Source organism: Actinophytocola sp., from assembly GCF_009379765.1.
Taxonomy (GTDB): Bacteria; Actinomycetota; Actinomycetes; order Mycobacteriales; family Pseudonocardiaceae; genus Actinophytocola.
Genome location: NZ_WHTD01000064.1, coordinates 1 through 41,403 on the forward strand (window position 1 = coordinate 1; position 41,403 = coordinate 41,403).

Sequence of the window (41,403 nt, forward strand, 5' to 3'; positions counted from 1 at the left end):
GGGCCGACCGACGAACACAACGTGCACCCCGCCTGCCGCAGCCACCACCGCGGCAAGACCTTCGGCGGCTGGCGAGTCATCAAACGCGCAGGGATCCTGGAATGGATCTCACCCTGCGGGTTCCACTACCCCCACACACCAGAACCCCTCACCCACCCCGAACCAACCCACCCCGAACCAGCACCACCGTTCTGACCCGATTCGGCCTGCGCCACGAGGCGCTGTTGTCACGTATGGAGGTGAGAGACCGTCCATCTCCTCGCCGTCGTAGCGGTGGGGTGAAGCTGGAGGCAGCCTGATCCGGGGGTCGCCGGGGAGGGTGGGAGCAGCCTCGACAAAGTCGCGTCGGTTCGGTACTGCCGGATGGGCCGAGCGCGGTGAGCGAGACGAGAAGGTATACGCGAGAAACCGGTGTCGTTACGCCTCTTTACGGGTCGCCAGCTCGAACCCGGTGGATGTGGGCTGGTTAGCGGTGCGTACCCGCTCCTCATTTCGGGCGTGCGCGTGCTGGTCGTCGAACAACACCACCACGTCCGCGCAGTCGCGCCACTGGTAGACGCCGGCCACCACTTCCGGGCCGTGCCAGTCCATTCGGAACATGTGCCACAGGTATCCGCGCTTGCCGGCGGTCGCTATCAGCGCGTCCCACTCGGTCACGTTTGCCGTGGTGTCCATTCCTCGCCCTGTTCCGCCCCCATGTGTTGCTTGACCTGATCAACGATCTCGGCGAGAGGTGCTCGGTCGACGCGCTCAGCGCGCCGGTCCCGCACCAATGCGATGGCGCCGATCACCAACAGGACAGCAATGCAGCCAAGTCCGATGGAGATCAGCACGATGTCCAGGACGGTCATCACGTCACCATCCGATCCGTTCGCCAAGCGCGGCCAGGTCGACGGACCGATGCCGCTGGATGTCCGGTGGGTGCGCTGGGTCGGGGAACCAGCGCACCCACCGAAGTTGAGACCGGACCGACGCGGGAGCGCGGGAGGTCTGGACTTGGCTCGGAACCGCGCCGGCCCGGTTGCTTGTTACTCACGCTGAGTTGCTCGGTGTGAGGATTGGGGATCGCTGAAATCCTGGTGTTATCCCCATGTTCGACAAAGGGTTGCCGTTGACGCGGTACATCACCCGCTGGCCACTGAACGCGCGTCGCCCGTGTAGCCAACGATAGTTGTCGAGAATGTAGCCTTGCCCAGCATCGAGTCTAAACATATTGGCGTGCCGATCTATCGCGGCGCGAAGAACGGGAAGCCGGCGTGTGATTTCTGACGAAAATTGGGCGAGATCGTCCAGGCGGAGGCGAATAGCCATTCGATCACCAATTCTCGCGAAAACCGATCCAAGGTGTCCGGCGGCACCACCGAACAATACTGATCGGGGAGCACTCAATGCCTTGAGGGCCTTGGGATTGGATTCGGCGAGGTGGTCATAGACCGCTTTGCCGTCGATAACGACACATTCACCGCCGCTGGTGGCCGGTTGCCCGCAGGACATCATCAATAGAGCGGGCGGGTTGGCGATCCCTGACCGGTCGGTGTGTGGATTGAGCGCACATGCGCTGAACCCGGCGAAGCCGCTGCGAACTTGACCACCAATGTCGGCAATTGTGGTGAGTCCAGCCGCGTCGCTGTCCCGGTGAGGCACGATCGTCGCGATCGAGCGAGCTAGCCGGAGCAGGTCATCTCGGCTGGTTACAGTATCGAGCAGGACGAGACCATGCTCTGCCAGCGCCGCGACAAGGCCAGTCACCGTGTCCTCGTCCTGGCTGTTCACGCGGTACCACGTCCACGAGTCGGGCATGCCGGTCTGACCTCCAGAGCCGATCCATCACATCCATGACCAAGGAAAAGGCCAGTTCAGCGGCTGTGTCCAGTGACAGACTGTCAACCCGCCATACGGACATTGTCGCTGCTGGGTGCGCTACGTTGCTCAAGGAGCAGGACAGACCGGAGAGCAGGAGGGCGCCGGGTGGATCACGACACGTACAGGCCGCAAACGTTCTCGATCTCGATCAAGGGGGTCGTGGTGCGGGACGGCAAGGTGCTCCTGTTGCGCAACGAACGCGAGGAATGGGAACTGCCGGGCGGTCGGATCGAGGTAGGCGAGACCCCCGAAGAATGCGTTGCCAGGGAGATTTTCGAAGAAACGCAATGGAAAGTCGAGACTGGCCCAGTCCTCGATACCTGGATGTACTACATCAACGTTGCGGAAAAGCACGTGTTCATCGTGACATACGGGTGTCACCCGATTGGCAACGCTCAGCCAGTGCTTTCTCACGAGCACAAGGAAATCGGCTTGTTCAGTGAAGGCGAGGTACCGTCGCTGGTTATGCCGGACGGCTACAAGCGGTCAATCGCGATTTGGTACGCGAGGTGAGGCTGCGCGGCAACGCTACGGAATTGACCAGGTAGCGACGATGGCCGGCAAGCGTTGCGATGCATGTGCAGCGGGACTGAGCAATTTCGCGACCGAACGAGTCTGTCCCACATGTCACGCCAGCGCCAATCTCGCAGCGCCGGCTGTCCCCGCTCGCCGCCTCGGGCCAGCGGTTTGGATGTGGTCCGTCGGAGAGGCCGCCGCCGCGTTGGCCAGCCGTGACCTGGCAACGATCTTGCGGACCTACCGCCGCCTCAACCGATTCAATCGGGTGTAGTTCGTTTTGAGTGAGTCGGTCAGGCTGCGAGGGTGTAGTCGTTGTGGTGGTGGGTGTAGCGGGTTTCGTGGCGGCGGTGGTGTTCTTTGAGTAGGTGGTAGGCCCAGTACTCCTCAAGGTCGCCGTTGATGGTGAGTGCTCGCAGGGTGAGGATGGTGTGGGCTCCGTCGAGGCCCCATCGGGCGCCGGTGACGTCGAAACGGTCTTTGATGAGGTGTCGGCAGGCGCCTTCGATGATGCCGGTGGCGATCGGCCAGCCGGCTTCCAGTGCTGTGGCGTAGTCCAGGTAGGGCTTCTTGTTGCTCAGGTATGTTGCGGCGTCGTCGGCGCCCTTGCGTTCGGCGGTGGAATACCCGAAACGGGTCGCGCGCCGTCGGATTCCCGCAGCGACGTCGCTGGATCGTCCATTGAGGATTTTGGTGGCTTGGTCCGCGACCCACGCTTCGACGCCGGGATCACCCTTGTCGAAGAACGACCATGCCGCGGTCCACAAGTACTCCAGGACATGGATGAAGTCGATGACGATGGTGACGGCCGTGCCACGACGGGCGGCTTCAGCCGTGATGGCCTGGATTTGCTGGTTGTTGCCGTCGACCAACGCGATCCAGACACGGCGGTGGTCGGGGTCGCGGCGGGTCGCCTCATCAAAGGTGGTCGCGATGACAGTCGGGGTCGTCGGTGATCGATCCGGTGAGCCACTTACCGCGTGCCCGCCGCCTGCGGTTATCGGGTTGCGGCGTGCTGGTCGCGGTCGTGGTGGTGGGTGGGGCGATGATGTCGGTGGCGACGCGGGGTACGGGGGTGATGTCATAGACAGCGCCGAGTTCCGCCATCCGTTTCCGACCGGATTTCTCACCGGGTGACAACCGGGTGGCGAGCTTGTTCGTGGTGGTAGCGGCAGCTTTGCGGGTGATCTCGCGTAGCCCATCGGGGCGCATGCGGATGCCCTTGCCATCGTTGGTCATGACCAGCACATCGGTGTCCGGGCTCCGTCCGGGGCGGCGTGCGGCGTAGAAGGCGGGGACGTCGACGGCGGCTCGCGCGGTGAGGGCGAGTATTTGGGGTTTTCCCAGTACCACACCAGTCCCGCGGGTGATCGCCTCGATCGCGGTGTCGAACGAACCACGGACCGACTCGATGACGGCGAGCTTGGCCAGCCCGTCGGAGTGTTTGCCGCCCGGCAGGTTCAGCACGTCATCGGCCGGATACAGGTTCACTGTTTTCGGGGCACGGTAGGCTTTGCGGGTGAGGGTGACCTCCCCGAACACCGTGGTCAACGCGCGCTGATGCCCGCGTTCGACCCGGGTGCGCGCTACCTGGTCGACGCCGACGATGTCGGTGCGGTGTTGTTCGCGCAGGGTCTGGGAGTCCAGGCGGTCTTGGTAGAGCTGGCGCATCAGCTCCCGGGATCGCTCACTGAGGTGATCCTCCAGCGCCCCATGGGTCCAGGCCTCGCTCTGGTCGGCCCCCAACTCGGTCACTATTGAGGCGAACACCTCGAAGGACCGGGTGAACGCCCCTGACCTGTCCTGCGCACCGTATGCTGACACCGGGCTCCTTCTTCGACCACGTACTTGGCTTAAGCACTCAAGAACGTAGCGGGAAGGAGCCCACCATCATGAACAGGGCAGGGAAACCCACAGCTCACAGGCCCGACCGCCTCACTCCAGCCGAACTACACCCGATTCAATCAGCAGCAACTCGCGGATCTTCTGGGTTACGACAAGACGTACGTCTCCATGATCGAAACGGGTCGCCGCTCGATCAACGACGTCGGCACCCGCCGGCACATCGCGCGCACACTGGGCCTCCCCACGCACGTGTTCGGCGTGACCGACGGAGGTGACGCGGATTTTGCCGCCATGGTCCAGTTCGGAGACTCAACGATCCGCTTGGCCGAGATCGCCCGGCAGGCCGGCCGTGCGGTAGATGCTGTGAACGAGCTGTGGCCGCTCATCGCCCGGCTGGAAGCACGTGCCACAGAAGGACACATCGAGCGAGAAACCCTTGTCTTGCTGGGACAAGCACGGGTGGCACTCGGGGTGTCGCTGGGCACCGTGCTTCCGGAGGAACGCTTGGCCGTCGCCGCTCGCTGGACCGGCAGGGCGTTGATCATCGCTGAACGCCTCGAAGATCCGTTCTTCCTGGCGCACACGCTACGGATGCATGGCAACGAACTCCGCAAGGCGAACCGTGTCCCAGCGGCCATCCAACGTCTCAACCGCGCGGTTGACCTGTCCAGTGACCGCGAAGGACAGGGAACCGCGCTTGCGTTCCTCGCTCGCGCTGCCGGCGAGCACGGCGAACCAGACCTGTTCGACAACGCGATCGAGGGCTTCCGTGACCTGCTCGACAACGGACCCGCGCGAGGGATGCTGTTCAACCCCTTCACTTTCCGCGAGATCCAGTTGCGCGGACTCGTCTCGACCGACCGCGCCGCCGAAGCGGTCCAGGTCATGCGAACCAGCCACGCGGACGCAACACCAGCCGCCCCGCAGTGGCACATCATCGAGCGGGTCACGGCCGGACAGGTCCACCTTGCAGCCGGCGACCGTGACGGGGCCAGCGAAGCCCTACGGACAGCACTGACCGCCGCCGAATCACACCGCCTACCGCACCAAATCCAGCGCACCATCCGCACGGCACAAACTAGTGGCCTCACTGAGATCAGCGCCGATGGACAGGCCGCGCTGTTGCGGCTGAACAAGATACTCGCACCACCCGAGTCGGATCTGTGAACGAACACGTCATGGGGGCTTGATTGGCGCTGAGACCAGCCGGCAAGACGCTCTCCTCACCGACCGGCATCCTGGTCATGGCCGCCGTGCTGTGGCCGCTCTTGAACTTCGTGTACGCGCCAAGCGGTGGCCGGTTCGCGTGCAGATCCTGGTTGCCGCAAGCCGAGGCCGCGACCGGCGACGCCTGCCCGGAGAGCATCGACGAGGCGGCCAATGATGCGGCATGGGCGGCTGACCGGCTGGCTACGATCGCCGATGAGCCGCAGACGGCCCGGGGTGTTCTTTGACCCGGACGGCGCGGTGCACGAGTTCGACAGCAGCCACGACGCCGACGAGGACCAGGCCACCGCCGTTCTTCGCGAGTTGGGCATCGTCGGGCCGAACGCAACGCTCACGGTGGCTTCGCACGTGGAGGTCGAGGTGGCAGCAGCCATGCGGAGCGGCAACATCAACCGGGGAGTGCTGGTGATCAACCGAACGACCGGTGTGTGCAGCGCCGAGAAGTTCGGGTGCATGGAGGTGGTGCCGCAGGTGCTGCCCGATGGTGCACAGTTGACCGTGTGGTCGCCGAAGGAAATCGCCGCTGGAGAGCCCATCGTGTTCAGCAAGGATGGGTGACACGATGAGGTCAGACCACCTCGTGTACTACGACACCGCAGGTCACGCCTACCTGGTCACGGCCTCTCCGGACGCGCCCTTCGTGGTCAGTGCCTACCTTGAGTACGACTCGTGCGCCGGGTGGTACTTCGGATACACCCGGCGGGAACAGCAGGCCATTGCCGACCTGGTCAGCACCACCACGTCTCTTGGCCGCGCCATCCTGTTCGTCTGGTTCGATGCCGTGGACCCGTACCTGGAAGGCCGTCATCCTGCCGTCTCGCTGGACCTGATCATCACCGGAGATACCGGGTGGGCTCGGTTCACCACCGATGAACGCGCGGATGGCGCACCCGTGACACTGCTGACGGTCGATGAGCACAACCTCTCGCCAAGCAGGGTGCGACTCGGCAGGGAGATCTACACCGACCGCCCCTTCCTCCCGGCTGACCGGATACGCGGAGCGGGAGCAGAGTACGTCAGCACCGGCCATCTACCGGAGTCGGTCAGCTGGCAACGCCGAGCAATGATGGTGCCGCAAGGACCGTTCGGGAAACGGCTAGTCGCCGAGGAGGACCTACCTCCGAAGCTGGACTGGAGCTACCCCAAGCAGGCTCAACCGTGGGCCTATGACCCACCCCCGCTTCCCATGGCCGAGGACAGGGCCGGGCACACACATGCCCGACCCCGCCATTAGCCACGCTGCTAACCCACCATGACCGAGGGATTCAGCCGCGAGAACCGGTCAGATGGGTACCCGGGGAGGTCCGAGCACCCTGCCTGACCAGCAGTTATGAAAGTGTCACGATTTAAGGCTTGACTGGTCACCCGAATGGCTCCCCGGCGTCGGCTGGGCACCCGGCGAGGGCAACCCCAACGACAACCTGACGATGTTCGACTGGTCCGGGAACGCACTGCCGTCACTGCACGCGTTCCGGCGGGGCCGGTGAGCGCTACCGGAGCGGATGTTCCTCGACGAGAGGCTCGGGGGCCGACAGCCGCCACGCCTCGTAGAGCAGCTCGGTGAGCTCCTCGGCGTCGATCTTCGACAGGTACACGACGACCCAGCCGAAGCCGCCGGCCGTGAACTGCACCTCGAACACGTCGGGCCGCTCGGACACCAGCGCCATCTGCTCGGAGAGCGTCTGCTTCAGGCCGACCGTGCTGGTTCGCGGCCAGTAGTAGCCGAACCGCTTGCCACGCACGCTGAAGGACGTGTAGTCTCGCGCCTCCGCGCGCTCGACCTCCGCGAGCCCGTCCACCATCCGCAGGAACCGACCGCTTGGCACACCCACGCCGAGCATTCTCGCGCACAACGCCGCGTGGCTCGCGACGCCGCGATATTCTCTGCCGGAAGCATGGAGTCACTGGGGGGCGGTTCGTGGCCGAGGACGTGCCGAAGCCGGCGCGGCGTGGATGGCGCAAGGCCGCCGTGGCGTTCGTGGTGTTCGTCCTGATCAGCTTGGGCGTCGGGCCGCGCGTCGTGGACTACTTCTTCGACGACGCGCTGGACAGCATCGCCGATCAGCTGGGTTCCGTGGAGATCGAGACCGGGCGGCTTGCCGCCGGCTCGGATCCGCTGGTCGGCCAGTCGTGGGCGTTCGCCGAACCGGCGGCCATCGGGCCGGCACCGGTACAGGGCACCGCGGTCACCACGGCCGTGCGGGATCGAGGGGTGCCGGTTGTCGGGACGACCACACAGTTCATCGTTCGTTCCAACCGGGCCAACGGCCTCATCATCACCGACATGCGGGCCCGGGTCATCGAGCGCGGGAAACCGTTCGGCGGCACTCTGGTGCTGCCCGCGCCCACCGGTGGCCCGACGGAGGAGCCGATAGTCATGGCGCGGTTCACCGTCGGTGGTGCGGACCCACGCGCCTACGACGGTCGCGAGCCGACGCGGCTGCTCTTCGCCGATGCCAAACTTCGCCTCGACAGGGATCAGGTGATGATCCTTCAGGTGACCGGGGTGGCCGACGGCTGCTACTGCGAATGGGTCGTCGATATCGAGGTGGCGGTCGGCACCGACGTACGCACCATCACGGTGCCTGATGTGGACAGTCCACTTCGGCTGACCGCCGCGGTCCCGCGCTATCACAGCGTCTACTTGCGATCGTCTGGGACCAACGGCAGCGAGTGGCAGGTGACCGCGGTGGACCCGGTGTCCGCCTGTCGTGGTGACTGCGTCGCCAACCCGCCGCCGTGGTCGTCGCCGTAGCCGCGCCGGGACGGCGAGCCGCCTGGCTGGTCGCGCTCACGATCGCGACCACGGTCGCCGTGCATGTGATGGATCCGGGCGAGCACGACCGCTCGTGGTTCGAGCGGTACGTGTCCTGGATCGGCGGACTGGTCCGGCTGAACATCTCGCGCGGCCCGAACCAGTCCTCCGCGGATCAGATGTTCACGGCGCTTCGGGTGCCGCTCGCGGTGGTCGAGACACTGCTCGCCTCGGTCAGCGCGCTGGCCCTGGCGACGTCTCTCGCCGTGATCGGGCTGGCCCTGGGCCGTCGGTCTCGGCGGTCTCGGTCATCGGTCGCGGTCGTGGCACCGATCGCGTCGCTTCTCGGGTGGATCACCGTGCCGCTCGCGCTGGCGGCGGCATCCCTCGGCACGGACGTGCTGCCGACCGTGGTCGAGGTGCCGACTCCGTGGGACATACAGATGTCCTCCCCGTTCGGGGTCGCGGGGTCCTGGGCCCACCAGATGGTGTTCCCGCTCGTGGTGGTGGGCCTGGCCATGCTGCCGGCGGTGTGGCACGGCGTCGGCAGGTTGCCCGATGCCATGCCGGGTGAGCCGACCAGCAGCGCTCTCCGCGCGGTGGCCCGACCACTGGTCCGGCTGTACCCGACGTGTGTCGCCGCCATGCTCGTCGTCGAGGTGGCCCGGAGCTCGTTCGGCGCCAACCAGGTGCTGTTCGACCGCACCGTGCGCCTGTGGTTCGACGAACGCGCGTCCAACGTGGCCACCGGCGTGCTGATGATCGGCGTCGGACTCGCGTTGCTGATGTGGGGTCTGGAGTCGCTGGCGCGGGACGGTCGACCGTCCACACCGGAGCCACCGGCCGAGCCCCAGCCGGACCGAACCGACCTGCCCCGGCGCCGGCTGCGATCCGATCGCGGCGCCCGAGCGGGCGGGTGGTTGCTTGCCGCGCTGACGCTGGCGGTGTGCTACGTCAGCTTGTGGTTCGAGGCGGGACCGAACGACGTCGTCAGCAGCGACGCACCCGCGCCGCCATCGGGCGATCACTGGCTGGGCGTGGACTCGCGCGGTCGGGACGAGCTGGTCCACCTGGCCGCCGCGACGCTCGGCTCGGCTCTGGTGTCGGTGTTGGCGGCGACGGCCGTGACGGTTGTCGGGGTGAGTTGGACGGCGGCAACCGGTCGGTTGCCCGAGCGGATGCGCCGCGGTGCGCGCGCAGCCGCGGATCTCGTCGCGGTTCCTGCCGTCGCGTGGCTCATCCTCGCGTTCGATCGGAGTCCGGCCACCATCGGGAGACTCGGCCTCACGCTCGTCATCGGCGCGCTGCTCGTGCCGATCGCGGTCCGGACACTGGCCGGCCGTGCGTGGTCCGACCACCGGGCAACCGCCGCGACCTGGCTCGGTACCGCCACGGCCGCCGTCGCCGCCGAATCCTTGGTCACGCTGCTCCTGGTCCAGCTGGACGAACACGCGCCGACCCTCGGCTCCCTCCCCGCGCTCGCCGCACGCGAGGTCGGCTTCATGCCGTCACCCGACCTGGCGGCCACCACGTTGCCGTGGCTCTGGTACCCGCCGGCGATCGCGACCGGGGCTCTCGTCCTGGGTGTCGCCTTGCTGGCCGTGCGCGTTCGACGACCTGACTGACGTCGCCGCGGGGTCCCGGCTCGCGACTGGTTCGAAGCGGTGGGCGGGTGTGCCTCGGCACACCCGCCCACCGTCTATTCGGTGGTCACTCGACCGGCTTGAGCCCGTAGGCCCGGATGATCGTCTGGTCGATCGAGTTGCCCGCGGTGTCGGTCGCGGCGACCCGCAGCGAGACCGCGCCGCTCGTGCTGGCCAGCCTCGGGTGCTTCACCGTCGCGCCGAACGACCCGGCGCCCTGCGCGGTCAGGTCGACCTTCTTCCAGGTGGCGCCGTCGTTGAACGACACCCATGCCTTGACGGTCCGGATGGCCGGCCCGTCCACGCCGGGCACGTGTCCGGCGTTCACGGTGAAGCCGAACGTGGACCGCTCCGGGGCCTGGTTGTACGTGTCCAGGTCCAGGTCGTAGCCCACCTGCGGCAAGGCCGGGTGTTCCTCGCCCCGGCGCGAGGCGAAGGTCCACGTGGTGTTGGTCTCCGTGGAGTACCGCGACCACGCGTTGTCCCGCTTGCCGTTGAACACCAGCCGGTAGGTGGCCGGTTCGGCGAGCACCGGGAAGGTGCCGATCGGGGCGGCGGTCGTCTGCGCCAGCAACGTGCTGCCGCTGTAGAGCTTGGTGCTCAGCACGTCGCCCGCCGCGGCCCAGCCGTGGTGCCCGCCCGCGTCCGAGAACGGCAGGATGGCCAGTTCGAGCTCGTCGTCCGTGCGGGTCGCCCGGGTGTCGAGCAGCGCGGTCGCCCCTGGCCGGGACACCCGGCCGAACCAGTCCTCGGACAGCGTGGTCTTCGGCTGGTACCTGGTGTACCCGCTGTGGAACTCGCCGTCGAACGGGTAGTTCGACCAGGCGATGTGCCACCAGTCGGTGTCGTTGGCCGACACGTAGTACGTGCGGGTGAGCGGCCGGGGGATCTCCCTGGCGAACCCGACCGAGAACGTCGGCCACGGCCGGGAGATGTGCCGCACGTCGGTGCCGACCACGCTGGTGTCGGCCCGGTACCTGGTGGCGATCTCCGCGGTGTTGCGCCGGTTGATGTCGTAGGTCAGCGACGCCGGCACCCGCTGGGCCTCGGGCAGCAGCAGGTCGTAGAAGTACGGGCTGACCGACGTGCCCGACACCTGCATGGTCACCGGTCCCTGCTTGAGCAGGTCGACCAGCATCAGCCCGGGATCCTGGTCGAGGGTGAACGCCCGGATCGACACCTCGCCGGGCTGGCCGGCGCCGGCCAGCAGCAGGCCGGGCGCGTTGTTGAAGACGACCGCGGCGAAGGCACCGGCCGCCGTCGCGTTGGCGACCTTCTCGGCGAAGGTGGTCTCACCGCGGGAGATCAGCGCGATCTTGCCGCGCACGTCCCGGCCGGTGTAGTCCTCGGGCTTGCCCAGACCGACGTAGACCACCGGCAGCTTGTGCACCCCGTCGACCGGCCGCGCGTAGGACATCGGCTGCGGGTCGAGCGGGATCTTCTGCGGCTTGGTCACCTGGGCCAGCAACGGCGGGGCGACGAGGTCCCACCGGCTGTAGAACTCGAAGTAGCCCTTGGTCACCGTCTCGGTCGGGGTGGCGTAGCCACGGCTGATCGGCGGGCTGAGGGTGAACGAGCTGTGGAAGTTCTTCTCGTCGAGATCTCGGTGATAGGACAGGGTGAACGTGGCCGGCGCGGTCGCCTTCTTCGTGTTGAGCACGAGCCGGTTCGCCGTTCTGGCGTCCAGCGTGATGCTGGTGTCGCCGGAGATCTCCAGCTGCGGCTCGGCGACCGTCGCCACCTCGAGGGCGTACACGTTCGCCGCGTCCGCCGTGGCGAGGTAGCCGGCCAGGTTGTAGGTACCCGGGCGCACCCGGAAGGTCACCGTGGAGCTGGTCTGCGAGTAGTACTTGGCCTCGAACGACCCGGTGGCCAGGCTCCACAGCTCGGCCCAGCTGATCACCGCGGCCGGCCGGCCGTCGCGGGCGATGCCGGACACGGTCAGGTTGTACATCTCCGGCTCGACGTAGGCGCCGACCGAGGTGTGCACGACAGTGTCATCCCCGCCGGTCGCCACCAGGTAGCCGCCGTACAGGTCGAGCGACCCCGCGCTCGGGTCGACGGTGACCGTGACGTCGGCGGTGCCACCGGCCGGAACGGTCACGCTCGACGCGCTGACCGTGAACATGCCCTCCGGCGCCGGGCCACTCTCCTTTCCGGACAGTCGCAGCGACAGGTCGAGGGTCAGCTCGGCGTCGGTGTCGTTGCTGTAGGTCACGGTCTTGGTGACCGGCTCCTGGCCGGTGTGCGGGTAGGTGAAGTAGCCCAGGTTCAGCGTGCCGGGGCTGGCGTAGACCTCCTGGGTGTACCCACGGGCCACGTCCAGCCGGCCGCCGCCCTGCTGGTGGACGGTCTGCCCGGCCTGCGTCTCGGACGTGGCGATCAGGGTGTCCTTGATCTGCTCGCCGCCGTAGTCCGGGAACCGCTGCGCCAGGATCGCCGCCGCGCCCGCCACGTGCGGCGTCGCCATCGACGTGCCGGACAGCTGCTGGTAGTTGCCGTCCACGATCGGGCCGAGCGTGGTGCCTTCGGCCCTGGCGGCGACGATGTCCACGCCGGGCGCGGTGATGTCGGGCTTGATGCCGTAGTCGCCGAGGCGCGGACCGCGGCTGGAGAACCCGGCCAGGGCGTCCTGCTTGTCGACCGCGCCGACGGTCAGCGCCGCGTCGGCCCACCCGGGACTCGCGATGGTCGACTCGCCGTTGCCCAGGTTGCCGGCCGCGACCACGACCAGCATGTCGCTGGACGCGCTGATCGCGTCCACCGCCTGCACCAGCGGGTCGTTGCCGTCGGAGGGCGCGTTGGTGCCCAGGCTCATGTTGGCCACGTCCGCACCCTGCGCGGCGGCCCATTCCAGGCCTTCGATGATCCCGGCGAACTCACCGGAGCCGCCGCTGTTGAGCACCTTGGCGTTGATCAGGTTCGCGCCGGGCGCCACGCCCTTGCGTCCGGCGGGGGAGCCCTCGCCGGTGCCGGCCACGATCGAGGCGACGTGGGTGCCGTGCCCGTAGTGGTCGAGGGTGTCGGTGTCGGTGGAGAAGTTGGCCTCGGCGACCACCTTGCCGTCGTCCAGGTCGGGGTGGGTGGTGTCGATGCCGGTGTCCAGGACGGCCACCTTCACGCCGGTGCCGTCGTAGCCGGCCTCCCACGCCTGCGGCGCGCCCACCTGGGGCACACTGTCGGTCAGGGTCACCTGCACGCTGCGGTTCAGCCAGATCTTGCGGACGTCGGCCGCGGCGGCCGTGGTGCCTTCGCCGGTGCCGGCCAGCGAGGTCCAGAACGTGCTCGCCTTGCCCTTGTCCTCCCGGACGGACTTGGCGTTGATGCTCTCCAGGGTCAGCCCGGCCGAGGTGCCCGGCGGCACCGCGGTGGCGGCGGCCCTGGCCCGGCTCGGTGCGTACTGGACGATCAGCGGGATGTTCTCGGCGCCGGCGTCGTCGTGCCCACCGGCGACCAGCGCGCTGACGTTGAACAGCTCCTCGTCGAGCTTGCCGGCGGCGATCAGCGCCATCGCGTCGCTGGGCACCACGTAGAGCGAGTCGCCGATCTTGCGGGTGGCGTAGCTGACGTTCGACCGGTGCTCGGCCGGTCGCACCGTGGCCGTGGCGTCGCCGTCGGACATGAGCCGCAGGTCGACCACGTCGCTGGTCACCAGGGTGACGGTGTGCTGGGAGACCACGGTCGGCGCCGGGGCGACCTGCCGGCCGCCGGGCTGCGCGGCCGCCGCCGGCGCGATCGTGAGCGCCTGGGTCGACACCAGGGCCAGCGCCACGACCGCGGCTGAGGTGGCCGATCTGACGGTTCTTCGTGCCCGGGGCCGGACCAATGTGGACCGTCTGGTCATCTGCTCCTCCTTGGCTGGGACAGGGTTGCCAAAAGGGGCCGGCAGCGCGTCGATGCGCGCCGGAACCGGCGAAATGGGAGAGGGATGGTGGCGAATCGACCTTGACACGACCGCGGCGCATTCCGGAAGGCGTCACGGCGTCCTATTCACGACAGTGACGTGAAACGGCCGGGCCGGGCGTGCGATCATCGGTCCGTGCTGGGCGTACTCGGACTGTCCCAGTCCGAACAGGACCTCTACGAGCAGATGGTCGGGTCGGCCCCGCTGACCGTGGCCGAACTGGACGGTCGGGTGGCCGCGGGCGGCTGTGCCGGTCCCGCCGCCGCGCTGCTGGCCCGGCTGCAGGAGCTCGGCCTCGTGTCGACGGAGGACGGCGATCCGCCACGCTGGTCGGCGATCCCGCCGAACACGGCGCTGCAGGTGCTGGTGAGCGACCGCGGCCGGGCGCTGGCCGAAGCCCGCCGCTACGTCGCGGAGCTGGTGAGCCGGTTCAGCCGAACGGGGGCGGACCGGGACCTGCCGGCCATGGTCGAGGTGGTCTACGGGCGGGAGGAGATCATCCGCCGGTTCGGCGAGCTGCAGCGCGGCGCCCGGCGCCAGTTCCGAGCCTGCGACGCGCCGCCGTACCCGGCCAACGACGCCGCCCAGCTGAACACCATGGAGGTGGACCAGCTCCACGCGGGGCTGCGGTTCCGGATCCTCTACGACCGCACCGCGCTGGACATCCCCGGCCGGCTGGCCGACCTGGAGGCGGGCATCGCGGCCGGGGAGCAGGCGCGGGTGGCCGACATCCCGCTGAAGATGACCCTGTTCGACGACTCGGCCGCGATCCTGCCGCTGCGCCAGCCGCCGGACATGGAGTCGCGCCTGGTCGTCTACAACCCGATGCTGCTGGACGCTCTCGCGGCGCTGTTCGAGATGTACTGGGACCAGGCGCTGCCGCTGCACGTCCGCCAGGGCCGGGCCGAGCTGTCCGACGCGGACGACGAGCCGTCCCCGCGCGAGCGGCACCTGCTGGTCCTGCTGGTCGCCGGCCTCACCGACCAGGAGATCGCCGCGCAGCTGGGGATCAGCGACCGGACCGTGCGCAGCCGCGTGCGCGCGATGATGGACAAGCTCGACGCCACCACCCGCTTCCAGGCCGGCTACCAGGCGGTCCTGCGCGGCTGGCTGACCACGGAAAGTCCGACCGATGCAGCCGGATAGCCCGACCGGTGCCCCGAGTGGCGCGCCGATGATCGGCATGAGCGAGGTCGAGCAGGCCGCCTACGAGCTCTTGGTGGACACCTCGCCGGCCACCTACGCCGACCTGGTCCCGCGATGGCGGCGACCGGAGCCGTTGGCCACCGTGCTGGCCCGGCTGGCGGAGCGCTCGCTGGTGAGCACCATGCCCGGCGTCCCGACCCGGTTCCGCGCCCAGGCGCCGAGGGTCGCCTTCGACGGCCTGCTGGCCGAGTTCGAGGAGGCCCTGGAACGTGCGCGCCATCATGTGAGCGTGCTGGACGCCGCCTACCAGGCTTGCCCCGCCGCCCCCGAGACCACCAGCGTGGTCGAGCTGGTCACCGGTCAACGCGTGGTCCGCCAACGGTTGCTCCAGATCCAGCACGGCGCCCGCGAGCGCATCGACTGCCTGGCCAAGCCGCCGTACTTCTTCGGTGTCGCCGGCACCGACCACGACCCGTTGCGGCGCGGCCTGTCCTACCGCACGGTCTACGACCACGCCGCCATCGAGCACCCCGGCGCGCTGGCCACCGTGGAGCACCTGATCGAGGCCGGCCAGCTGGCCAGGGTTCTCCCGGACCTGCCGGTGAGCCTCTACATCGCCGACGCCCGCTTGGCCGTGCTGCCCCTGCAACGCGACCCCACCGCCCCCGACGCGGTCATCGTCGTACACCCCTCCGCGTTGCTGGACGCCATGATCACCTTGTTCGACGGCCTGTGGCGGCGCGCCCTGCCCCTGCATCCCACCGCCCACAGCAAGGCCGCCCCGGCCGCCGCCGACCCGCGGCGCCTGATCACCCTCCTGCTGTCCGGCCTGACCGACGAGGCCATCGCCCACCAGCTGGGCCTGTCCCACCGCACCGTCCAACGCCGCGTGGCGACCCTGATGGCCGAGCTCGGCGCGCACACGAGGTTCCAGGCGGGAATGCGTGCCGCCCTGTCCAACCAGGCACAGTCCAACCAGGCACAGTCCAACCAAGCACAGTCCACACAGGGCAGGACCACTGCCTGACCGTTCGGCTCACCTTCGTACCGCGGCCAGTGCCAGCTCGAGCGGGTGGTGTGCCCGGCGCTGGGTGCCGTGCGCGATCTGTTGCCTGCAGGAGACCCCGGTCGCCGCGATGACGGTCTCCGTCGGTTCGGCCCGGACGGCGGGGAAGAGCCGGTCCTCGCCGATCGTCATCGACAGGTCGTAGTGCTCCGCATCGAAGCCGAACGAGCCGGCCATCCCGCAGCAGCCGGCGTCCAGCTCCACGACCCGCGCGCCGGGGATCCGTTGGAGCAGCGCCACCGTAGCGGCCGTGCCGACATCGGCCTTCTGGTGACAGTGGCCGTGGAACAGGATCCGGCGGCCGGCCACCCAGGAGTCCTCGGTCAGCCGGAGGTCACCGGCGTCGATGGCCGCGGTGACCATCTCCTCGACCTGCCGCACGCGTCCGGCGACGTTGCGGGCGCGGGCGTCGTCCGGGAGCAGCGACAGCGTCTCGTCCCGCAGGGTCAGCAGGCACGACGGCTCGCAACCCACGATCGGGGAGTCCTCCCCCGCGAGCGAGGACACGAGTGCGGCAGCCTTGCGTCGCGCGTCGTCCAGCAGTCCCTTGGACAGGCTCGACCGGCCACAGCAGCCGCCCGCGGCGAGCCGGACGCGGTAACCGGCGAGCTCGAGCAGCTCGACCGCGGCCCGGCCGATCGTCGGCTCGGTGTATGTGGTGAACGAGTCCGCGAGCAACGTGACGGGCAGACCCGGCGCCGGCGGGCGCCGCCAGCAGCCCGCGCGTGAGCGTCGAGAAATCCGGTCCGCGGTGGTCGATCGTCGGTGCGGAAATCGCTCGCAACACCCGGTCCGGAACATTGGTCGGACCTGGATCCCGGCTCTCCGCGGGTCAAGCGACGAGAGCGCTCGCCGTGACGTACTGATCGCGGGTGTACGCGCACCCGCGGGGACCGACCGGACCGCGCGGGCGATCGTGGGCTGACCGAGGCGCCGTGGGCTCGGGGTGGTGGCCAGGGTCTGTTCACCGGCCGCGCGTCGGGGGACACCACCGGCTTCGGGACCACCTGGGCGGCGACGTGATGGGCGACTTGCGATGTGAGGGGGCGACCCGGTGACGTGGCGGGGCGACGCGGCGATGTGGCGGGGCGACGCGGCGACGTGGCGGGGCGACACGGCGACGTGGCGGGGCGACACGGCGACGTGTGGGGGCGACACGGCGACGTGGCGGGGCGACACGGCGACGTGTGGGGGCGACGCGGCGACGTGTGGGGCGACACGGCGACGTCACGGGACGACACGGCGACGTGTGGGGGCGACACGGCGACGTCACGGGACGACACGGCGGCTTGGTGGGGTGACACGGGGCCGCCCGGCACCGGTTCGCTGGTGGTGCAGCGGGCCGGCGTCGGGCGGCCGGGTGGGGTGCTCTCAGCCGGTGACCGGGCCGAACTCGACCCAGTTCAGGTTGATCAAGCCGGTTGCGGGGCCGCCGGTGACGGTGGTGAAGACCAGGTACAGCCGGTGTGCGCCGGCGGGCTGGTCTACCGGCACGCTCTGGCTCGCCCAGGAGTTGTTACCGCTTGTGGCCGCCAGGGTCGCGGTGGCCACGAGCGGCCCGGTCGGGGAGTCCAGCCGCAGTTCCACGCCGGCACGCGGGGTGCCCACGGTGCCGCCCGAGCCACCGGAGTACCGGAACGTGACGGTGTCCACCCCACCCAGGTTGATCGGGTCGAACGCGACGTGGTCCCCGGGGTCGATGCCGGTGACGTGCAGGCCACCGCCGGTGTCGGAGGTCGACGTCGTGTCCACGCCCTGCCGTGCCTGCGCGTTCTCCGCCTGCTGCCGCGGCACCTGGATGACGGACTGGCCGATCGTGGTCAGCGCCGGTTGACCGCCCCCACCGAGGTCGGTGTAGGAGGCGCTGATCCCGCCGTAGAGGTAGCCACCCGCGTGGTCGCCTCCGTCGGCCGGCGTGGGCAGGGTGCCGGTGCAGCCGGTGGTGGAGCCCTGCCCGTGCCCGTGACCGTCGTGCCCGAGCACGAACGTGACGGTCACCCGCTCGCAGTCGATCGCGCCGTCCTCCGGGTCGGTGACGGTCACGGTGTACGGAACCGTGTCGCCCCAGTCGAAGAACGAGCCCGCCACCGGCGAGGTGACCGTGACGGTCGGCGCGGTGTTGCCGACGGTGATCGTGCGGGTGAGCACGGCCGTCTTCCCGCTGGAGTCGGTCACCGTGAGCTTGGCGGTGTAGACGCCGTTGGCGGTGTAGGTGAACGTCGGGCTCGGATCGGCCGAGTCGACGGTGCCGTCGTTGGTGAAGTCCCAGGCGAAGGAGATGGACTCGCCCGGGTCGGGATCGTGCGAGCCGGCGCTGGAGAACTCGACGGCGAGCGGTGCCGTGCCGGAGGCCGGTGTCGCGTCCATCACCGCGACCGGAGAGCGGGTGCCCTTCACGTACCGGATGACCGCGAGCTGCGCGTCCGGGTTCGGGCGGAAGAACCCGTCCCCGTACTCCAGCAGGTAGAGACTGCCGTCCGGGCCGAACTCCATGTCCATCGGGTTGTCGAAGACGAACCCGGGCAGGAACTGCTCGACGCCGACCAGCCCGCCCTTGCCGTCGGTCCGCATCATGAAGATCTTGTCCCGGGTGAACTCGCCGAACACGACCGCGTTGTCGTAGTACTCGGGGAACTTCGTGGCCGAGTCGGAGTCCGCGTCGTAGTCGTAGATCGGCCCGCCGTGCGGTCCCACCCCACCGGTGCCGATCACCGGCCAGTTGAAGCCGCACGTCGTGGGCGGCGTCTGCAGGTACGCGCCGGCACACGGGGTGCGCGCCTCGTACGTGTACCAGAACTGCGGTTGCTGCACCGCCGGCAGCACGGTGCGGCCGGTGTTGCGGGGCGAGTCGTTGACCGGCGCTCCGCAGTTGAACCTCTCGCCGGAGGTTCGGGTGACGAAGTCGAAGTCGATGTAGGGCAGGCTCGGTGAGACGCAGTACGGCCAGCCGTAGTTGCCCGCCTTCCTGGTGGCGAACCACCGCCCGGTGCCCTCCGGTCCGCGCTCCGCGTTCGGCACCCGCGAGTCGGGCGAGTAGTCGCCGACGTATACCATTCCGGAACTGTCCACATCGAACCGGAACGGGTTGCGCAGGCCCATCAGGAAGATCTCCGGCCGGGTCTTGCCGTCGTGGTCCTGCGCTTCGGGGAAGAGGTTCCCGCCCGGGACGGTGTAGGTCCCGTTGGGCCGGACCTTGATGCGCAGCAGCTTGCCACGCAGGTCGTTGGTGTTGGCCGCGGAACGCTGCCCGTCGAAGCCGGGTCCCTGGGTCGGCGACTCGTTGATCGGGGCGAATCCGTCGGACCCGCCGGCGTTGGTGTCGTCGCCGGTGATCAGGTAGAGGTGCCCCTTGCCGTCGAACTTCACCTCGCCCGCGACGTGGCAGCAGATGCCGCGGTCCACGTTCACCCGCATGATCTGCTGTTCCGTGCTCATGTCCAGGTGTGGCGTGGGCGTCTCGACCAGCTTGACCCGGGAGAGCTGGTTGTAGCCCTTGAAGGCGTCCCACGCGGTCGGGTCGGTACTGGTGGCCGGTGCGTTACCTTCGTTGACGCCCGGGGTGGCCGGGTCGTCCACCGGCGTGTCCAGCGGTGGGGCGTAGTAGATGTAAACCCACCTGTTGGTCGCGAAGTCGTGGTCGATCGCGACCGACTGCAGGCCGTCCTCGTCGTGGGAGTAGACCGGGATGGTGGTGATCACCGGGCTGGCGCCGGTCGCCGGGTCGTAGCGGCGGACCTCACCGCCGCGGGTGTTGTGCAGCACCCGGCCGTCGGGCAGCACCGCGAGCGTCATCGGCTCGCCCGGCTCGTCGTTGAGCGTTGCCTTCTCGTAGTTGCCGAGCACGGTCGCGCCGCAGTCGCCCTCGACGACGCCCGCGGCCCACTCGATGCCGCCGAGCAGGTGCCGTTGGACGGCCTTGGCGCGGTAGGACTCGATGGAGTGACCGAGCCCGGTGTACCAGGACCGGCCGCCGAGATGGTCCTGGCACCAGGCGATCGGGTGGTCGAAGCCCATCGTGCCGCCGCTGAAGGACTGTTCGTCGACGGTGGCCAGCACGTGCTCGGAGCCGCGCACGTTGGCCGCGAAGTTGTACCACTCCTCGGTGAGCGTCACGGTCCGCGGCACCGTCTCGGTCGACGGATGAGCGCGGTCGGCCACCTGTACGTTGCCCCGGCTCACCGCGCTGGCGCCGGTCACCCGGGTGCCCACCAGGTCCTGGTAGAAGGCCCAGTCCGGCTCGGTCTCCGCGGCCGCGTGCACGCCGGCATAGCCGCCGCCGGCCCGGATGTAGCCCTCGAAGGCGCTCTCCTGGGCGGCGTTGAGCACGTCGCCGGTGGTGTTGAGGAACACCACCGCGCGGAACAGGGCCAGGTTGTCCGGGGTGAACGCGGCGGCGTCCTGGGTCACCGTGACCCGGAACCGGTTGTCGCGGGCCAGGTCGCGGATGGTCTCCACACCGTCCCGGATGGACGGTCTCCGCTCGCCGGCCGTCTTCGTGAACACCAGTACCCGGAAGCTGGCCGGCCGCCGGACATCGGACCGTAAGGCGGCCGCCCCGTTCTCCTGGACGGACAGGTCGCGGTCGTCGGGGGCGGCCGCGACGGCAGCGGTGTTGCCGAACTGGGTGAGTGAGGTGGCAAGGGCAAGGCTCGCGGCGCCGGCCAACAGCCGTCGCCGTACTGAGCGTGCCATGGTTGCTCCAAGGGCTCAGCGGTGCGGTCGGACGGTCAGCTGCGGTAGATGGTCAGCTCGGACATGTTGGTGTAGCTCACCGCGGCGAAGTCCAGTGACTGCCCGGGGATCGCGGCGCCGCCGGGGGCGTTGTCCTGCTCCCAGTTGGCGTGGTGGAAGCTCTGCTCGCCGATGGTCTGGAAGAACTGCTGGAAGTTGATGTCGCCGGTGCCGAGCGGGACCATGTCGTGCCCGTTCGGCACGGCGGGGTTCTTGTCGCCGTCCTTGGCGTGGAACAGCGGGAACCGGGTGGTCCGTGGCGCGACGGTGAGGATGGGGTCGAACAGGTCGGTCTGCTCCCGGCCGCGCTTGTCGATGTAGGTGTGGTGCTTGAACCGGGCGACATAGGCCCAGAACACGTCCATCTCGAAGAACACGTAGCGCGGGTCGGCCTTGTCGAAGAAGTACTCCAGCCTGCGCACGCCGGACGAGCGGGTCGGCCGGCCGTTCGCGTCCGGCGGGCCGACATCCAGCAGGAAGCTGTAGGCGGCGTCGTGGTTGTGGGTGTACAGCCGCAGGCCACGCGCCCTGGCGCGGCGGCCGAGCTCGTTCCAGGTGTCGGCGGCCGCGTCCCAGTCCGACCGGTAGCTGCTGCCCGACGGGTCGCCGCCGGTGCCGATGTTCCTCATCCCCAGCTCTTCGGCGATGTCCATCTGCTGTTCGAACGTGTCCGGGTTGATCTGGGTGTGGGTGCCGTTCGCGACCAGCCCGTTGTCGTCCAGGATCCTGCGGATCTCCCGCGGGGTGATCTGCCGGCCCAGGATCTCCGTACTTTGGTTGTAACCGGCGAACTCCACCTCCTTGTACCCGATCTCCGCGAGCCGGGCGAGCACCCGCTCGAACCCGTAGGGCACCCCACTGGCATCCGGCGCCGCGCTGATCCGGTCCCGGACGCTGAACAGGATGATGCCCCGGTTCCGGGACGGGACCAGCGGCTCCACCCGCAACCGGTCACCGTGGCCGCCGCCGGTCGAGGCGAGTGCGGGGGTCGCGGTGGCCAGTACCGGCAGGCCGGCCGCGCCGAGCAGGGCGGCGGCACCGGCCGAAGCGGTGAACACGTCGCGACGGGTGAGCCGGGCCGGAGTCGTCTCGGGCGAGTCGGCGCGTTCGCGTCTGTGGTTGTCGTCCATGAGGGGGTCGCCACCTTTCTGCATGCGGCTCGCGCCGCGAAGAAACCCCAGCCCGTGGGGCTGGTTCGGGTGGGGTGTGCCGCGTGGTGTGCCGCGGTCGAGTGACACGGGAACGACCGACGTTCCGCCGTCTCCGGAAGCGGCCGAACGACGCTGGCTATTGGTAACGGGAAAGGAAAACTTCCGTCAGGAGTATGCCACGCTTTCTCCGGTTTGGAGCACACTTTTGTCGATCAACAACGAAACTTCTGCAGGGGCAAGGCGACGAAGTCGGCTCACAGAGGGTCAATTCCGTGCTGATACCGGTGAACCGTGTGCTGTTCACATTCCTGGATCCCGGTCCGGCCGGCTGCGGCCGGTGCAGGGTCGCGGCGGCGAGGACGAACCCCAGCAGGTCCGCGCCGAGGCCGAGAGGTACCCGAGGACCATTCGACAAGTGTGTCAGCGGCGGCCACGAGCGGTGTTGGACTGGCTCGCTCCACACACCGGCGGCCCACTCACGAGACATCAGCCCTGGTGACCCTGAGCTACGCATTCCCCGATACGGCGGTGCTCGGAGCCCGTTCGCCTGTCCCGCCATGAATTGGTGCATCCTCCGTCGGAGCGCGTAGTGTGTCGAGTACAGATGCCCGGGACCCCGGTTTGACTCCAGCCGACCGAGGGGGTCCGATGGCATATCCTGAGCCGATCGCGAATACCGAACCGGTCACGGGGATCGCGAAGCCGCACCGAAGTGCGGTCATGGCCATTCTGCGTTCTGTCCAGCAGGGCTTGTTCACCGCTGCCGAGGCCGAGCTGATGATCGGCCGGATCCGCGCGCACGTGCCCACCACGGGCGGGTACGCATCGGGCGTCCTCCCGATCAGTCCAGATCGGACAGTCTCGTGACCACGTCTACGGCGGTTCGTCCTCCACCAAGCCCGGTACCCGGTCCGAAGCCGATGGTCATTCCCGGCCGCTCGGTGGGTGAGCAGATCCTGGTGAAGGCCTTCGTTCTCATTCCGTTCGCCGCGCTCGTCGCGGCGGTTCCGATCGCTTGGGGATGGGGGCTCGGCTGGACCGACATCGCCCTGGCCGCCGCCTTCTACGTGGTGTCCTGTCTCGGGGTGACGGTCGGCTATCACCGGCACTTCACGCATCGCGCGTTCAAGGCCAAGCGCGGTCTGCGCATCGCGTTGGCCGTCGCCGGCGGCCTGGCCGCGCAAGGCCCGGTGATCGGGTGGGTCGCCGACCATCGGCGACACCACGCCTTCTCCGATCGCGAGGGTGACCCGCATTCGCCCTGGCTGTTCGGCACCGGACCGGTGGCGCTGGCCAAGGGGTTCTGGCACGCCCACATGGGTTGGTTGTTCGAACGGGTCAGCACCAACACCGAGCGGTTCGCCCCGGACCTGCTGGCCGACCGGGACATGCGGATCGTCGACCGGCTGTTCCCTCTCTGGGTCGTGCTGAGCGTCGGGGTTCCCACCGCGTTGGGCGGGTTGCTCACCTGGTCCTGGTGGGGTGCGCTGACGGCGTTCTTCTGGGCCGGCCTGGTGCGGGTGTCGTTCCTGCACCACGTGACCTGGTCCATCAACTCGATCTGCCACATGATCGGCGACCGGCCGTTCGCCTCTCGGGACAAGGCCGCCAACTTCTGGCCGCTGGCGATCCTGTCCATGGGGGAGTCCTGGCACAACTCCCACCACGCCGACCCCACCTGCGCCCGGCACGGTGTGCTGCGCGGCCAGGTCGACATCTCCGCCAGGACGATCTGGATCTTCCAGAGGCTCGGTTGGATCTCCGACGTGCACTGGGCCAACCCCGCGCGGCTGGCCCGCGCCGCCGCCTCGGCGGACAGGACGGGGCACAAGGATGCCCCGACCGAGGAGACGACCCCGTGACCGCCGCCCTCCCGTCCACAGCGTCGGATGATCCCCTATCTGCGGCCACCTCCCCGCGGGACGACCTCCTGACGGTCACCACCCGAAGGGTCTCGCCCGACACGGTCGTGCTCGAGGTGCGCGGCGACCTGGACATGTCCACCAGCCCGACCTTGCAGAACGTTCTCCTCTCGCACCTGCACGACGCCGCCTCGCAGGTGACCGTCGACCTGACCGGGGTGAGTTTCCTCAGTGCCGCCGGACTCACCGTGCTGGTGAACGCCAAGCAGGCGGCGGTTGCGGCGGGGAGGAGCCTGTGTGTGGTCGCGTGCGCTCGCGTGGTGCTGTTGCCACTGACGATCACCGGCCTGGACGGCGTGTTCGACATCTACCCCGAGCTCGCCGACGCGCCGCTCGGCCCGGTTAGCGGACCGGACGGATAGCATGCGCAATCCCCGGGTCGCCGAGATCCTGTCCGTGCTCGCCCATGGGGGGGAGCAGCGCACGCTGCCGGACAGGCTGTGTGCGGCATGCCTGTCGGCGTTGCCGGTCAGCGGTGTCGGAGTGGCGCTGATGACCGTCGACGGGCCGAGCGGAGTCGTACTCGCGGTCACCGACGAGCGGGCCCGGCAGCTGGAGGAACTGCAGTTCGCCCTGGGAGAGGGGCCTTGTGTCGAGGCGTCCGGTGGCGGCCGCCCGGTGCTCGAACCGGACCTGGTGGCGACCGGCACGCCACGCTGGCCGCGGTTCGGCGCAGCCGTGCTCGACGCCGGCGTCCACGCCGTCTTCGCGTTCCCGATGCGGGTCGGCGCCATCCGCGTCGGCGTTCTGGACCTTTACCGCGACACCCCGGGACAGCTCAGCCCTCCCGACCTCGCCGAGGCGCTGGCCTTCGCCGACGCGGCCACCGTGGTGGTCCTGAACCTGCAGGATCACGCCGCCGAAGATGGAGCGCGCTCGGCGCTCATGGGGCCGATCGACAACCGGGCCGAGGTACATCAGGCGACCGGGATGATCTCGATCCAGCTCGGCATCAGCCTCGCCGACGCGCTGCTGCGGCTCCGCGCCTACGCGTACGCTATGGAGCAGACGGTGTCCTCCATCGCCGCCGATGTGGTCAGCCGCCGCATGCACTTCGTCGGCAGCGAGTCCGGCGCCACGACGCAACAGGATCGGCGTGATCCGCGAGAGTAGAGGCAGCGGGCTCATGACGAGCCGAGAACAACTCCTTGCCACCACGTTTGTGGACCTGGCAGACACCTTGGTGGCCGACTTCGACGTCATCGACTTCCTCCACACGCTGGTCAGCCGCAGTGTCGAGCTCCTCGACGCCGACGCTGCCGGGATCATGCTGGCCGACGCGCACGGTGGCCTGCACGTGATGGCCTCCTCCACCGAGGAAGCCCGCCTGCTGGAGCTCTACGAGCTGCAGAACAACGAAGGCCCGTGCCTGGACTGCTTCCGGTCCGGACGCCCCGTGGCACGGGACGGCCTGCCCGCGATGAGATCGTCGTGGCCGGCCTTCACCCAGGAGCTGCAGCAGCTCGGGTTCCACTCGTCGCACGCACTCCCGATGCGCCTGCGCGAGGAGACGATCGGCGCACTGAACCTGTTCCGGACCGAACCAGGGCGGCTGAGCGAGGCGGACCTGGGGATCGGTCAGGCCATGGCCGACGTGGCCACCGTCGGCCTGATCCAGGAACGTGCCATCGCCGCCAGCGAGCTGCTGGCCACGCAGCTGCAGACCGCCCTGAACAGCCGCGTCCAGCTGGAACAGGCCAAGGGTGTCCTCGCCCAACGGACCGGCCTGCCCATGGACCAGGCGTTCCAGCTGATGCGCGGCTACGCCCGCAGCCGCAGCCGCCGCCTGAGCGATGTCGCCGCCCAGATCATCGACGGGCTGCTCGACGACGACCTGCTTCGGAAGGACCGGCGCACGAGGCCTGACACACCGCCCCAGGCATGACCGACCCGGCGCATCCGAGTCAGCGGCAGATGCCGGAGGCCACCACCAGCATCATCAACAACGTCGTCTACCTGGATGGGCTGCCCGTCGCGTCCCCGGCCACGCTGGCCGAGACGTTCCAGCAGCTGGAGCGGCAACCGGACAGCATGGCTTGGATCGGCCTCTACCGGCCGGCCGAGGAGGAGCTGATGTCCGCGGCCCAGCAGCTCGGGCTGCACGAGCTGGCGGTGGAGGACGCCGTCACGGCCCGCCAGCGCCCGAAGCTGGAGCGTTACGGCGACACCCTGTTCGTGGTGCTGCGGTCGGCTCAGTACCGGGACGACACCGAGGATGTCGACTTCGGCGAGCTGCACCTGTTCGTCGGCCCGAACTTCGTGCTCACGGTGCGGCACGGCGAGGCTCCGGATCTGGCCGCCGTACGACGTCGGGTCGAGGACGAGCCCGACCTGTTGCGGCTGGGTCCCGAGGCAGTGTTGTACGCCGTGCTGGACGCGGTGGTGGACGGCTACGCGCCCGTGGTGGCGGGACTGCAGAACGACATCGAGGAGATCGAGACCGAGGTGTTCGGCCGCGATCCGAACGCCTCTCGGCGGATCTACGCGCTGTCTCGTGAGGTGGTTGAGTTCCAACGCGCCACCCGTCCGCTCCTTGCGATGCTCGACAGCCTGTCCGCCGGGTTCGCCAAGTACGGCATCGACGAGGAACTGCAACGCTACCTACGGGACGTGGCCGACCACGCCGCCATCGTGGTGGAGCAGGCCGAGAGCTTCCGCGGCATGCTCGCCGACATCCTCACCGTCAACACCACCCTGGTCACCCAAGCGCAGAACGCGGAGATGCAACGCCTGGCCGAGGCGAGCAACGCGCAGAACGAGCAGATCAAGAGGATCTCCTCGTGGGCGGCGATCCTGTTCGCCCCGACCTTGATCGGCACCGTGTACGGAATGAACTTCCGCCACATGCCCGAGCTGGGCTGGACGGCCGGCTACCCGTTCGCGCTGCTGCTGATGGCCACGGTATGCGTCGGCCTGTACCTGATATTCAAACGCCGAGGCTGGCTCTGACCCGCGCGGCTCATGGTCGGGGTGGTTGCGGGGTCGTTCGCCGTCTCAGACCCTCCATGAGTACGTCGAGGCCCGTCGTGAACCGTTCGTCACGGTTGTCGACCCACATCTGGGGACCGAGCGCGACCAGGGTGGGGAAACGGTCCTCGGGTAGTGACCGGAGGAACTGGTGAAGCTGATGTCGGCTCGTCGGATCCTGCACCCGTTGGTGGTTCGCTGACGTGTTGGTGTTGCCGACCTCGAACCCCACTGTGTAGCCGACGACGAGGAAGAAGGCCTGGCCTGCCTCGTCGTGGGGGAGGCCGGCGGTGTGCAGTGGTCGCAGGAAGGCTTCGGCCAGAGCGAGGGAGTGCGGCCCGAGGGGGTCGCGCGTGGCCAGCAGGCCGGCGACTCCGGGATGGTCCGCCAGAACGGTCCGGAGTCGCCGGGCAAGCACCGTGATCTGCTCGGTCCAGGGCAGATCACGGTCGACGTCGCAGTCGACCTCGGCGAGGACCCCGTCCAGGACGAGGTCCTGAAGCCGTTCCTTGCCGGGCACGTGGCGATAGAGCGCACCGGGCACCACGCCGAGGCGGGCGGCGAGGGCGCGCATGGTCAGCGCCGGGACGCCGTCCTGGGCGATCAGGGTGAGCGCTTCGGTCACCACGCGCTGCCGGGTGAGGGTGTGGCGGCGCTGTTCGGTGGTCTCGGGGGGACTGAACCACAGCATCGCGTCGTCGTCGATCACGTATCTCTCCTGTCGAACGTTGACAGTGAACTGTGTTCACGATACAGTGAACATGGTTGCTCGACAAGTGAACAGTGTTCTCTCTTATTTGAGGGCATTCATCCCGAGCCGCCAGATGAAATGAGCAAGGGAAGTTAGTAATGGAAGTCATGACGCGCTGGGATGCTTTTCACGATCTGCGCGCCGCACAGGACCAGGCGAACCAATACCTGACCAGAATGCTGGTTCAGGCCCGCGGACAGGAGTTCTCGCAGCCAGGTTCTGGTGTTACCAGCACCGCGTGGACACCGGCGGTCGACATCTCCGAGCGCAAGGACGCCTACATCGTCGCGGTCGAACTCCCCGGAGTGAAGCTCGACGACCTGGAGATCACCTACCAAGACGGTCTGCTCACCATCCAGGGCGAGCGAGGGTTGGCCCCGGACTCAGCGGACGAACAGACCCACCTGGTCGAGCGTCGCTACGGACTGTTCCGTCGTTCGATCACGTTGCCGCTGCACGTGACAGCCGACGCCATCGACGCATCGTTCGAAGACGGTGTGCTGCGTGTGTTGGTGCCCAAGGCCGAGGAGGCCAAACCCAAGCGCATCGAGGTGCACGCCGTCCGGCCGCAGATCCCCGCGACCAACGACGTACCGCGCTAGGCACCACCAGCAGTGAACGTGACTCCCGGTCGGCGCCGACCGGGAGTCACGGTCGTTCGGTCTCCCCGGTCTCATCGACAGGTCCCCGGGCGGCCACGGGTGGGAGGATGGCGGGGTGGACTCAGAAGCCAGTGGCGACCGTGACGGTCGCGACCGTGACGACGGGGGCCGCGCCCGCAACGCCCGCCCGCGTGACGGACTGGGCCGACCGCTGCCGCGCGGGGCGACCGGCGTCGCACGCCAGCCCGAGGGGGTGCTCCTGTCGCCGGAGCAGACCCTTGCCGAGGCTCAGCGTCTGCTCGACGACGGCATGCCGTTCCATGCCCACGAAGTGCTGGAAGACGCGTGGAAGACGGGCCCCGAGGCGCACCGTGCGTTGTGGAAGGGCATGGCGCAGCTGGCCGTCGGCGCGACCCACGCCGCCCGCGGCAACATGACCGGCGCGGTCACCTTGCTCAGACGCGGCGCCGACCACATCGAGCCCTACCATGACGAACCACCACACGACATCGACATCGCCGGGCTCGTCCGGTGGGCCCGCGACCACGCCACGGCCTTCGAGGACGGCGCCGACCAGCTACCCGTTCCGCGCCTCCGAGGCGCCGGTTGAGCGTCGTGCTCCTCGTGCGCCGGCCGCGGTATCACTGCCACCACGCTGGTACACGTGGCCGCCGTCGCCCTCCCACCGGTCCGCCGCGTCGTCTGAGCGGAGGATGCCGCGCTGGAAGGGAAATCGTCTGAGATCGCGGGCCGACGTCATATCGGTGCTCCAGTCCCCGATCGCGTGACGATCGGTGTGTACCGCTCCCGAGGACGGTGTCGGCTTGACCGCCACCGCGCGAAATGCGTTCGGTACAACGATTCTGGTGCCCCGTCGCGGGTCCGCGGTCAGCGGCCGGCCAGCCGCAGCGGAGCACCGACGGCGTGCAGGTGCTGCAGGACATAACCGTAGGTGCGTAGCCATCCGCACTGGGCGTACTCGATGCCCCGCTGGTCGCAGAACGCGCGGACGAGTGGCTGCGCCAGGCGGAGGTTCGGTCGGGGCATGGTGGGGAACAGGTGGTGCTCGATCTGGTAGTTCAACGCGCCGAGGGCGAAGTCCACCCAGACGCCGCCGCGCACGTTGCGTGAGGTGAGTACCTGCCTGCGAAGGAAGTCCAGGGCGTGGCCGGCGGCCAGCGTCGGCATGCCCTTGTGTCCGGGAGCGAAGGAGCATCCCATGTAGAGGCCCCAGAGGCACTGGTGGACCAGGATGAAGAGGACCGCGGTCCCGGGGGAGAGCACCAGGAACACCGCGGTCAGGTAGGCGGCGAAGTGCCCGGTCAGCAAGCAGGCCTCGACCCACCGTGCCTTGAGGTCCTTGCGCCACAAGGATTTGACGCTGGACACGTGCAGGCTGAAACCCTCGAGCAGCAGGAGCGGGAAGAACAGGAACGCCTGGTACTTGACCATCCAGCGCAGCAGGCCGCGCCTGGTCCGCCCTTGCTCGACGGTGAAGGCGATCGCCGGGATGTGGATGTCGGGATCGTCGTCCTCGTGGTTGGGGTTGGCGTGGTGGCGGGTGTGCTGGTCCATCCACGAGGCGTAGCTGAGACCGACCATCCCGCCGTGCCAGAAGCCGACCACGTCGTTGGCGCGGCGGGTGCGGAAGATCTGCTTGTGTCCGGCGTCGTGCCCGATGAAGGACAGCTGGGCGAACATCACGGCGAAGAAGACGGCCAGGAACAGCTGCCACCACGAGTCGCCGACGTGGAAGAAGGCCACCCAGCCCCCGGCGAACGCGAGGACGTTGAGGCTGATCTTCACCGCGTAGTACCCGTGCCGCCGGCGCAGCAGCCCGATCTTCCGGATCCTCTGAGTCAACTCGGCATAGTCCCGGCTGCCGGCATTCGCGTGCAACGTGTCGAGCGAGGTCATGGATGGCCACCGCTTCCTGGGTGCGTCTGCACAGCACCGGGGTCCCGGGTGGCAAGGGTGTCGCGGTGGATCCGCGATCTACTACCAGGGTTGCACGAGATGGTCGGATCAGCAACCAAGGGGGGGTTGCGCCGACCGCCTCGGGCGGCGCAACCGCCGGCTCAGCGCGTACTTTCCGGAATGTGGTCGATGGCGTAGACCACCTGCACCGCGAGCTCGCGCGAGGCTTTGTCACCGAGTTTCGAGTTCTTCAGAAGGACGTCCTGGACGAACGTGACCCGCTGTTCGTAGCGGGAGACGAACTTGGTGTCGGTCATATGGTTCTCCTTTGCTGGCTGTTCATTCGCGGTTACTCATCCACAGGAACGTGACTTCGGTGCTGCGGGTGTTCTGCGCGACGAAGATGATCAACGCGATGGCGATGACCGCCGCTGTTCCGGCCGCTACCCACGCCATACCGGCGCGGGTACGCGGCACGCGCCCGGGCCGGGTCTCCGTCTCGGCGGTCGCCGGGGCGCCGGTGGTCCCGGGCCGCGGTGCGGATGACACCGGTGGTCCGGGTGGGGTTTCGGATGCGTGGAAGGAAGACGACATGACTGACCGTCTTCGAAATTGCCGGAAGAGCTGGCACATCGAAGGTGGATGTCGTCGTGTCCGGATAAATTCAGCATACGCCTATTTTGAATATACCGATCACCTCATATCGCTTTTCCGGGCCGGCCTTCTCCTGCTCTACACGGGTGTCTCCATCAGCTGACCGTCGGTCCGGACCGGGTGTGGCGGCTCGGCCGACGGCGCCAGGACCAGCTCCTCGAGCTGCCGGACGATCGTCGCCGGCGGGATGGGCTGCGGCTGGGCGAACACCTTGAGCAGCTCGTCCACGGACTGCTCGACGGTGAACCTCGTCCCGGCGTCCTGCCTGGCGGCCGGCGGGAACGGCCCGCTGGCCACGGCCTCGCGGATGCCCCAGGCGAGTGCCTCGGCGTTGTCCGGCTTGACCAGCACCACCCCGCCGCAGTCGGTCTCGGGAAGACCGCCGTCGTCGGACGCGATCACCCAGCAGCCCGAGTGCTGCGCCTCGATCGAGACGATGCCGAAGGTCTCGTGCCAGTACTGGCTGTTGGACGGCATCACCACGATGTCGTGGTCGGCCATCAAGGCCGCCATCGTGGCCGGCGTCTTGCGGGTGGCCACTACGGAGATCCCGGGGTGCTCGCCGAGCAGCCGCTCGATGATCTTTCCCTGCGGCTTGTCGGCACCGGCGGTCGTCGCGGTGAACGTGAGGTCCAGGTCCTGCTCGATGATGTCGATGTGGAGGGTCTCCAGCAGGGTGTAGACGCCCTTCTCGGGGCTCAGCCTGCCGGCGAACAGGATCCGCGTCTTCCCGGCCGTCCTGCCCGGTCGGGGCTGCGCGGCGAAGCACGGCTCGGCGAACGGGTACACGACGTTGACCGTCGCGACATCGACGTCCAGGTAGCTCGACCACAGCGCCGCGGCGTACCGGCTGGTGGCGATCAGCGCGCGATCCCGGGTCCCCTCCACGGTGAACGCCTTCTTCTGTTCCCGGATGGGGGGCGGGTTGTGCAGGATCAGGAACGCCGGGCTGCTGGTCGGCACCGGGTGCGGCTCGTTGACGAAGACGACGGTGCCGTCGAGGTCACCGACCTCGGACAACGTCGACAGTGCCCGGAAAGGGACGTCGGTGAACTCGCCCCTGCCGTCGTCGGCCCCAAGGCCGATGGTGACCACCTGCGCCGGAATGCCCCGCCTGGTGAGCTCTCGGACCTGACCGGCGGTGTAGTTCTCGGAGCCGCCGGTGCCGGCGGGGAGGGGGTTTCCAGGGGACCAGATGAACGATATCAACTTGTGCTGCCCACGTTTCGTTGATCAGTCTCGGACATGGTGACCGCGAGCCGAAGGAGCCAAGAACCTCCACAATGGACGGTTAGTGCGCGCGGGCAGAACCCCTCGTGGTCGGCCATGTGCCGGTCGACCGTGCGAGGTGCGCACGAGGAGACGGTTGGGGCGGTTGTCCTATTGGGTCACTCACCGCGGTCTCGGCCCGGTTCGGTCGTCCCGTTGGGCGCCGACGTAGGTGATGAGGCCGTCCAGCAACCGGTCGAGGCCCCACAGGAACTGGTCGGTGGCCGCCGCGGCGTCGGCCGTCTCGAGGGCGACTGATCCGAGGATGTGCACGTTGAGCAGGTGAGAGCCTTTGGCCGCGGACGCCGGATCGAGTCCGGCGTCGGCCAGGATGGTCAGCAGAGTGGCACCGACCGCGTTCGCGTTCGGCCCGTCGAGGGAACTGCGGAGCAGCAGATGTACGGCGCCCTGGTGGGCGAGCAGCTCGGTCCTCAGCTCGAGCGCGAGGGAATGGACGCGCTCCCGCCAGGGCCGCGACGAGTCGGTGAACCGATCGTCGTCGACCAGGTTGTCGTCGACCCGCCCGAGAAGCTGCTCGGCCAGGCCGTCCAGCACGGCCGCCTTGTCCGGGAAGTAGGTGTAGACGGCGTTGGGCGCGATGCCGACCCGGGTCGCGATCCCCCGGATGGTCACCCGGTCGGCGCCGAGCTCGGCGAGCAGGGCCAGCGCGGCGTCGAGAATGGCCTGCTCGCTCAAGGTCCGGCGGGGACCAGGGCGAACGGGGCGCGCATCGACCACGACTACTCCTACCTGCTCCTATGCGAACGTCTCTGGACAGCGTCCAGTTATTGTACATTGTACAGACTGAGGCTGGTCGCCATGGCTCAGACAACCCCATCACCAGCGCAAGCGCCTCGGTTCGAGGATTACCCGGTTCAGGTACGCGCCCGTTTGGACGATCCGCTGTCTCGCTGGCTGTGGCTGGTGAAATGGCTGCTGCTCGTGCCGCACGCACTGGCGCTGATCGTGTTGGGGGCGGCCTTCTGGCTGATGAGCCTGTTCGCGCTGGTCGCGGTCGTGATCACCGGCCGGTACCCGCGCGCGGTCTTCGACTTCAACCTCGGGGTGATGCGGTGGGGCTGGCGGGTGAGCTTCTACGCCTACTCCGCCCTGGGCACCGACCGATACCCGCCGTTCTCCCTCGGCGAGGAACCCGACTACCCGGCTCGCCTGGATGTCGAGTATCCCGCGCAGCTGTCCCGAGGGCTCGCGCTGGTCAAGTGGTGGCTGCTGGCCCTCCCGCACTACCTCATCCTGGCCATCCTGTTCGGCGGCGGGACCTGGTTCACCTGGCAGCTCGGCGACACCGGATGGGCCTGGGGCGGGAGCATCGTCGGGATCCTTGTCCTGATCGCCGGGATCATGCTGGTCGTCACCGGCACCTACCCCCGTCCGCTGTTCGATCTCCTGATCGGGATCAACCGTTGGGCACTGCGGGTCGCCGGCTACGCCGCGCTGATGACCGACCGCTACCCGCCCTTCCGCCTCGATGTCGGCGGCGACGAACCCCATGGCCCGGCGGAACCGAACCCCGTGGACGCCGCCGGACCGGTCGAGCGCCCCATGCCGGTGTGCGGAAGCCTGCGGTGGCGAGATGGACGTCCGCCGACATCCCTGACCAGACCGGCCGCACCGCGGTCGTCACCGGAGCCAACACCGGCATCGGCTTCGAGACCGCGCGGATTCTCGCGCGGACCGGGGCGTCCATGGTGCTGGCGTGCCGCGACCCCGAGAAGGGGGAGGCGGCGGCGCGGACCATACGCGCGGAGATGCCGGCCGGCAGTGCGCGGTTCGCGCCGCTCGACCTCGCGGATCTCGACTCGGTGGCCGCGTTCGCCGGCGCGTTCGAGGCGGACGACGGCCGGCTCGACCTCCTCGTGAACAACGCGGGGGTCATGGTGCCGCCGCTGGGGCGCACGAAGCAGGGGTTCGAGCTCCAGCTCGGGACGAACCACCTCGGCCACTTCGCCCTCACCGGGCGGCTCCTGCCGATGCTGGAGCGGACGCCGGGCGCGCGGGTCGTCGTGGTGGCGAGCAGGGCGCAGAGCAGCGGGCGGATCGACTTCGACGACCTCAACTGGGCGCCCGCCCTTCCGCACGCGCGAAGGACTCCGCGGTGGCGAAGCGGCTCTGGGAGCAGAGCGAGAAGCTCACCGCGGTCGCCTTCGCGTTCGCGGCACCCGGTGACAAGGCGGCGTGAGGAGGACGCTGGGCGGAGACCGTGCCGGTTCCCCCGGTACAGGTGACCGACGCGGACCACCGGTCCGGCGTGATCGAACACCCGGTGGGAGTCGCCTGTACGACTCCCACCGGAAGCAGCGTTCCAGCAGCCGCGACCATTGCCAACGTGCACAACGCACCACGCATTCGCATTGTCTTCTCCAGACCCCATGTACGGCACGGACGACAGCACGGTGCCCGCCGGACGCGGCCGGTGTCGACCAACCGGAACGAATCCGAACGCGGGGTGGCGGGCGCGTGCGCCGGGTACTACCTGTGGGCCCTCCACGGAGATCGTCGATTGACTTGCGTTCGATGTATTACGCGCCACGGCTACGAAAGGTTCAGTGTGGTCGCGGGCGCCACATTCCCGCCGTCTGCGGTGAACCCTTCCACGCTCTGCCGCGTAACCACCGCCATGGAACTCGCGCTCAGCGGCAGACGAAGGAGGACACAAATGTCCATGCAGGACGGTGCGGCCGTGAGGTGGGCGAGCGCGGCGCTTCGCGCGCTCGCGCTGCTCGGCACCGCCACCGTCGTCGCGGCATGTGGCTCCGGCGGGACCACCGACGACGGCACCGGGGCCGGTGACGGAGGTGGCGACACATCGTCGGTGACGGTTGCCGTACGGACCCAGGATCATCCGGACCTCGGCAAGATTCTCGTTGACGTGTCAGGAAAGACGCTGTACTTCGCCGAGCAGGAGGAGGACGGCACCGTCCGGTGCGTCGACGCCTGCCTCAGATTCTGGTTCCCGGCAAAGATCCCGGACGGCGCGGCACCGTCCGTGCCGGGCGTGACCGAGCTCGACGTGCTCCACCGCGCCGACAACGGGCAGGAACAGCTCACCTACCAAGGAAAACCGCTCTACACGTTCCAGTTGGACAGTTCCGCGGGAGACGCCGACGGCAACAACCTCCAGGACGACTTCGGCGGCGTGCACTTCGTGTGGCACGCGGTGACCGTCGACGGCGAGGGCACCCCTACTCCGTCGCCGACGCCTGGCAACGACGGTGGCTATGGAGACGGCCCGGGCGGCTACTGAGACTCGGCGGGCCGGCCCGCACTGGTCGACCGGGATGGGTCCAGGTGCCGCTGTGCGGCCCTGATCGCGAGCCGGGCGCACTCCTTCTCTCCCACTTGTGCGGCAAGGCTCGCGCGGGGGATCTCCAGGGCGTAGGGGATGTCGGGTGGGAGGGCGGAAAGTATGCCGCGGACGTCGATCCCGCCCTCGCCGGGAAAGAGACGTTCGAAGCGGGCGGTGTGGATCAGGCCTTCCACGGTGGTGGGTATCCGGCCGGGGGCGTCGCAGACGTGGGTGAAGTGGAACCAGTCGCGGGGAAGTTGCCGGAGCTCCTCGATGCTGGACTGGGACCGGGCGAAGTGCAGGAGGTCGATCAGCATGCCCGCGTTGGGGCGGTCGGCCTCGCGCAGCACATGCGTCGCCTCGCTGAGGTTGGGTGTCTCGGTCCAGGACGGGAACTCGAGATCGATCGTGAGTCCCAGCGGCGCCGCCAGGTCGCACAGTTGGGCGAAGTGCTCGGTCTTGCGGTCCCGGTTGGCGTCGGGCAGCTGGGTGATCACGTGGCGAGCGCCCAGCTCCGCGCCCACCTCGAGGAGGCGCAGATAGCGTCGCGGGTCGTCGTGCGGGCCGATGCGGGCCAGCTCGACATCGAGGACGCGGACGCCCGCGGCGGCCAGCGACGCCTTGGTCTCCTTCAACAGCGCGGGGTCCGTCGCGATCGGGTAGTGCGGCTCGTCCGGGGTGACCCGGGTCAGGCGGACGCCGACGTACCGGTAGCCGGCGCTCGCCGCGGCCCGGACCAGCTCGGGTGGGGACAGGCTCAGCGCCGACAGGTGTGCGATGGAGTAGTCGTGCGTCTCCCGGTCGTCCTCGCGGATCGCCGGCGGCTGTTGGCCGATCGTCGTCGTGACCAGGCGGCGCCTGCGCTGCGCGGCCATGCGGACCGGTGCGGTGCTGGCTGCGCCGTAACCGGCGTATCCGCCGATCCGTTGCACCACCTCGAAGAAGACCCGTGCGCCGAGGATCTCCGTGCACGCATGGAGGTACTCGCCGTGCTCGTCGCGGTCGTAGAGCACCGAGTGCTCGCGCATGGCGGCGAGCAGGTCCGGCGACAGCTCCAGGCGCGCGGCGAGGTCGTCGTAGTAGTTGTCGGGAATGTCCAGCAGTGGGGCGCCCAGCGCTCGCATGGCCCGTGTGCTCGCGATCGCGTCGGTGGTCTCGAATGCGATGTGCTGCGGGTCGGGCACCGCCGGAGCCCACTCCCCGCGGCGGAAGAGGGCGGCGTTGAGGGTGATCCGCACCCGGTGGGCGGGATCCGTCGCCGCTCGGCTGCGAATCAGCCCGAACGGCGCGGCGAGCTCCATTGCGGGCTGGGCACGCAGCCCGAGCACCGACCGGTAGAACAGGGTGGCCTGGTCGAAGTCGTCGAACGGCTCGGTGAGCGAGACGTGATCGGTTCCCACGAGCAGGCCGTGGTCGCCGGGCCGGGTCCCCGTGGGGGCGAAGTCCGCGAGCCAGTCGTTGTCCCGGTCGCCGGTGCGGCAGAAGAAGACGGTGGTCCCGTCGGGCGCGGCCACCGAGCACAGGTCCGCCTCCTGAGGCTGGCGGCTGCGGGGGAGTACGGGCGCGAGCAGCCGTTCCGCGCGCGTCGCGGAGGCGGCGGGGTCGGAGCTCTCCACGGCCAGCGCGCTGACCTCGGCGGTTCCCGGAGCCGCCGTGGCCCTGGCGGCGGAGTTCAGCAGGACGCGGGCGTCACCTTGTTGCCAGAGCTGAACCGGCTTGGACCGGTGCTCGCCGACGTGGGCGAATCCCAGGGCCGTCAACGTGCGCGCGAGTACCGGCCCGGAGACGTCGTCCACGGCCAGCTCGGTGAACACGTGCCCGGCCAGCGCCGGAGCCGGTGGCAGGCTCTCCGGGGTGAGTCGCCGCCGGTGCTTCACCTGCCCCTGGGTGCCGACGGCCTCCTGCAGGGCGACGAGCGAGCGCATCGCGTCGATCGCCGCACGTCGTGGGTCGGCCTGACGGAACACGTCGTTGGACACCTCGAGGGCGAGCGGGCCTTCGTATCCCGTGCCCAGCACGTTCCCGACGAACCCGGCGAGGTCGAACCCGCCCTGGCCGGGGAAGAGCCGGTGGTGGCGGCTCCACTGCGACATGTCCATGCGCAACGCGGGCGCGTCGGCCAGCTGCAGCACGAACACCTTCGAACCGGGGATGATGCGGATGCCGGCGAGGTCGCTGCCGCGCGCGAGCACGTGGAAGCTGTCGAGGCACAGGCCGAGCGCGGGGTGGTCGGCGCGGCGCACGATGCGCCAGGAGTGGTCGTAGGTGTTGATGAACCGGCCCCAGGAGAGTGCCTCGTAGGCGATCCGCAGTCCTCGCTCGGCCGCGCGGGAGGCGAGCGTGTGGAGCTGCTCGGCGGCGAGGTCGTCGTCGTCCACGGCGTCCGGTGAGACCGATGAGCACAACAGCATCGTGTCGGCGCCGAGCTGCTCCATCACGTCGAACTTGTGCTCGGCGCGCCGCAGGTTGGCCGCGAGCACGTCCGGCGGGACCGCCTCGAAGTCGTGGAACGGCTGGTAGAGATCGATGGCGAGACCGAGGTCGGCGCAACGCTGCCGCACCTGCCGTGGCGACCACGGCGACGCGATGAGGTCGTCCTGGACGATCTCCACACCGTCGAAGCCGGCCGCGGCCGCGGCGATCAGCTTGTCCTCGAGAGTGCCGGACAGACAGACGGTGGCGATGTTCAGCGTCGGGCCGGCGAGTGGCTGCCGGTGGTCTTCCGCGGTCGTCGTCCGGAGTTCAGCGGTGAGCATCGGGCTGCCTCCCAGCGTGTGTGTCGGGTACGAGCGCGTCGAAGTGGCGGAGCATGCGATCGGTGTCGGGTTCGCGGCCGGTGATGATCCGGAACGCGTCGGCGGCCTGGAAGACCACCATCGGTCCGCCGTTGAGCACCCGGCAGCCGCGTTCCCGTGCGGCGGTGAGCAGTTCGGTGTCCAGCGGCCGGTAGACCACGTCGGCGACCCACAGGTCGGGTCTCAGCAGCTCGACGGGCACCGGCACCCCGGGATGTCCCTCCATCCCGATGGGCGTGGCGTGCGCCAGTCCGTCCGCCTCCCGGAGCGCGTCGGCCATCGCGGCACCGCCGTCGAGCTCGTCCGCGGTCGCTCGCCCCGCGCCGAACCGGCCCGTGAGGGAGGCGGCGAGCTTGTCGCTGCGGCGACGGTCGAGGTCGAATATCCGCACCGTTCCCGCGCCGAGGGTCAGCAGAGCGTGCGCGACCGCGGCGCCCGCGCCGCCGGCACCCAGGAGCACGATCGAGTCGAGCGCGGCGTCGGGCAGTCCGTGCCCCACACTCCTGGCGAACCCGGTCAGGTCGGTGTTGTACCCGACCGATCGGCCGTCGGTGAGCACGATGGTGTTGACCGCGCCGACCGCGGCGGCATCGGGGGCGAGCTCGTCGAGGTGGTCGAGCACGAGCTGCTTGACCGGGTGGGTGATGTTGAGCCCGTGGTAGCCGGCGAGTCTCGCGGCCGCGAGGACGTCACCGATGGCCGTCGCCGGCACGCCGAGCTCGTCGAGATCGAGGATGCGGTACAGGTAGCGGACGCCGAGTGCGTCGGCTTCCCGTTCGTGCAGCGCGGGGCTCAGCGACGTACCGATGCCCGAGCCGATCAAGCCGACGAGGTAGCCGGTGTCGTTCCGCGGTAACGCCATGTGCTCCCCATCCGCCAGACAGTTTGCGAACGAACTAGATAGTTACTTATACGCCGATCGATGGTCGCGCGGAAGGGGTGGGCCCGACCTGGGCCCACCCCTTCCGGTGCCTCAGTAGACCTCGATCTTGCCCGTGGACCGGGGACTGAACGGGTCGTTGAAGAAGTACTCGCCCTTCTTCCTGAACTTGTGGGTGAACGACTCGCCGGGCGCGAGCCTGCGGTCGAACAGCCCCTCGAAGAACTGTGTCGCGCCGCGGGTGTTCGCGTTGCCGGCCGGGTTGGTGAACGTGACGGTGGTGCCGGCCGGGACGCGCAGGTGGGTCGGTGCCATGGCGTTGACCGCGGTGGACTCCGTGGTGCCGACCTCGCCGGTGTCCGCGTCGTACGTCCGTCCGATCACGACGGTGTCGGCGACCGCGCTGCCGTCGACCGGTCCACCCGAGACGGGGCGCCGGATGACCGGTGGCGGCGGGGTGGGCGCCGGCCCGACGGTGCCGCCGATCTTGAACGCCCAGAGGAAGTCGCCGCGCGGCGCCGAGTTGCCGTACGGGATGCCGGTTCCTCCGGCGTACACGGCCATGTACTGCTGACCGTCCACTTCGTACATGATGGGACTGCTGCTGATGGCCGCGCCGGTCTGGAACCGCCACAGCTCGCGGCCGGTGCGGGCGTCCAGGCCGAGCAGGTTGCCGTCGGGCTGCCCGATGAACATCAGGTCGCTGCCCGTCGTGAGGATGCCGTTGCCGTGCGCCAGCGAGTAGGGCATGTGCTTGTTCCACCGCACCTTGTTGGTGCTCGGGTCGACCGCGACGATCCCGCCGGTCTGGTACTCACCGGGTGGCCGCAGGCCGTTGCTGGACTCGGTCAGCGAGTGTGCCGCGGCCACGTAGCCGAAGCCGGTGTAGACGAGCTTCGTGCTGTGGCTGAACGACTGATGGCTCCAGTCCGCGCCGCCGCCGTGGCCGGGGATCGACCAGGATGGGGATGTCCCAGTGCGGGTCGTAGAGCGATCCCTGAACATAGTTGGGCACGGCCCGGTTCGGGTTGCCCGGGATGCTGGTGCCCAGCGGTTGGTCGACCACGGTGTTCTCGGTCCACGGGCCCTGGCGGGGGAACGGCTGGGTTGGCCAGGTCTTCTGCCGCGGGTCCTGCGGCACGGGGCGCTCGTCGATGCCCAGCGGCGCGGAGCCGTCCTCGCGGTCGAGGATGTAGTACATGCCGCACTTGCTGCCGTAGATCACGAGCTTGCGCATCCGCCCGCGGATCCGGACGTCCGCGAGCACGGGTGCCATGGTGTTGTCCATGTCCCAGATGCCGTGGTGGATGGACTGGAAGTGCCAGCGGTACGCACCGGTCTCCATGTCCATCGCGACGAGCGAGCTGGAGAACAGGTTCAGCCCGCCACGCTGTGAACCGTCCTGAGAGGACCGGTTGCCTCGGGCGTTGCCGAACGCCCAGTAGACGAGCCCGAGGTCCGGGTCGACCGCGGGGTGCATCCACGGGGTGGCGCCGCCGGCTTGCCAGGAGTCGCCCTCCCAGGTGTCGTTGCCGATCTCGCCCGGCCCGGGTACGCCCCAGAAGTGCCACACGACATCGCCGTTGCCGGCATCGAGCGCGATCCCCGCGCCACGGTCACCGTCATGGGTGCCGCAGTAGAGCCGGCCGTCGTGGTAGATGACGGCGACCTTCTCCATGTTGCCGTACTCGGTGACCTGCTTCTCCCACACGACCTCGCCGGTCTCCTGGCTCAGCGCGATGATCCAGCTTCCGTTGCCGTGGGTGAAGACCATGCCCTGGCCCACCGCCACACCGCGCCGGGTCAGCGTGCCGCGGGTCTGCCGGTAGACCCACTTCGTCGTGCCGGTCGCGCCGTCGACGGCGAACACGTTGCCGAGCGCGGACTCGATGTAGAGCACGCCGTCGACGGCGACCGCGGTGCTCTGGTTGGTGCCCGTGGTGAGTCCGCCCTCGATCCGGTTGACCCAGGCGGCGCCGAGCTTCCTGACGTTGCCGCGATGGATGTCGTCGAGTGCCGAGTAGTTCTGGTTGCCGAGGTTCCCGCCGATCTTGGGGAAGTCCCGGCCGCCCGGTGTGGTGGCGATCGGGGGCCGGGTGTGCCCGTGCACCGCGGGATCGGCCGCCGCGGGCAGGCCGGACGTCACGGATGTGCCGACCGCGACACCCACGGCGGCCGCCGCCGCACCCTTCATGAGCTCTCTGCGTTGGATCTCCGCCATGCCGCGCTACCTCCGTCGTTGGAAGATTGGGCAATGAGGTCCGTCTAGCGGACTATATGGACTGTGTGGCGGTTCAGCGTAAGCTCGTTCCATCGTGCTTTACAAGCCCAACATGGTTCATCCGGTCCACAGAGTGGACCGAGCGAAAGGGTCAGCACTGTGAACAGACGAGCATCGACCTTGATGACCGCCATCGTGAGCGCTGCCGTGGCCACGGCAGCCACCGTTCTCGCCGTCGGCGTACCGGCGGCGGCCAACGACAGGGACCGCA

39 protein-coding genes and 3 pseudogenes are annotated in these 41,403 nt (G+C 68.8%); 22 read left to right on the plus strand and 20 right to left on the minus strand.

Going from position 1 to position 41,403, the window contains the following annotated elements; translation table 11 throughout:
- A pseudogene (locus GEV28_RS20205) lies at positions 1-195 on the plus strand (HNH endonuclease); the annotation flags it as partial.
- 222 nt (positions 196-417) lie between these two features.
- On the opposite strand, the gene GEV28_RS20210 reads toward GEV28_RS20205, so the two are convergent.
- From GEV28_RS20210 to GEV28_RS20220, 3 genes are all read right to left on the minus strand, one after another.
- A complete protein-coding gene (locus GEV28_RS20210) occupies positions 418-657 on the minus strand; it encodes a hypothetical protein (protein ID WP_291413659.1) in 240 nt (79 codons plus the stop codon).
- Positions 654-851: a hypothetical protein gene (locus GEV28_RS20215; protein WP_291413660.1), complete on the minus strand. Its 198-nt coding sequence runs from the start codon at positions 849-851 to the stop codon at positions 654-656. Before GEV28_RS20215 ends, GEV28_RS20210 begins: the two co-directional genes overlap by 4 nt.
- A gap of 181 nt (positions 852-1,032) precedes the next feature.
- Positions 1,033-1,773: a TauD/TfdA family dioxygenase gene (locus GEV28_RS20220; RefSeq protein ID WP_291413661.1), complete on the minus strand. Its 741-nt coding sequence runs from the start codon at positions 1,771-1,773 to the stop codon at positions 1,033-1,035.
- A gap of 195 nt (positions 1,774-1,968) precedes the next feature.
- Here GEV28_RS20220 and GEV28_RS20225 point away from each other — a divergent pair, with 195 nt between their 5' ends.
- Entirely contained in the window at positions 1,969-2,376 is a 408-nt protein-coding gene (locus GEV28_RS20225; protein WP_291413662.1) for an NUDIX hydrolase, read from the plus strand.
- A gap of 296 nt (positions 2,377-2,672) precedes the next feature.
- Here the strand turns inward: GEV28_RS20225 and GEV28_RS20230 are convergent, their stop codons facing one another.
- Together GEV28_RS20230 and GEV28_RS20235 are read right to left on the minus strand one after the other, a co-directional pair.
- On the minus strand, positions 2,673-3,251 hold the full coding sequence (locus GEV28_RS20230) for a hypothetical protein (RefSeq protein ID WP_291413663.1): 579 nt from the start codon (positions 3,249-3,251) through the stop codon (positions 2,673-2,675).
- A 46-nt stretch (positions 3,252-3,297) separates the two neighbouring features.
- Positions 3,298-4,134 (minus strand): hypothetical protein, encoded by an 837-nt coding sequence (locus GEV28_RS20235; RefSeq protein ID WP_291413664.1) that lies wholly within the window; start codon positions 4,132-4,134, stop codon positions 3,298-3,300.
- Positions 4,135-4,392: 258 nt separating this feature from the next.
- Between GEV28_RS20235 and GEV28_RS20240 the strand changes: the two genes are divergently transcribed.
- The 4 genes from GEV28_RS20240 to GEV28_RS20255 all read left to right on the plus strand — a co-directional run bounded on the left by GEV28_RS20240 (position 4,393) and on the right by GEV28_RS20255 (position 6,685).
- Positions 4,393-5,391, plus strand: coding sequence for an XRE family transcriptional regulator (locus GEV28_RS20240; RefSeq protein WP_291413665.1), 999 nt, complete (start codon positions 4,393-4,395; stop codon positions 5,389-5,391).
- A gap of 77 nt (positions 5,392-5,468) precedes the next feature.
- Complete coding sequence (locus GEV28_RS20245) at positions 5,469-5,678, plus strand: hypothetical protein (RefSeq protein ID WP_291413666.1); 210 nt, start codon at positions 5,469-5,471, stop codon at positions 5,676-5,678.
- Positions 5,647-6,009, plus strand: coding sequence for a DddA-like double-stranded DNA deaminase toxin (locus GEV28_RS20250; RefSeq protein WP_291413667.1), 363 nt, complete (start codon positions 5,647-5,649; stop codon positions 6,007-6,009). The genes GEV28_RS20245 and GEV28_RS20250 overlap by 32 nt, the downstream gene beginning before the upstream one ends.
- A 22-nt stretch (positions 6,010-6,031) precedes the next feature.
- Positions 6,032-6,685 (plus strand): hypothetical protein, encoded by a 654-nt coding sequence (locus tag GEV28_RS20255; RefSeq protein WP_291413668.1) that lies wholly within the window; start codon positions 6,032-6,034, stop codon positions 6,683-6,685.
- A gap of 256 nt (positions 6,686-6,941) precedes the next feature.
- Here GEV28_RS20255 and GEV28_RS20260 read toward each other — a convergent pair whose 3' ends face one another.
- Positions 6,942-7,292, minus strand: coding sequence for an MmcQ/YjbR family DNA-binding protein (locus tag GEV28_RS20260; protein WP_291413669.1), 351 nt, complete (start codon positions 7,290-7,292; stop codon positions 6,942-6,944).
- Positions 7,293-7,369: 77 nt separating this feature from the next.
- Between GEV28_RS20260 and GEV28_RS20265 the strand changes: the two genes are divergently transcribed.
- Both GEV28_RS20265 and GEV28_RS20270 read left to right on the plus strand, forming a co-directional pair.
- Entirely contained in the window at positions 7,370-8,206 is an 837-nt protein-coding gene (locus GEV28_RS20265; protein ID WP_291413670.1) for a hypothetical protein, read from the plus strand.
- Entirely contained in the window at positions 8,191-9,831 is a 1,641-nt protein-coding gene (locus GEV28_RS20270; RefSeq protein ID WP_291413671.1) for a hypothetical protein, read from the plus strand. Before GEV28_RS20265 ends, GEV28_RS20270 begins: the two co-directional genes overlap by 16 nt.
- Positions 9,832-9,916: 85 nt before the next feature.
- Here GEV28_RS20270 and GEV28_RS20275 read toward each other — a convergent pair whose 3' ends face one another.
- On the minus strand, positions 9,917-13,693 hold the full coding sequence (locus GEV28_RS20275; protein ID WP_291413672.1) for a S8 family serine peptidase: 3,777 nt from the start codon (positions 13,691-13,693) through the stop codon (positions 9,917-9,919).
- Positions 13,694-13,888: 195 nt separating this feature from the next.
- Here GEV28_RS20275 and GEV28_RS20280 point away from each other — a divergent pair, with 195 nt between their 5' ends.
- Together GEV28_RS20280 and GEV28_RS20285 are read left to right on the plus strand one after the other, a co-directional pair.
- A complete protein-coding gene (locus GEV28_RS20280) occupies positions 13,889-14,899 on the plus strand; it encodes a LuxR C-terminal-related transcriptional regulator (protein ID WP_291413673.1) in 1,011 nt (336 codons plus the stop codon).
- Positions 14,886-15,926 carry a LuxR family transcriptional regulator gene (locus GEV28_RS20285; RefSeq protein ID WP_291413674.1) on the plus strand — a complete coding sequence of 347 codons (1,041 nt, stop codon included), beginning with the start codon at positions 14,886-14,888 and terminating at the stop codon, positions 15,924-15,926. The genes GEV28_RS20280 and GEV28_RS20285 overlap by 14 nt, the downstream gene beginning before the upstream one ends.
- Before the next feature lie 9 nt (positions 15,927-15,935).
- On the opposite strand, the gene GEV28_RS20290 is transcribed toward GEV28_RS20285, so the two are convergent.
- The 3 genes from GEV28_RS20290 to GEV28_RS20300 all read right to left on the minus strand — a co-directional run bounded on the left by GEV28_RS20290 (position 15,936) and on the right by GEV28_RS20300 (position 21,826).
- A complete protein-coding gene (locus GEV28_RS20290) occupies positions 15,936-16,643 on the minus strand; it encodes a heterodisulfide reductase-related iron-sulfur binding cluster (RefSeq protein WP_291413675.1) in 708 nt (235 codons plus the stop codon).
- Between the two features lie 693 nt (positions 16,644-17,336).
- Positions 17,337-20,657, minus strand: a complete 3,321-nt coding sequence (locus GEV28_RS20295) for a ThuA domain-containing protein (protein ID WP_291413676.1) — start codon at positions 20,655-20,657, stop codon at positions 17,337-17,339.
- A 35-nt stretch (positions 20,658-20,692) separates the two neighbouring features.
- Positions 20,693-21,826, minus strand: coding sequence for a sugar phosphate isomerase/epimerase (locus tag GEV28_RS20300; RefSeq protein WP_291413677.1), 1,134 nt, complete (start codon positions 21,824-21,826; stop codon positions 20,693-20,695).
- Positions 21,827-22,567: 741 nt separating this feature from the next.
- Between GEV28_RS20300 and GEV28_RS20305 the strand changes: the two genes are divergently transcribed.
- From GEV28_RS20305 to GEV28_RS20330, 6 genes are read left to right on the plus strand one after another with little or no spacing between them, the layout of a single operon-like run.
- The gene (locus GEV28_RS20305) at positions 22,568-22,714 is read left to right on the plus strand and encodes a hypothetical protein (RefSeq protein WP_291413678.1); all 147 of its coding nucleotides are present in this window, start codon (positions 22,568-22,570) and stop codon (positions 22,712-22,714) included.
- A gap of 53 nt (positions 22,715-22,767) precedes the next feature.
- Entirely contained in the window at positions 22,768-23,709 is a 942-nt protein-coding gene (locus tag GEV28_RS20310; protein ID WP_291413679.1) for an acyl-CoA desaturase, read from the plus strand.
- Positions 23,706-24,131, plus strand: a complete 426-nt coding sequence (locus GEV28_RS20315; RefSeq protein WP_291413680.1) for an STAS domain-containing protein — start codon at positions 23,706-23,708, stop codon at positions 24,129-24,131. The genes GEV28_RS20310 and GEV28_RS20315 overlap by 4 nt, the downstream gene beginning before the upstream one ends.
- 1 nt (position 24,132) lies before the next feature.
- Complete coding sequence (locus GEV28_RS20320; RefSeq protein ID WP_291413681.1) at positions 24,133-24,882, plus strand: GAF and ANTAR domain-containing protein; 750 nt, start codon at positions 24,133-24,135, stop codon at positions 24,880-24,882.
- Between the two features lie 13 nt (positions 24,883-24,895).
- Positions 24,896-25,654, plus strand: a complete 759-nt coding sequence (locus tag GEV28_RS20325; protein ID WP_291413682.1) for a GAF and ANTAR domain-containing protein — start codon at positions 24,896-24,898, stop codon at positions 25,652-25,654.
- A complete protein-coding gene (locus tag GEV28_RS20330; RefSeq protein ID WP_291413683.1) occupies positions 25,651-26,718 on the plus strand; it encodes a magnesium and cobalt transport protein CorA in 1,068 nt (355 codons plus the stop codon). The genes GEV28_RS20325 and GEV28_RS20330 overlap by 4 nt, the downstream gene beginning before the upstream one ends.
- 10 nt (positions 26,719-26,728) lie before the next feature.
- On the opposite strand, the gene GEV28_RS20335 is transcribed toward GEV28_RS20330, so the two are convergent.
- Positions 26,729-27,445 (minus strand): TetR/AcrR family transcriptional regulator, encoded by a 717-nt coding sequence (locus GEV28_RS20335; RefSeq protein ID WP_291413684.1) that lies wholly within the window; start codon positions 27,443-27,445, stop codon positions 26,729-26,731.
- Positions 27,446-27,585: 140 nt separating this feature from the next.
- On the opposite strand from GEV28_RS20335, the gene GEV28_RS20340 reads away from it, so the two are divergent.
- Positions 27,586-28,089, plus strand: coding sequence for an Hsp20/alpha crystallin family protein (locus tag GEV28_RS20340; RefSeq protein ID WP_291413685.1), 504 nt, complete (start codon positions 27,586-27,588; stop codon positions 28,087-28,089).
- A 115-nt stretch (positions 28,090-28,204) separates the two neighbouring features.
- A complete protein-coding gene (locus tag GEV28_RS20345) occupies positions 28,205-28,699 on the plus strand; it encodes a DUF309 domain-containing protein (RefSeq protein WP_291413686.1) in 495 nt (164 codons plus the stop codon).
- A 278-nt stretch (positions 28,700-28,977) separates the two neighbouring features.
- Here GEV28_RS20345 and GEV28_RS20350 read toward each other — a convergent pair whose 3' ends face one another.
- A complete protein-coding gene (locus tag GEV28_RS20350) occupies positions 28,978-30,006 on the minus strand; it encodes an acyl-CoA desaturase (protein WP_291413687.1) in 1,029 nt (342 codons plus the stop codon).
- Positions 30,007-30,167: 161 nt separating this feature from the next.
- Positions 30,168-30,323 (minus strand): DUF6307 family protein, encoded by a 156-nt coding sequence (locus tag GEV28_RS20355; protein WP_291413688.1) that lies wholly within the window; start codon positions 30,321-30,323, stop codon positions 30,168-30,170.
- A gap of 50 nt (positions 30,324-30,373) precedes the next feature.
- Between GEV28_RS20355 and GEV28_RS20360 the strand changes: the two genes are divergently transcribed.
- Positions 30,374-30,763 carry a hypothetical protein gene (locus tag GEV28_RS20360; protein WP_291413689.1) on the plus strand — a complete coding sequence of 130 codons (390 nt, stop codon included), beginning with the start codon at positions 30,374-30,376 and terminating at the stop codon, positions 30,761-30,763.
- Here GEV28_RS20360 and GEV28_RS20365 read toward each other — a convergent pair.
- Positions 30,739-31,869 (minus strand): glycosyltransferase family 4 protein, encoded by a 1,131-nt coding sequence (locus GEV28_RS20365; protein WP_291413690.1) that lies wholly within the window; start codon positions 31,867-31,869, stop codon positions 30,739-30,741. The two genes, GEV28_RS20360 and GEV28_RS20365, sit on opposite strands and share 25 nt — an antisense overlap.
- A gap of 183 nt (positions 31,870-32,052) precedes the next feature.
- Positions 32,053-32,667, minus strand: a complete 615-nt coding sequence (locus tag GEV28_RS20370; protein WP_291413691.1) for a TetR/AcrR family transcriptional regulator — start codon at positions 32,665-32,667, stop codon at positions 32,053-32,055.
- Between the two features lie 81 nt (positions 32,668-32,748).
- Between GEV28_RS20370 and GEV28_RS20375 the strand changes: the two are divergent.
- The 3 genes and pseudogenes from GEV28_RS20375 to GEV28_RS20385 form a co-directional block, all read left to right on the plus strand.
- Positions 32,749-33,399 (plus strand): annotated as a pseudogene (locus tag GEV28_RS20375) (DUF4389 domain-containing protein); the annotation flags it as partial.
- Positions 33,400-33,515: 116 nt separating this feature from the next.
- Positions 33,516-34,175, plus strand: a complete 660-nt coding sequence (locus GEV28_RS20380; protein ID WP_291413692.1) for an SDR family NAD(P)-dependent oxidoreductase — start codon at positions 33,516-33,518, stop codon at positions 34,173-34,175.
- Positions 34,176-34,606: 431 nt separating this feature from the next.
- A complete protein-coding gene (locus GEV28_RS20385) occupies positions 34,607-35,194 on the plus strand; it encodes a hypothetical protein (RefSeq protein WP_291413693.1) in 588 nt (195 codons plus the stop codon).
- Here GEV28_RS20385 and GEV28_RS20390 read toward each other — a convergent pair.
- From GEV28_RS20390 to GEV28_RS20410, 5 genes and pseudogenes are all read right to left on the minus strand, one after another.
- On the minus strand, positions 35,188-36,111 hold the full coding sequence (locus tag GEV28_RS20390; protein ID WP_291413697.1) for a sugar phosphate isomerase/epimerase: 924 nt from the start codon (positions 36,109-36,111) through the stop codon (positions 35,188-35,190). The genes GEV28_RS20385 and GEV28_RS20390 overlap by 7 nt on opposite strands.
- Positions 36,085-37,992 (minus strand): annotated as a pseudogene (locus tag GEV28_RS20395) (bifunctional sugar phosphate isomerase/epimerase/4-hydroxyphenylpyruvate dioxygenase family protein); the annotation flags it as partial. The pseudogene GEV28_RS20395 and the gene GEV28_RS20390, both read right to left, overlap by 27 nt.
- Positions 37,979-38,893 (minus strand): shikimate dehydrogenase, encoded by a 915-nt coding sequence (locus tag GEV28_RS20400; RefSeq protein ID WP_291413694.1) that lies wholly within the window; start codon positions 38,891-38,893, stop codon positions 37,979-37,981. The pseudogene GEV28_RS20395 and the gene GEV28_RS20400, both read right to left, overlap by 14 nt.
- Before the next feature lie 111 nt (positions 38,894-39,004).
- Positions 39,005-39,781 carry a PQQ-binding-like beta-propeller repeat protein gene (locus tag GEV28_RS20405; RefSeq protein ID WP_291413695.1) on the minus strand — a complete coding sequence of 259 codons (777 nt, stop codon included), beginning with the start codon at positions 39,779-39,781 and terminating at the stop codon, positions 39,005-39,007.
- Positions 39,726-41,132, minus strand: coding sequence for a PQQ-binding-like beta-propeller repeat protein (locus GEV28_RS20410; RefSeq protein ID WP_291413696.1), 1,407 nt, complete (start codon positions 41,130-41,132; stop codon positions 39,726-39,728). Before GEV28_RS20410 ends, GEV28_RS20405 begins: the two co-directional genes overlap by 56 nt.
- Positions 41,133-41,403 lie beyond the last annotated feature (271 nt).

Excerpts from the sequence above, each read along its gene's own strand:
- GEV28_RS20215 (WP_291413660.1), bottom strand. The coding sequence starts at position 851 with ATGACCGTCCTGGACATCGTGCTGATCTCCATCGGACTTGGCTGCATT.
- GEV28_RS20240 (WP_291413665.1), top strand. The coding sequence starts at position 4,393 with ATGATCGAAACGGGTCGCCGCTCGATCAACGACGTCGGCACCCGCCGG.
- GEV28_RS20245 (WP_291413666.1), top strand. The coding sequence starts at position 5,469 with ATGGCCGCCGTGCTGTGGCCGCTCTTGAACTTCGTGTACGCGCCAAGC.
- GEV28_RS20250 (WP_291413667.1), top strand. The coding sequence starts at position 5,647 with ATGAGCCGCAGACGGCCCGGGGTGTTCTTTGACCCGGACGGCGCGGTG.
- GEV28_RS20260 (WP_291413669.1), bottom strand. The coding sequence starts at position 7,292 with ATGCTCGGCGTGGGTGTGCCAAGCGGTCGGTTCCTGCGGATGGTGGAC.
- GEV28_RS20275 (WP_291413672.1), bottom strand. The coding sequence starts at position 13,693 with ATGACCAGACGGTCCACATTGGTCCGGCCCCGGGCACGAAGAACCGTC.
- GEV28_RS20285 (WP_291413674.1), top strand. The coding sequence starts at position 14,886 with ATGCAGCCGGATAGCCCGACCGGTGCCCCGAGTGGCGCGCCGATGATC.
- GEV28_RS20295 (WP_291413676.1), bottom strand. The coding sequence starts at position 20,657 with ATGGCACGCTCAGTACGGCGACGGCTGTTGGCCGGCGCCGCGAGCCTT.
- GEV28_RS20300 (WP_291413677.1), bottom strand. The coding sequence starts at position 21,826 with ATGGACGACAACCACAGACGCGAACGCGCCGACTCGCCCGAGACGACT.
- GEV28_RS20305 (WP_291413678.1), top strand. The coding sequence starts at position 22,568 with ATGGCCATTCTGCGTTCTGTCCAGCAGGGCTTGTTCACCGCTGCCGAG.
- GEV28_RS20310 (WP_291413679.1), top strand. The coding sequence starts at position 22,768 with ATGGTCATTCCCGGCCGCTCGGTGGGTGAGCAGATCCTGGTGAAGGCC.
- GEV28_RS20320 (WP_291413681.1), top strand. The coding sequence starts at position 24,133 with ATGCGCAATCCCCGGGTCGCCGAGATCCTGTCCGTGCTCGCCCATGGG.
- GEV28_RS20325 (WP_291413682.1), top strand. The coding sequence starts at position 24,896 with ATGACGAGCCGAGAACAACTCCTTGCCACCACGTTTGTGGACCTGGCA.
- GEV28_RS20330 (WP_291413683.1), top strand. The coding sequence starts at position 25,651 with ATGACCGACCCGGCGCATCCGAGTCAGCGGCAGATGCCGGAGGCCACC.
- GEV28_RS20340 (WP_291413685.1), top strand. The coding sequence starts at position 27,586 with ATGGAAGTCATGACGCGCTGGGATGCTTTTCACGATCTGCGCGCCGCA.
- GEV28_RS20350 (WP_291413687.1), bottom strand. The coding sequence starts at position 30,006 with ATGACCTCGCTCGACACGTTGCACGCGAATGCCGGCAGCCGGGACTAT.
- GEV28_RS20355 (WP_291413688.1), bottom strand. The coding sequence starts at position 30,323 with ATGACCGACACCAAGTTCGTCTCCCGCTACGAACAGCGGGTCACGTTC.
- GEV28_RS20385 (WP_291413693.1), top strand. The coding sequence starts at position 34,607 with ATGTCCATGCAGGACGGTGCGGCCGTGAGGTGGGCGAGCGCGGCGCTT.
- GEV28_RS20390 (WP_291413697.1), bottom strand. The coding sequence starts at position 36,111 with ATGGCCGCGCAGCGCAGGCGCCGCCTGGTCACGACGACGATCGGCCAA.
- GEV28_RS20400 (WP_291413694.1), bottom strand. The coding sequence starts at position 38,893 with ATGGCGTTACCGCGGAACGACACCGGCTACCTCGTCGGCTTGATCGGC.
- GEV28_RS20410 (WP_291413696.1), bottom strand. The coding sequence starts at position 41,132 with ATGGCGGAGATCCAACGCAGAGAGCTCATGAAGGGTGCGGCGGCGGCC.